Raw genomic sequence first — 53768 nt, forward strand, 5'->3', positions numbered from 1 at the left:
AACTGGACGCTGAACCCGTTCCACATGATGGGGGTGGCTGGCGTTTTGGGTGGAGCGCTGTTGTGTGCCATCCATGGGGCGACGGTGGAGAACACCCTGTTTCAGGATGGGGAGGCGGCCAGCACCTTTCGGGCTTTTGAGCCGACGCAGTCGGAGGAGACCTACTCGATGGTGACGGCCAACCGGTACTGGAGCCAGATTTTTGGGATAGCGTTTTCCAACAAGCGGTGGCTGCACTTTTTCATGTTGTTTGTGCCGGTGACGGGTTTGTGGATGTCGAGCATTGGGGTAGTGGGGTTGGCGCTGAACCTGCGGGCGTATGACTTTATCAGTCAGGAGGTGCGGGCAGCGGAAGACCCTGAGTTTGAGACGTTTTACACGAAGAACATTTTGCTGAACGAGGGGATTCGGGCGTGGATGGCGCCTCAGGACCAGCCCCATGAGCGCTTTGAGTTCCCTGAAGAAGTCCTCCCCCGCGGCAATGCGCTCTAAACCCACTGAGCTCGCTCGACTTTAGCTGCGGTAGATCCCTAGAGATCTGCTCTGTGAGGATGAGCGCTTGCCCAAGGGATCCCCTGCCGCGGATCCCAGTGGACAGGGAGCCCAACGGCAGGCGCTCGCGTTAACTAAACTTTTTTTGGTGTCTCTTGTTCCTGACTATCATTGGAGGTTGGTCTCTGTGACCTCGACAACATTTGGTTCTGCAGTGGTGCAAGATCGCACCCAAGGCGGATTTGCCTGGTGGGCTGGGAATGCCCGCTTGATTAATCTCTCCGGTCGGCTTTTGGGCGCCCATGTGGCTCACGCTGGCCTGATCGTCTTCTGGGCGGGGGCGATGCTGCTGTTTGAGGTGGCTCACTTCACGCCGGATCGGCCTATGTATGAGCAGGGCCTGATCCTGATGCCCCACGTGGCCACTCTGGGCTGGGGGGTTGGCCCGGGGGGCGAGGTGATTGACACCTACCCCTACTTTGTCATCGGGGTGCTGCACCTGATCTCCAGCGCCGTGCTGGGGTTGGGGGGCATTTATCACGCCATTCGCGGCCCAGAAACTCTGGAGCAGTCTTTCCCCTTCTTCGGCTACGACTGGAAAGACAAGAACAAGATGACCACCATCCTGGGGATCCACCTGATCCTGTTGGGGTTGGGGGCTTTCCTATTGGTGGCCAAGGCCATGTGGTTTGGCGGTGTCTATGACACCTGGGCTCCAGGGGGTGGCGATGTGCGGGTAATTACCAACCCCACCTTGAACCCCGCTGTGATCTTCGGCTACTTGTTCAAATCTCCCTTTGGTGGGGAAGGCTGGATCATCAGCGTCGACAACATGGAGGATGTAATCGGTGGCCACATTTACATCGGCATTATCTGCATTGCCGGTGGGATCTGGCACATCCTCACCAAGCCCTTCGGTTGGGCCCGCCGCGCCTTTATCTGGTCTGGGGAGGCCTATCTCTCCTACAGCTTGGCGGCGGTTTCGCTGATGAGCTTCATTGCCACCTGCTACATCTGGTTCAACAACACCGTCTACCCCAGCGAGTTCTACGGCCCCACTGGCCCAGAAGCCTCGCAAGCGCAAGCCCTCACCTTCATCGTGCGCGACCAGCGCCTGGGGGCGAACATTGGCCAAGCCCAAGGTCCCACCGGTCTGGGTAAATACCTGATGCGCTCCCCCACGGGCGAGATCATCTTCGGCGGCGAGACGATGCGCTTCTGGGATGTGCGGGCTCCCTGGAAAGAGCCGCTGCTGGGCCCCAATGGGTTGGATCTGGATAAGCTGAAAAACGACATTCAGCCCTGGCAAGCCCGCCGTGCAGTGGAGTACATGACCCACGCGCCGCTGGGATCCCTGAACTCGGTGGGGGGTGTGGCTACTGAAATCAACACGGTGAACTTCACCAGCCCCCGCACCTGGTTGGCCGCTCACAACTTCATCTTCGGCTTCCTGTTCTTTGTCGGCCACCTGTGGCATGCCGGTCGCGCTCGCGCTGCCGCTGCTGGCTTTGAGAAAGGGATCAGCCGCGAGAACGAGCCGGTTTACCGGATGAAGCCGATCCGATAAGGGCATAAGTCCCTCTGGAATGTACCTTTGGCCCCCCTTGCCGGGGGCCTTTTTTTGGGCATCCCCCCCTCAAGGATTGGCAGAAAGAAAGTTTGGGGTGGAAACTGAAAAGCGCTGAGTCATCAGAGCAGATGCACAAGATCCCTGTTACCGTCATCACCGGATTTCTGGGATCCGGCAAGACCACGGTGATCCGTCACCTTTTGCTCAACAACCAGGGCCGCCGCATTGCCGTGTTGGTTAACGAGTTTGGCGAAGTGGGCATCGACGGCGAGTTGCTGCGGGATTGCCAACTGTGTGAGGGGGAGGGATCCATCCCCATTCTGGAGCTGGCCAACGGCTGTCTCTGCTGCACGGTGCAGGAGGAGTTTTTGCCCACCATGGAAGCTCTGTTGCAGCGGCGGGCGGAGCTAGACTGCATTTTGATTGAAACCTCAGGACTGGCCTTGCCCAAGCCGCTCGTGCAGGCTTTCCGCTGGCCCACCATTCGTACAGGCGCCACGGTGGATGCGGTGATTACGGTGGTGGATGGTCAGGCTCTGGCCTCCGGGCAACTGGTGGGGGATCCGGCGGCCCTGGAGGCGCAGCGGCAGGCTGACGAAAGTTTGGACCATGAGACTCCGCTTGAGGAATTGTTTGAGGATCAGTTGAGTTGTGCCGATTTGGTGGTGCTCACCAAGGTGGATCAGATCTCTTCTGAGCAACAGGCGCAAGTGGAAAGCTGGCTGCGCCGGCGGTTGCCCCCTGGGATCCAAATTCTCCCCTGTGAGCGGGGCCAGGTCTCCCCAGAAGTGCTCTTGGGCTTTAATGCAGCGGTGGAAGACCAGCTCGAGCGCCGCCCCAGCCACCACGATCACGGGGAGGAGCATGAGCACGAAGCTTTTGAGTCTTTCTACCTCAGCTTGGAGGGAGGTTATGAGCCGGGATCCCTGGTGGCTCAGCTACGCCAGTTGGCCCAAGAGGAATGTCTTTACCGGATAAAAGGGTTTGTGGCCGTCCCCTACAAGCCGATGCGCCTGGTGCTGCAGGGGGTGGGATCCCGATTTGAAACCTACTACGACCGCCCCTGGCGACCCCAGGAGCCGCGCTTGACCCGACTGGTGCTGATTGGGCAAAACCTCAACCGCGAGCGCATTGCCGCCCAGCTCCAGGCCTTGGCCATCAGAGAAACGGTGTCCCCCACCGGCTGATCCCTGTCGGAGGCGAGTGGGATCCCTTGGGTCCTCGGCTCTCATCCCCCCGTCCCAGAGGGAAAGGAAGCAGCGTCCAGTTCTACTGTTACTCAAAGGTGGTCTAGAGGTAGGTATCCAAAAGAGAGGCCAAAGTGGGAAACCGGCAGCGCAAACCCAGGGTTTCTGGGGAAATGGCCGGGTAAACAAAATGGCGCTGGCGCAGACAATATTCATCCCACTCGGAAAGCCGCACCCGAAACAAGAAGGCCAAGCCGCGAACCAAAGCCAAAGGCAGGGGCACGCGGAAATAAATCCGCTTTTTGAAATAGGCACACACCTGTTCCACGCACTCATCCAAAGACAAGGGGGAGTTGCCCAACACCCAATCGCCGCCACCAGGCAGATGGGCCACCCAATAGGCCACCATCTCGGCCACATCGGCAGCGTGGATAAAGTGGAAGCTGGCATCCACCCGCAAAAAGCGGATCAGATCCAGCCAGCGGAGAACGTCCTTGAGGCCGGCAGTGATGTGGGAGTAGGGGTGGTGGGGGCTGCCGCCAAAGAGCAGGGTGGGATAAAGGGTGAGCAGGCGCTCCGGCCAGAAGCCGCTTTCCTGCCGCCGCAGCAGCATCTCGTACTTGCTGCGGATGTAGTCGGTGCCGGCCCGTCCGGCAATGGCCAAAGGCTCCAGGGCCTGGTTCAAAAGGCTGGCCGTGGAAAAGTAGATCACCTGCTGACAGCGCTCCGGATCCAACAACTGAAAGAGCTCCAGGGTGTGGGTAACATTCACGGCCCAAGCCAGGGCGGGATCCCCCCAAGCTGCCGCCATGTGGATCAGCCCGTCCATCTGGCGCAGCAGAGCGGCGTGTTCCCGGATGCGCAGGAGATCGCCGGGTACTAGGGTGATAGGGGCAGGCAGCCGTTCTAGGGGCAGCCGCAGGCGGCTGGTCTCGCGGATGAGAACGTACAGGTGGTAGGCGGGCCGCTCCGGAAACTCGGGATCCCTTTGCTGGGCCAGGCGCTCCAACACATAGTGCCCCAGGCAGCCGCTAGCGCCGGTAAGAAACAGATTTCGCAAGAGGTCTTCCCAACGGGACTCGATGAAAAAAGCTTCTGACTAGTGTACCGCTTCAGCTTCTGTCTGCCGGACTGCCTGAGCCCTCAATTCCCCTGCAAGAGAGCCGCTCGACTTGGCAAACCCCACACTGGAAATCTGGCCGCAAGGATGTCAGCTAGAAATCGCAGGAGCCCCGCACTGTACCCGTAGGGTCAGTGCCGGGAGGAATGCGCTTTGATGAAGTACAATGAACTTATGAGCCAAGTCCTGACCATATCCTGCAAGCTCAAGGTTTCCCCGTCGCAAGCCGCCAAATTGGACGCGACGATGGATGTCTTTGTGCAGGCATTGAACTGGGTCAACCAGAACACGCCGGAGAAGATCGTCAACGCGGTCAAGCTGCAATCCCTTTGCTACTACGAGATTCGAGCCCGATTCGGCTTGTCCAGCAACTTGGCCCAGCAGGTGTGCAGACGGGTGGCCGGCGCCCGCAAAGCGGCGAGACAGCGTAACCGTCCGGTTAAAGAGTTCAAGCGTAGGTTCGTTACCTACGACGCACGCATCTTCTCATTTCGTGAGAGAGACTGGACGGTGTCGCTGACCACGGTGGAGGGTCGGGAGCGCTTTGGACTGGCCATTGGTAACTACCAGCGTGGGATGCTGGCTGGCTCCAACCCAAAAGCCGCCACGCTAGTCAAGCGGAAAGACGGCTCCTACTACATCCAGATTTGCGTAGAGGAAAAGCCACCCAAGCAACAAGATACCGACAAGGTGATCGGGGTGGACTTGGGAAGGACAGATATTGCCCATACGTCAGAAGGGGACAACTGGAATGGACAGCAGTTGAACAGAGTCCGAGAGCGCTACTCCCGGTTGAGGGCGGTACTCCAACGTAAAGCCAGTAAGGGCACACGCAGTTCGCGGCGCAGATGCCGTCAACTGCTGCAACGGCTGTCTGGCAAGGAGAGACGCTTTCAAGTGTGGGTCAATCATCGCATCTCCAAAGCTATTGTCTCTAGGGCAAAAGCTACCAACAGCGCTATCGCCCTGGAAGACTTGACAGGGATCCGGGAAAGGGTCAATCAACAGCCACGCAGCAAAACCGAAAGGCGCAGGGCCAACAGTTGGGCGTTCTACCAGCTACGCCAGTTTCTGGAATACAAGGCGAGGGTTGCAGGGGTTTCTCTGGTTCTTGTGCCGCCTGCTTACACGTCGCAGACCTGCCACAAGTGTTTGCACATCCATCCCGACCCTGCGCAATCCTATCGCAGTGGCAAGTCGTTCAAGTGTGGGCACTGTGGATGGGAAGGGGATGCGGATTTGAATGGTGCGAATGTGATTGCGCTCTTGGGGGCTGCCGTAAACCAGCCTGGAGGTCCGGGCTTGTTTTGTTCTCTGGTAGAGCAGAACAGGCTCAGGGCTACTGAAAGCCCGCTCCGTACCGCTTAGCGGTCGGAGCTGGGTAGTTTACCATAGTTCGACAAGAATCCAACTCAAAGAGCATATCCGAATATCCATCTGCATCTGTGGCTGTAACCTCTTCTCCGCCTTCCCGTTCCCGCGCTTTTGACCTTTGGCCGCCGCTGGCCTTGGTTTTGCAGCGGCTGACCCAAGCGGTGCCGGTGCTGCTGTTGATCACGCTGCTCAGTTTTTTGCTCTTGCAGCTGGCCCCCGGAGATTTTTTGGATCCCTTGCGGGCGGATCCCAGTGTCAGCAAAGAGTTCATTGCTCAAGAGGAAGCGCGGCTGGGGTTGGATAAGCCCTTGGTTTGGCAGTACTTGACCTGGCTGGGCAACCTGCTGCAGGGGGATTTCGGGGTGAGCTACACCTATCGCGTGCCGGTAGCACAGCTCATCCTCTCCCGCGCCGGCGCTACCTTGCTGTTGGCGGTGTCCTCTGTGGTGCTGACTTGGCTGGTCGCCATTCCCCTAGGGATCCTGGGGGCGCTGCGGCAGAACACCCCCCTGGATCGGGCGTTGCAGTTGCTCAGCTACCTGGGCCAGGCCATGCCCAGCTTCGTGCTGGCCATTTTGCTGCTAATTGTGGCCCAAAACGTGAGCTGGCTGCCGGTAGGGGGGATGACCAGTGTTTATTTTGCCGAGCTTAGTTTGGGGGAAAAGTTGCTGGATCTGGGCCGCCACCTGCTCCTGCCCACGCTGGCCCTGAGCATCACCAGCTTTGCCGGGCTGCAGCGGATTACGCGCGGCAATTTCTTGGATGTGCTGCGGCAGGAATACATCCAGGCGGCGCGGGCCCGTGGGATCCCAGAGTGGCGGGTGATCTGGTTGCACGCGCTGCGCAACGCCGTCAACCCCTTGATCACGATCTTGGGCTTTGAGTTTGCCAATCTGCTCAGCGGCTCTTTTATTGCCGAGTTTTTCTTCAATTGGCCGGGGCTGGGCAAGCTGCTCTTGGAGGCTGTTCAAAGTTTCGACATCAATGTGGTGATGGCGGGGCTTCTGCTGGGGGCCGTGATGCTCATTCTGGGCAATTTGTTGGCCGATTTGCTCCTGATGTGGGTGGATCCCCGGATCCGACCCGACTCACTGCTGTAGTTAACCATTGCTGCTACGGATCCCTCAAACAGGCGGCTCAATTGTGGAGACAATATCCCGAATCACCGCCTCAGCCTCTTGCCGTCGGTTGCCGGCCATCTCTCCCGACCCGGCCAGAGAAACCCGATGGGTCAGTACCGGCACGAACAGTGCTTGCAGATCTTCTGGTAGACAAAAGCTGCGCCCTTTCACCAGCGCCTGAGCCCGTGCTGCCCGCGCCAAGGCCAGGGCTCCACGGGTGGATACCCCCGCCCGCAGCAGCTTGGACACGCGAGTGGCCTGCACCACCTGCAGAAGATAGTCCGCCAGGGATCCATCCAAATACACCTGATCCACCGCCGACTGAATCTCTCGCAACTCCATCAGGGAGAGAACCGGCTGCAGAGCATCCACCGGCTCGGCCTGTTGCCGTTGCAAGAGTAAAGCTCGCTCTACCTCAGGGCTGGGGTAGCCAATCGACAGCCGTACCAAAAACCGATCCAACTGGCTTTCTGGGAGGGGATAGGTGCCGTGGTACTCCAAAGGATTTTGGGTGGCCAACACCATAAATGGGCTGGGCAGCGGGTAGGTGCGATCGTCCAGCGAAACCTGCTTTTCCGCCATTGCCTCCAGCAGGGCACTTTGGGTGCGGGGCGAGGTGCGATTGATTTCATCCGCCAAGACCACGTGGGCAAAAATGGGGCCGGGACGAAATTCAAAATCCCCTTTTTCTTTGTTGAAAAGGGTGAGGCCAAGGATATCTGTCGGCAATAGGTCGCTGGTAAATTGAATCCGCTGAAACTTGGCTCCCAAACTGTGGGCGATGGCCCGCGCCAAAGTGGTCTTGCCTACACCGGGCACATCTTCAAGCAAAACATGACCTTCCGCAACCAAGGCCGTGACCACCGCCTGCACCACCTGCGATTTGCCCTGAAACACGGATTCGATATTGGCAATCAGCTTGCCAATCTGTTGGTGCAAGGTTTGTAATCGCTCCGCTGGGATCCGTGCTGAACCAGACCGGGTGCTGACACTCGCCATAAACCATTCCCAAAGGGGCCTATTCCACCTTACAGGCTGGATCCCATTGCCAGCTCAGGGCGGGATCCCGCTAAACCCCACTAAAAAACCGGAGTATCATAGACCTAAGCCCTCCACAAGGATGGATATCTTGGAACTGTCTTGCAAAAGTGAATATGCTCTCCTGGCCCTTCTGGAATTGGCCCAGCACTACAGCGATGGCCAGGTGCTGCAGATTAAAGAAATTGCGGCTCATCAGTCCATACCCGACCGCTACTTGGAGCAATTGCTGGCCACCTTGCGCAGACAGGGGTTGGTGCGCAGCCAACGGGGATCCAAGGGAGGCTACTTCCTGGCCCGAGCACCCTGGCAGATCTCGCTGCTGGATGTTATCCAGGCCATCGAGGGGGAAGATCTCAGCCGCTCCCGCGACTTGCCCTCGGGCGATCTCACCCCAGAGCGGGAAGTGCTCCTGAAGGCCTGGCAAGATGCCCAAGCTGCGGCGGTAGCCATTCTCCAGAAGACCACCCTACAAGACCTCTGCGACCGGCAGGCACAACAGCAACAGGCTCGGCTCATGTACTACATCTAGGCCAGAGGCTGGAGCTGGGATCCCTGGCAAGTTTTGGGTTATCCTGAAACACATTGCTTTTCGAATTGAGCCCTTCCATGACTGTTCGCTCTTCTCGCTCTCAGGCTGCCGATACGTTTTCCGCGGAAGATTTTGCCCAGGCTTTAGACAAGCAAAACCTCAGCTTTCAACCGGGGCAGGTGGTGCAAGGCCGCATCTTCCAACATCAGAACGATGGCGCTCTGGTGGATATTGGCGGCAAATCCCCGGCCTTTTTGCCCCTCAAGGAAGCAGGGATCCGCCCAGGGGAAGATTTGAGTGCGCTCTTTCCTTTAAAGACAGAAGCCGAGTTTCTCATCCTGCGGGAAGATGCAGAAGGACAAATTGTGCTCTCGGCGCGGCGGCTGAGGCTGAAGCGGCTTTGGGAAGAGCTGGCCCAGAAGCAAGCCAACGGCCAGACGGTAACCGTTCCGGTGATCGCCACCAACAAAGGGGGGGTGGTGGTGGATGTGCAGGGGCTGCGCGGCTTCATTCCCCGCTCCCACCTCAGCCAGCGGGAAAGTCTGGAGGAGTTGGTGGGGCAATCCTTGACAGCAAGCTTTATCGAGGTGAACCCAGAAGCCAACAAGCTGGTGCTCTCCCAAAGGGCGGCTGTAAAGTCCGAGAACCTGAGCCGCTACACCAGTGGCCAAGTGGTGGAAGGCAAAGTCAGCGGACTAAAACCCTTCGGTGTGTTTGTGGACTTGGAAGAAGGGGTAACCGGGCTGTTGCACATCAAGCAGGTCAGCCAAAGTTTTGTAGCCTCGCTACCGGATTTGTTCAAACCAGGCCAACGCATCAAAGCTGTTGTCATCGATGTGGATGAGGCCAAGGGACGGATGGCCCTCTCCCTGCGGGTGCTGGAAAAGCATCCGGGCGAGGTGCTGGAGCAGCTGGACAGGGTTATGGAGGAGGCCGAAGAGCGGGCCGGTAAACTCAAGGGGAGAATAACATCCGACGGCCAAGTCATCTGATCCCATCTCTGCCTCGAGTTCGGATGCAAAACCTGCAGAGGGAAAGCAAGACGCCTTACGGCAATCAGAGGAAAATCACGAGGAGCAAGTCGGTGTCGCGATTCAACCACCCCCAGTGCTCAACGCCTTACGGCAATCAGAGGAAAATCACTTCTCACGGCTTAGTTTGGGCAAATTTCCGTCCAGGCTAACTCCGGCACATCATCACCTTCAAGAGTTCGGAGTGAGTATCTTCGCCAGCGAGTATCCCGCGATCCCACGTGATCAACCCAATACGGCAAGGTCAGGATCCCATCCTCATCTTGAATTAGCCATCTTCCCCCTGAAGGGACTTTCTGAATTGGTCTTACCGAGTTAACTAAGTCACGACTCTCTCCTAGGCTTAGTCCCCCAGATCGGTCAATCAATTCAGGATTTTCAAAGGCTCTTTCTAGGTCATGAGCAAGGGATCCATTGACCAAAACTGCGATTTGCACATCGGTCAGCAATTGTTGGTAGTCAGGACGGGCATTGTTTGGATGCTGAATATCTTTTGTCTTAAAACGACGAAGGGTACGGATCACTGTAGAAAGCTGGGGTTGGCTCAGGAGAGCAATTGCCAGTTGGGATCCGCAATATCGATGCCGATCCCATTCTCCCAGCAGGGAAAGCAACATTCCATAAACAGTAGCCGGTGGCGGCACCGGATAAGTTTCGGCAAACTCCCTGGCCCAAGATTGACGAAAACAGGCGATAGGCACCTCAACGTGGAGCCGAATCATGCTGCCTCCTCACAAGAAATTTGCTGCCTAATCAAGCTGATAAGTTGATTAACTGTTGACTTAATGCCTGGACTTACATGAGCACCCAACTGGGCTAGCTTCTTCCCGTCCTCAGTTTCGGCAGCAGCTCCTGCTAGCCACAGCTCTTGAGGAGCTATATCCCCCACTTGCACTCGACGCACTAAGTCCGGCATGCTGATTTCTCCATCAGAGTTTTCTTCAAAGCAGTAGAGTAGGCGTGGCGAAAAGTCGTGTGTCCAGCGCAGGACTATGCTATCCGGTGAAAAGTCATAGAGAAAGCGAGAGTGATTGCCGGCTACTTCCCCCAACGAAACCAGTCCGTTTAACACTTCGATTACTCGGTCTTGCCGGTGGAGCCGAGCAGGAGTCATTGCAAAGCCGTACTGATAGCGAGTAGCATGAACCTCCGTTCCGTAGAGAGAAGTGGATCCCTTCTGGCCACTTTTCGCGTTGAAGGTTACATCTCCGCTGTAGGGTCGAGTAGAAACTGCCCGAGTTACTTCCAAAACACCTCGCCGAGCAGTGGTAGTGCCCTTTGGTAACTTCTCTCCCTTCTTCCTGGATGAGTTTTCGTCTGAGGCATCTACTTTAGCCCCTTCCGCACGCATAAAGCCTAGGACATCATCATCGATATACCGCTCGGGATCAAAGTTAGGCGCTTGCCACTCGTTGTCGTTGGTTTGATCATTCCAACGTCGGTTAACTTCGCAGCCATTCCCTGAGACCTGCCAATAGTAACGCAGGGCCCAACGGATTGCTTCAGCAGAGACGGTAGTGTGCACCTCATTTTTCCAGAGGATCTTTTGCAGGGTAGTGATGTTGCCGTCATTCTCACCGCGGTTGTTGGCAGCGGTGCCGTAGCTGGTCAAGATGTTGCCAAACAGGTGCAAAGTCATAATCTTCCTCCAAGCTAATTCTTCAAACTGAACTGTTAAGTCGTTGCTACATCAACTTTTCACTTGACTTTCTGGCTCTTGCTTTACACTTTCAGTCCTCCTCTAGCTCGGCAAGTACAATCAAGTCAACATCATCCTCGTCAAGCTCATCCTGAAGTTCTTCCTGTCGCTCCTTGCCTTTGTAGCTGGCCAACGCTAGAAGAGCTAAGTCTCGCGCTTTTTTCCATTCCTTGGGATCCATAACTAAATCCATCAAGTCATCCCAATGCTCTTGCAGTGTCGGTATTCTTCCAGCCCGCGCCCAAAAGCTAGTAATAAACTCGCGGAAGCTTTCCGCGTTTTTGCATCGAGTCAGACCAGTGCGAATACGTATATTTTCTCTGTCGAAGTTAGTAAACTCTCCCCTATCCTGAGTTTTCTGAGATAACCGACCATAGGTAAAGCGAATGGCTTCATGACAAGCCTGAACAAACCAGCGCTCTCTGTCATCCATTTCCGTTTTCATGACCATTTCGTTTAGACCTCCGCGCTCGTAACATAGCTGCTTAAACTGCTCGTTGCTATTAACCTGCTCTGCAAATCCGGCATACCAAGAGTAACCCCTTGCCAGATTTTCAGCAATCATCTCACGAGCAAAACTTGTTGCAATGAAACTGCCTTCCTCTGCTTTTGCCTTGACGACAACTCGATCTGGTAACACTGCTTTGCAGATCTGGTAGTTTTTACAGACGCGATATTCTGCTTCTACAGTAAGTAGATCTGTGCGAGATTTTTGTTGGCTCGACCACGGAACAACACCTAGAGTTAGAACCTGACATCGTTTTACCTTAAATTCCCTAGCAGATTCTGCAATCCCTTGGTACGTCAAAAACCTAAGCCCAGCATCTCCCAAACTCGAAGCATGAAAATCCTGGTAGGCTGCATAACGAAGCTGGGGATCTTGCCGGTAGCTTGCATAGACCTCCATATCGGTAATCTCGGGAACTACCAGGGCATATTGAGCTTTCTGATCTCGCAGCCGCGAGCGAAGTATGTAGTAGCAGCAAGAAACAGGAGCGTAGAGAAGTATAAAGGCCATCTCTGGAGACTCTTCAAAGCTTGTATCCGAGGGAAATGCATTGTGGCGAACGACTGCACCAGGATTAAGCCAGCCAGCAATGCTAATTGGCTGCTTAAGCCAATTACCGTTTTTATCACATAGATTTTTGGCAAATTCCTGATGGACGTAGCTTTCTAAAGCTTTATACTTGATAATGACAGGTGGATGATCCTCATCAATCTCTAAAGATTGAGTTTGCTCGCCAATAACTTTACGGGTTTTGGCATGTTGTAGAAACGTTCCCAGGATTCCTTGATGGATGACTACCTGGGAGTCTTGTCGCATCGACTTACTGTCGATCCCTCGCAATGCGATTAATCCATTATCAAGTTGGAAAGACTCTTTGAGCAACCAATCAATTACTTCAAAGTCATTTCCCTGCCAGGACAGTTGAACTTGTCGAGGCGTCAGTTCCCAACTTAGTGACCCTGGACGCTTTTCTGGTGGAATTTCCTGCTCTAGCTGCTTGAGGGTCATCCATAGTCCGGCTAAACCCGCCCGATGTAGCAGGGTTAATCCGGGGTGTCCCAGATGCAACTTTAATTCGGTCATGGCGTACCAAATTCCTCGCTGTAGTTGATATATCCAAGCTCTGTGACGAAGTAGAATCCGCGTCGCCTCCAGTTCCACCACTCCGTCTTTTTATCTGGGATCCGAATTGGAATTGACCAGGCTTGAGCTTCTTGTAGAAAAGCTTGCATTCTCGATAGCTTTTGGCCCTTATCTAGAGCTTTCTTCTGTCTGACTTCAGCAGCCTTCCAAATAGCGTCTTGATCTTCTGCCAGAAGCACTGTTATCGTGTAGCCGGCCTCTCGCAGGGAACTTGGATAAGTGCACCAGTTTTGATCAAGCCATGCTGACTTCACCCTGGCAGGCTCTTCCCGGCTGAGCTGAGAGATGATATCAGCCAGGTCTCGCTGGGAAATATACTCAAGTTCTCTAAGTTGTTCAAGCAGCTGCCGGCCAGTTTCTAATTCTGCTGCGCCATAGGGGAGGTGTTCGTTCCATTCGTAGAAAAGAGCTACACGGGATCCCTCCTGCTCGCTTTTCATTCTTCGATTGAGTCGACCTAGTCGCTGAATCAAAGCTGTCGCTGGAGCCATAGCAGAGATAAGCAAGTCTGCACTTAAATCTAAGGACATTTCACAAACCTGTGTAGTAATAGCGAGAACAGGCCCTGGTTGACCAAAAGCGTTAATAATCTGCTCATGCTTTCTAAGTCTATCTTTATAACGAAATCGACTGTGATAAATTAAAACTTCGGCTTCAATGTCTTTTAGCTTCTTCTGAGCCTCTCGATAAATGTTAATGCAACTGGCAACTGAATTGGTTACCCACAATACCTTTTGGTTCTCTTGAACTGCCTTAGTAACTTCTGACCAAATGGATTCGGAATTGATGGGATCCCCTTCTGATGAAATTTCTTTTATTTGATAGCGCTTCAGCTCTTCTAGATCTTGAGGCCCTTCAATGGGATCCCCAATAGGTTCACCCAACTCACTCATCACCCGTTTAATCGCCTCAAGTCGCCCTGGGGTGAAGCTGGCGCTCATCAGTAGGATAGGTGCGCCTCGAAAAGCCTGCAAAAATTTTAGCAAAGCGCCAAACATCTGACTATCATAGGCGTGAACCTCATCAAAGACAAAGGCAGATTGAACTAGAGCTGGCCAAGAAAATAGTGGTCTTCTATTGTTCTGGATTAACCCTAAAATAGAGTCTACAGTGCAGATAACCAGTTTCTTTCTCCATACTTGCAACGCTGCCAAACGAAACGAATTACCCTCATCCTCTTCGCCTTCGCCGGTCAATAAAAGTTCTCGATCCAAATCTGCTCGTGAGTGCATCAGTGTCTTTTCTATTGGGGATCCCTCGGCATAGTCCAGGTAACCCTGAGTAGCTGTCCCGGTGGTCGGATAGCCAAAAAACAGTCGCCTTCCCGATGCCCACTTTTTCGCCCAAGCGTAGGCTCCCAAGGTCTTGCCTGTACCACAGCCTGCCTTGACCAGTGTTACTCGATGAGTGGCAGCAGCCATTTGCTCTTGGAAGGGACGCAGGGAGTTTTTTCCTAGTTTCTGGGTAATCAGTTGCTCTAATTCACTTTCTTGGAGAGCTAAACTCAAGGTATTAGAAACCCAGCTTTGTAAGTTTTCTCCCTCCACTGGCAAGACCGATCCTGCTAAATCTGCAGCAATTACTGTTGCCTTAGCAGCCGCTATTAATATCTGTCTCTCAAAGCTAAAATTTTGAGCAAAGTCTCGAAACTGATCTACCAATGCACGCAAGTGCTGTTCCAGTTGGTCTCTTTCCCAACTTGCTGAGGGTACACTTGGAATCTCTGATGGTAGCCCTAGTCTCTGCGATCCGAGCCTCAACACAGATTGAAAGTCTGGATGGCCAGTATAAACGTAAATCTCAGATCCTGAGCCATCAGACAACTCCGTAATTTTGTGAGATTCTTTGCCCTGAGAATTCACTCCCGCTTTGAGGTGATGTCCAATTGCTGTCCAGGCAGCTAAGAGGAGCTCCTCTTCAGTAAATGCTTTCTGTAGCCACTCTCGAAATGCACTGACCTGTAAAGCAAGTATGCCACTTAAAAACTCGTGTCGGATAAGTTGCCTTCTGTTATGACTTCTCCAACTCTTTTCAAGCTCTGCTTTCGAGTTAGTGTCTAGGATCGACGACTTGAGATAAACCATCTCTTGAAAATGTTGATTCGCCTTACCCCAATCATGTAAGTAAGCTCCCAGCTTGACAACAGATTCTAGACAACTTGAGTTCTCCAACCTTAGCTGCTGCTGGATGGTCTCTCCTAGGCAACCCAAAAGGACTTCAGCTGCCGATAGCACAGCCGAAACATGACCTGTAAGTTTAGCGGCACGCTTCGCCTGAGCGTACTCCTCTCTGGATTGGCACTCGGCATTCCATTGTGCTAAGGATTTGGCCAATAGAAACTTAAACATTGCAGATCCATCCTCACCTGCACGGCAAAAAGAATCCACAACCCATGCGCCGCCGGCCACCTAGCCCTACCTGCTGGAGGCGAATTGAGTCTTCTTCCTGTAGGTTCTCTACTAAGGTTGAGAAACCTACAATCGTATGCCCTTTAATTCTCAAGGTCTTGCGCAAGGGTTTCCCAGTTTTATCTTGCAGTACTGATACCCGGCCTGAGATCTTAAGCTTCTCTAACTGGTCTTGGGCAGCTTGCACAAATGGATCTGGCTCGGTGTAGCCCTTGATTGTAACAATTCGGGCTTTTAGGGAAGTGCTTGGTTTGAGAGTAAAAATCCTGGGGATCCCTAGCTGTACTTCGTGAGATCCAATCTTCAATTGCTTGCCGGCTAGCTTGTACACCTCCGGCACTGCTTCCATGGGCAGCCGAATTCTAATGTGGGAGTGCGGAGTCAGTAAGATTTTGCCTCGTCTGTCTCCAATTCCCGCTGTTGTCAAAATCCCGATGTGAGGGTTTCGGTGCAGTGTTGGTACTTGGTGGCATAGCGCCGCGAGTAGAGCGTACCCGTGATCTGCTGGGAGGGTAGTTCCTCGCACGGGCAGGCATAGGTCCACTACGGGAGCTTCGTAAGGGATATGTGTTGGGTTTGCCATTGAAGCTTCAGCAGTCATTGAGTGGCTCATCACACAACTGCCACGTGAAATATATGTAAGAAATGCTAGTGAACACAGCTCGCTTCTGTCAAGCAGCGCGCGGCGCCCCAGGGCGATCAGTGGAAAGGGCAGTCAGGGGTGCTAAGGCCTGCTGCCAGCAGCAAGGCACTTTCGACCACAGCAGCCACGTGAAAGTGCTCAACGCCCAGGGGCTTACCTCTGACAATACCATTGGTCTTAGCCCTCTTCAGCCAGGAGGTGATTTTCGGAAGAGTTCCCAGAAGAGGGCTGGATCCCCTACCCCCGCATAGGCAACCTCGAAGGGTAAAGCTTAGGATGGCTTGACCCATCTCCTCTTTATCAGCTCTCTCGCTGCCTATGAACCTGTCATCCATTGCCAAGCCACAGCAGCTTTCTCTTTTGCTGATTGCACTTCAGCTAACTCTGGGAGCGCCGGCGACAGCTCATCCGGTCACCAGTTCTGCAACGGACTCGACGGCGGCGGCCATTCAGCGAGTAACGGAAATTCATGGCGGAGCTGGGCCTTGGGCCGTGGTCGGCTATCGCATGGGGATGCGCGCTCTGCAGGAGCTGGGCTTGATGAGTCCAACTCCCCACACTTCTAGGAACCGTTTTCTGGTGGAGGTCATTCACGAGTCGCCGGCAGAGATCCCGTTCGTGTGCATTGTGGATGGCTTGCATGCTGCAACAGGGGCCAGTTTGGGCAAGTTGAACTTGAAGCTGGTGGAGGTCGAATCTCTTGAAAAAATGCGCAGCGTGGTCATCCACCGAGAGACCGGCAAGCGGGTGGAGTTTCAAGTTTTGCCCGAGTTTATTGACAAATACCGGAACTTGCCCCCGGAACAACTGGCGGCTGCAGGGCAGGAAGTTCTTCAACTGGCCGATGAGAAGCTTTTCCGTCTCGCCATTAGCCCCTAGCAGGGAATATCGCTTCGGGATCCCTTCGGCATTCCTGAGCCAGTCAGCTCCAGACCTAGATGGGTGGCCACCTCTGCTAGATGCTCTCTTTCTAGAACTCTCATGAGCTTGCCAGATACCCCCTACCCTAGGGAATCCGAGCCTGAGCGAATACCTCTTGAGGGATCACCTTTAGACCCGGCAGGAAATCATCTTGAATGGCTTGGGATCCCGTAAAGGTGCGCGGCGGGGCATCGGGATAGAAGACCGTGATGCTCTTGGCTTGGGGATCCACAACCCAAACCCTGGGGATCCCAGCTTCTAGATAATCGGTTGCCTTCTGGGCTATGGCTCCAAAACTCTGGCCAGGAGAAAGGATCTCGATCACCAACTCGGGAATGGCAAAACAAGGTTCATCGGTCATGGCCTCAACCGGCAACCGCTCGTTGGAGATGTAGGTGAGGTCGGGAATCGGGATCCAGGGTTCCGCTTTTCGTGTCAGAACAACTGCCCACTCAGTATGTGCTGACCCAGGCTTAGGACACTCAGGGCTAGAGCACCAGTCCTCCAAAATTTGCCACAACACCGGTTGGAGACGAGCATGGAAGCGTTTTGGCGACATGGGTTCGTTTTTGGAGACGGCCCGCCCATCGACTAGCTCATAGACAATATCCCCCTCCGGCAAGGCCAGAAACTGTTCGGGAGTTAGCTTTTGACCTGAAATGGACAACTCTGGAGTCGATAGCATCACAGGATCCCCGTTGTTTAGGATGGCCGAATCTCTGTCTAGGCTAGCTCTGACATCCTCCACCTTCACCGTTTTGAAACAGTTGTCGAGCAGGGATCCAAATCCAGCGGCAAGATGGCTCCACTCAATTTTGGGGGTAGAGATCCCCATCTTTCTGGCACCGGCTGAGCAGAGGATGCCACTTTTCGGGAGAGGATAGGGCAACATTCAACCCAGAACCCTCTCCAGGCAACTTGAGAAGGGGGGGCTTCCAAGCTGCAGTAGCTTGAAGATGCCCGTGCTTCAATGCTTGAAAGCCGTCATCGAGAGGATCCCTATGGCTAATACCCTTTTGACCACTCTAGGCACCAGCCCCTACAGCGAGACGGTGTATGTTTTTGGGGAGCGGAAAGCCGATAGAACCCGTTATGTTGCCAAAGCCCTCTGTCAGCTCTTTGACATCGAGAGGGTGATTGTGCTGCTAACCCAAGAAGCACATGACACCCATTGGAAGCATCTACAGGACTGCCTACCCCCCCACGTGGAGAAAATTGCCAAGGCCATTCCTGAAGGGAAAACCGAGGCAGAGACCTGGGAGATCTTCGATGTGCTGGTCGATAGCATCGAGCCCCATACGCGGCTGGTTTTCGATATCACCCACGCCTTTCGCTCCATCCCCGTACTGGTGCTCTTGGGAGCCGCCCTTTTGCGCAAGGCCAAGAATGTAAATATTCAGGGGCTGTACTACGGTCTCTATCTCAAAGACCAGCAGGAAACACCCATCATCGATCTCACCCCCGCCCTTCGTCTTTTGGATTGGCTGACAGCTACCGACAAATTCATCAGCACCGGCTCGGCCTTGGAGTTGGGCCAACTTTTGGATACAGTTCAACGGGACTTTTACCGCCAACCAAAGCTCGGCAAAAGGGATCCCAAGCCCATCCGGCTGCAGAACTTTGGCCAAGCCATCCGCAATATCTCTCGTTCCCTGGAGCTGGTAAGACCGGTCAGCCTTTTGGAGGATGACTTGCTTAGGTTGCAAAGGCACTCCACCCAGGAGTTGGCAGAAGAGGTGGGCCAATTTGCCAAGCCCTTTGGCTTGCTGTTGCAAAGCATTCAAGACAGCTACAGCCAACTGGCTTTGCCAGCAGACAGAGCTACGGATGCCAAGGCTCAAGTTCAAAAGCAATTTCAACTGCTGCGCTGGTATGTGGAGAAACGCTTCACCACGCAGGCAATTCTCTTAGCTCGGGAGTGGGTGATCTCGGCCCTCTGCTTGTGTGAGGGGCTGCCCAACTACCGCCAGCGGGAAGCGCGGCAGGAGATCGAACACCAACTGGGATCCCTCATTCCACGGGAAGACCAGCCCCAGGCGCCTCCTGACATTGCTGCCCATGTTCCCGATGTGCAGAAACTTGCCAACCTCTGGTCTCGCCTCAGCCAGTACCGCAACGATGTTGCCCATGTGCAGATGAATCCAAACCCTTTGAACAGCGAAGCTCTAGAAAGCTTTGTTTTGCAAGACCTGCTGCCTGGCCTGGAAGAGCTGTTTCCCAAATTGACCTGGGCAGAAGGGAAGTTGGAAGGGGATCTTTCCACTTCTCCGTAGGCTAAAGACATCGGTTCGCCCTCAGGTTCTGGGTTTTTGGTCAAACAACGGCTATTGAGAAATACTGAAGAAAACTGAGGGCTGGCCGGGATCAGATCGATTTTGTTTTGTAGCTTCTGTAGCCACGACATCGGGTGGCTACCGGGGTTTTGTTCCTTGTTCGAGGAGTTCCTAACTGTTCTGTTTCTCCAGCGAAAACACCATGTCTTACTACTGGCAAGCTAAGCTCTGGGGTCTGTTACATGATCCCGCCCTCAAAGCCCTACACGACAGGACTGGCCGCTCCAAGGAAGGGCTGTGGACCAGACTGACGGCGATGCAGGGATGGTCTTCTCCCAAAGCCGAGGGATCCCCTCTCAGAGGTGTGGGAGATGCCGATCTCATCGCCTCGGCCAGCGACCGGGCTGCCATTGGCCATTTGCCTGTAGCCATCGACTACCAGGTTGAGGATCGCGGCCAGGGGTTAGGCTCTGGACTGGAGATGAGCCATCTGCTCTCGGGGCGCAAGCACTTTTGGCAATTGGCCAATGAGCAACACCAAGCCCTCAAGAATGCCCGCTCCCGTGCAGACTACCTGATGGAACGGGAGGAGAACGCCATCCCTGATTGGGTTTGGCAGGAGACGGATCCCCAAAAAGTGTTTTGGTGGTTTTGGCGGTGCTTTCCCCAAGCTATTTGTCAGGAGTTTGGGGATGAAAGCTTGCTGTTATTGCCAGCAGAAACCCGGCTGCCAGACGGATCCCTGTGGAGCCACGGCAGCGTCACCGCAGCCCTAGCGGGATGTTTGGCCGGCTACGACGAGCCCACGCGACCCTTTTTGGTGAGCTTTACCTTCAACCCCATCCAAGAGTTGATCAAAGCCAGCCGCAAAATGCGGGACTTCTGGGCCGGATCCTGGCTGCTGCACTACCTTTCTGCTCGCATAAGTTGGCGACTAGCTGAAAAATACGGTCCCGACTGCCTACTCTACCCCAGCCTCTATGGCCAGCCATTAATCGACTACTGGCTGCGGGAGAAGTACCCCGAATTTGAAGAATGGATCCCTCAGCCTTCGCCTAACGCCCTGCTCACCGCCGGCTTTCCCAATGTGCTCCTGCTGCTGCTGCCAGAAGAGCGGGTGGAGGCGGCCATGCAGTTTGCCCAGCAGACCCTCAAGGAAGAATGGAAGCAGTTGGCCCAGAGGGTGCTGGATCACCTGCAGGCGGATCGCCGCTGGATGGTGCAGTTGCACCCAGAGGATCCCTCCTGGGGAGGGTGGCTAGAGCACCAGTGGCAGCACTACTGGGCAGCCGTGCCCCTGGGATCCCCGGCTCATGCCCTCAAGGATACCGGCATCCTTAGGCCCCCTCATGTTTCCATTGATGCGGATCCCTGGGTCAGTGCCCAAAACCGCACCCATCACCTAGAGGCCAAGCAAAAGCTCTTCGGGGATGAGGAGCTGGAGTTTCTGCGGGCTAGCTTTTGGGATCCCAAAAAGCAAGAGCGCCGCCAATACAAGGCCGGACTCAACGTGGGATCTTGGTGGGCAGCCGCAGTGGAGCAAAGTCGGCGGCTACAAGCCGCTTGTAAGCAGGCCCGCGATTGGCAGCTCCCCGTTGCGTTTGGGCCGCGCAGCACCGTTTCGGGCTTGGGGCCGGTGGTGCATCCCTCACCGCGGCAGGGGTGGATAACAGAAGGGGAGAGTCGGCGGCTTTGGCAACGGCAGGCCGGACTCTTCGATGGCCGGGAACAGCTCAATGCCACCGAAACCCTCAAGCGGGGCTTGTACAAAGTGCTGCCGGAGCTCTTCCGCGAGCTGGATGAAGACCAGATTGCCGCTTCCTACCCGGATCTCACCGCTGGCGTAGCCGGCTACCTCAAAACCCAAGGGCGACGGGAACGAGAGCACTTCGAGCAGGCCTGTCAGGCAGTGGAGGCCCGCTACCCGGAGGTCAGAGGGGTGCTGCGGGAAATGCGGGGCAAATGGGGGATCCCGTGGGCCGACCGGCAGAACCTGCGCTACCATCCTCGTCTGCTCAATGCTGGTTGGCTGGTGGAAGACCTGGAGCTGGACGAGGAAACGCAAAGAAGCTACCGGCAGGACATCGAGACGCTTCTAGGCCGCTACTACCCCAGCGTTAACCCCGCCAGTTGGTACGTGCTGGCTGCCGGGGATGGGGACGACATGGGCAAATGGCTCAGGGGCGAGAAGATGAAATCCTACTACGACTATCTGCCTCAACCCCTACAGCGGCTGGCCAACGGGCAAACGGAAGCCATTGGCGAGGTCTTTGGCAAGGACAAGGAGGAGCTGGAGCAAGTCAAAGACGCTTTTCAGAAGTTTGTCAAAAACAGCCGCAAGCGCATGGGGCCTGCCACCCACAGCGCCCTAAGCCGCGCCCTGCTGGATTTTTCCGGCCAGTTGGTGCCCTACCTAACAGAGCAACGCTATGCAGGCAAGCTCATCTACGCCGGTGGGGACGACGTTTTGGCCTACACCAACCTCTGGGAGTGGGATGGCTGGCTGTGGGATATTCGCCAGTGTTTCCGGGGGGGAGAGGATGACTGGCGGGAGTTTGAGAACCTGGGGGACTACTGGCAGTGGAAAAAAGGGCGGCCTCCCGAAGGTTTGAGCCGGCGCCCCCTCTTTACCCTGGGATCCGCAGCCACCATCAGCTTCGGCGTGGTGATTGCCCATCACTCGGTGCCTCTGGCCATTGCCCTGGAAAACCTTTGGCAGGCGGAAGAAGAAGCCAAGGGCCACCTCTATGCCCATGGCTGCCCCAAAGACAGCGTGCAGGTGCGGGTGCTGTTTGCCAATGGCAACCAACTGGTGAGCACCAGCAAGTTCGACACGTTCGACAAGTGGAAAGACCTCCTTGATTTTGACTGGAAGCTCATGGGCCAGCAGCAGGATCAAAGCTCTTTGTTTGAACAAGCGGCCCAGCTTTGGGAGCAACACCCAGCTCCGAGCCTAGAGGCAGTGCGCGAGTGGGCCCGGTTGTTCTGCAGCCGCCGGGATCTCTTCAAACAGGAATCGGAGCAGAAAGAGCACTTCCAGAACAAGCTTGTGGAGTTTATCCAGCATTTTTGGCAGCACAGCCTGCCCGCCCGGCCCCAGGAGTGGGATCTGGAGATCAAAAACTGGTTCAAGCTGGCGGCTTTTGTGCTGCGCAACCGCACCGTGAAATTGGGGAGGAACGGCCGATGAGTTGGTTTACCCTATCACCCTTGGATGTGTGGATGTTTCGAGATGCTAAGCCCTTTGCCCCGGGAGAGCGGGCCTGGGCCAACAGCAGCTTTCCCCCTAGCGGCCATACCCTTGCTGGTGCTATCCAGGCTTACCTGGGCCAGCCCTTGACGCTGCGGCTGCGGGGCCCCTTTCTCTGCCACGACGAAAGGCTCTATTTCCCTGCCCCTCTGCATCTGGAAGACGGATTCCCCCTTGTTCCCGTTCCTTGGTTGGACAAGACGGATCCCTACTTCCATTGCCACTGGGATCCCACCCGGCCAGCCCCGTTGGTGTCCCTGAGGCCAGCAGAGGAGGAACCCGAAGGCAGCCAGAGCAGCAAGAAGAAAAAAACGGGAGGCTACCTGCCCTTCGAGGTGGTGCAAAAGGCGCTGGAAGGCAAAGGCTGGGATCTCAGCCAGGCCGTTAAGCCGCCGCTGAAGTATGAAGTACGGCCCCACAACACCCTGCAGGTGAGCAAGCGGCAAGTGCGAGAAGCCGATGGCTACTTTGTGGAGACCTGTATCCGTCTTCAGCCGGGCTGGAGTTTGGCCCTTTCCATCGAGTGCTGGGATCCAGATGGCGAAGCCTGGGATCCCTTGCCCCTGCAGCAAGAAGTGGTTGTGCGGCTGGGGGGAGAAGGCCACGGTGCCTTGCTAGCCCCTTGTCCGAAGTTGCAGGCGCAGTGGCAGCAGTTGCAGGCCCTTTCTCAGGCCGCCTTTTGCCAAGCCGGACGCGCTTTGGCCTACTTAGCGACCCCAGGCGTGTTCATCAAAAAGGTGGACGGGCGTTCCCTCTGCCGTGCCTGGCCGTGGGAATGGCGATTGGCCACTCCCCATCCTGCTCATTCCCTTACCGGCCCCCTGGTGAGCGTGGCCACCGGCAAGCCCGTTCCCATCAACGGCCGCCTGCGGGTAGATCACCCCCAAGAGCCGCGACAGATGAGCCTACCCGCTCCTCAAGTTTTTGCAGCGCCTCCTGGCAGTGTCTACTACCTGGAGCAACCGGCCCCCCTCAACCAAGAAGAGCCCGAGCTAGAAGATGGCCGGCTCAACGTGTTCTATCGCTGGCGGCTTTTGGGCTACAGCGAATTGCTTTGGCTCCGTTGGGCCGACTGAGCGCAGGTGTTTGAAGTTCTGTTTCAGAGTTGATGAAGGAGTGTTTTCCTATGGCTTTTCACGTAGTCTATCTCACCTTGTTGACCCCTCTGCACACTGGCGGCACCACCCAAGAAGGCAACCTCTTGGGCATTGCCCGCGAATCCCACACCCATTTGCCCTACATCCCTTCCAGCACCATCCGGGGCAGGTTGCGGGCCAGCGTGGCCGATAAAGACAAAAAATTTGAGCTCTTTGGCAACGAAATTGGGGAAGGGGATCAGCTTACCCAGGGATCCATTTGGATTGGAGATGGCTCCTTGCTTTGGATCCCGGTGCCCTCCCTCAGCCACGGGGTGGTGTGGATAAGCTGCCCGCTTCTGCTCAAGCGCTGGCTGCGGCTAACAGACCAGAATCTGTCAGTGCCGGATCCCTACAGTACGAGCTTGGGCACTAACCGCCCCATTTACCTCAAAGATGCCATTCTCAAGGAGGGTCTCAAACAATGGTCGGAATGGAAGAGCTACACCAAAGATCCTAATATCAGTCGCGTGATTGTTTTACCAGATCAGCACTGTGCCACCCTCATTCAAATGAGCCTGTGGCGGCAGGTGAAAGTCAAGCTTAGCGAGCACAAGGTTGTGGAAGGAGGCTTCCGCTATGAAGAGGCTATTCCTCCCGATAGCTTGATGTACTTTACCTGGGGGGTTACAGCCCAAGCAAATGGCAGTTCTCGACAGACAGCAGAAGAGTTTCAAAAGCTGCTGCAATCTAACCAGATTATGCAGATTGGCGGCCAGGAAAGCTTGGGCCGAGGCTTTGTGGAGCTGTCTTTGAACTAGATCTCAACCTAGGAGGAAGGTTTTATGAATAGCTTTGACCCGCGTACATTGGCCAAGCCCGTTTACGAGTCCCTGTGCCAGCTCAGAGCGCAAACCAGGGATCCAGAAAGGCTAAAAGAGCAAAAAAACCAGGCTGTGGAGCTCTACACCTATCTTTCTACTTGGGGCCTGCTGCGCCTCAAGGCCGAAGAAGACGCCCTTAGCCAAGAGGGCAAAAAAGAGGTGGTCAAGGAGTTTTTCGATTGCCTAGAAAAGATCTCCGGTCAAAACGAAATTGCCAAATCCAACGGCCTGGATCGTCTCATGGGGTTGGGAGTTGAAGAGTACCTGGGTTTAACAGGGCTGGGACTTGCTTTGGCGCAAGAATTCAGCTTCTGGGCTACAGCCATTTACCATGACATTAGCGGAGGGGAATAATGAGCGTAGCCATTCCAATCCAGTCTATTTCCCTGTGTGAAGGAAGCCAAGTGGTCATCCATTCGCTGACTTGGCAAGACTTTGAGAGCATTTTGGAGGAGTTAGGGGAAGACCGCCACACTCGCGTTGCCTATTACAACGGCACTTTAGAGATTATGTCTCCCTTATCCAAACACGAGCGCCCTCATCGCATTGCCGGCTACATTGTCTCAGCCATTCTCGATTCTCAAGGGAGAGACTGGGAAGACTTTGGCTCAACAACCCTTAAAAAGTCTGGCAGTGCTGGGGTGGAGCCTGACACCTGCTTCTATGTCAATAACCTGGAGCAGATGCGAGGGTGTGAGGGAAGAATTGATGTTGATCTATTGCCCCCGCCTGATCTGGCCATTGAGTCCGACATTACTTCCCGAACCTTTATCGATGCTTATAAAGCTATTGGCGTGCCGGAAGTTTGGCTCTTGGGTGAGCGAAGTTTGCGGATGTTTATTCTGCAGGGAGAAGACTACGTAGAATCGAGCTGCGGCCGACTTTTCCCAGACTTCGACATCTCCAGTCTTGTACCTCAACTTATTCGACGCGCCTTAGAAATCGGCACCAGCGCCATGTTGCGCGAATTTCGGGAAACACTTCGCAATTCCTAATACTGCTTTCCATCTTTAGGAGAAGATCAAATGCCTAGCAATCGTCCTGCCAACGCTCCACAACCTTCTCCCTGGCTAGGGCATCCCTTGGATCCCAACCCCAGCCCAGATCCCACAGCGAGCTTTATTGAATATCTGCGTTGGATGAGGGCTCCAGCAACTCCTTTCAAAGACGGAGCCAAAGTCGATCTGGTGCACCAGGCAGAAGCAAAGGCAAACTACGGAGCGCGCCTGCAAGTTCTAAATGCTCGCATCAAACGCATTGCCGGAGAAAAAAACACTTTTCAGGTCACCTGTCCCTGGCGAATTCGGGTGGGCGGAGCCAAAGGCCCGGAGAGCATGCTGCTGCCCGCTTTTGATCACTTAGGGATCCCCTACATTCCCAGCTCCACCTTGCGAGGGGTAGCCCGCACCCAGGCTATTCGAGAGTTGATGCAGAAGCACAATCTGTCTTGGGAGGAGGCAGATAAAGCAGTGGCACCCTGGCTTGGGCATCTAGAAGCTGAGGATAAAGATAGTGCTGGCAAGGTGATCTTTTTGGATGCCTACCCTGTGCCGACCAGGACTCAAAAACAAGGGGATCCTGATAATTCCAAAACAGGAGGTCTAGCTGTCGATATTGCCAATAACGTTTGGAGATGGAATGGCAACAGCTTGGAATATAAAGCAAATCCCAATGTCTTTTTCTCTCTCAAACAGGCCACGTTTTTAATCGGGATCCGCAAAGGCCCAGGCTGCACCGACGAGATGTTAGCCCAAGTGAAAGAATGGCTTATCCGCGGGCTGGAGCAAGGAGTGGGATCCCAAGTCAATACCGGCTACGGTCGGCTGATTCAAACTGGCAAAACTCTATCTCAATACAAGGGAGAATTCTTGCGGCTGCCTTTTGAGCTGGAGGGTCAGTTGATCCACGGGCGGCAAGTGGTCAACTGGAGACCTGATAAGAACCGGTATGACAACAAATCAATTGCCGAAGTCCGACCGGTAGCCTTTAAGAACATGCTGCGCTACTGGTTTCGAACCTTTGCCCTGGGTGTTTTGCCCGTGAAGCAGGTGCAGGAATGGGAGGGGCAACTTTTTGGGGCCATCACTCCCCAGCAAAAACATGGCTGGATCCATGTGGATCTTTTGAAGGGGCGAGTAACTCAACCAGAGCCGGAACTCAACCAAGCGGGAAGGGGGAATCCTGCTGGACAGCAAGAAGGGATCCTCATTCTCAGCCTTTCTGAGGAGTGCCACAACCATGCTTCAAAGGAGAACCAGAAAGCGGTGCAAAAGCTCTTTCGGAATCTGACCTGGATGCTGTTTCACCTGGGAGGTATTGGCCAGGGGGCAAGAAGGCCCTGCTACTCTCGCCAAGACCGCGGTAGAGCTCCTTGGTGGCGGGGATCCACCCTCATTCCCAACTCCGAAGATTCATTTTGGAATCTGCCAGAGTCGGTAGAGGAATTCCAGAAACTCTTTCAGAAGCGGCTGCGGGGCTTTTTTGAAGCACTCCAGGTTTTGACTGGGCAGGCCATTGATCCCAGCAATCCCGGGAGCTTTGGTCAGGTCAGCAAAGAAAAGTTGCCTGAAGCTGTGGATGCCCATTGCAGGATTGTAGTCTGCAGCGGCCCAAAAGAGTTTAATAAGCCCTATGCTTTGGCTGTTTTGCACAAGGTAGGCAAGATAGCGCCAGGAAAATACGACAAGTTTCTCTGCGGCGACACAGGCACGCCGTCCCCTGTTTGGATTGCAGATTTGGATGACTATCAGGTGGTTACCGTTTTTAGGGCAACGGTGAATCCTAGGAAAAGTTATCTTGAACAGCTCAGGAAAAATGCTGATGATTTTGGAATAATCTGGCCCTTGAAGTAGAGATCTTGGAGAATCTCTGGAGGAATAAAATGTCCAAAAAGAGGATCAATGCCAAAGTTCTTAGAAACCTTGTTACAGCTGTGGTCAACGGCTCGATCACGCTGGCCATCCTGCTAATTGCTCCTTTGGGATTGGCAGCCGTGATTACCAATACCATTCTTGTCGCGATTGCCAGCTTCTTTTCGGGCAGTCTGGCCGAGATCGTGATGGATTTCTTGTCAAGTCCTGAAATTGATGTGGAGATTTTACCGGAGCGTGGCCGCTCTAAACCCGGCAATGCCATAGATCAGAGGCGAGGCGCTGAAGATCTGCGTCGTCATGACGAATAATGCGAACTTTATATGTCTCTCAGCAGGGGTGTAGGCTAAGCCTTAAGCAAGAGTTCGTAATGGTCTATTTGGGCGAGTCGCTCTTGCAGGAGGTGCCTCTACCCTTGCTGGAGCAAATTTTAATCTTTGGCCGATCCCAGGTGACTACCGATGTTGTGAGGGAGTGCTTGAAGCGCAATATCCCCATTGCCTACCTCTCCCGGCTCGGCTATTGCTACGGTCGCCTCATTCCCATTGAAAGGGGCTACCGCCGCCTGGCCCATTGGCAACAGGCGCTCCCTGAAGCATGGAGACTGCAAACAGCAGCCCAAATAGTGCGAGCTAAGCTCCTCAATGGCCGCGTGCTGTTGATGCGACAACTTAGGCAGCGCCCCAGCGAAACCAGGGATCTAACCCTGCGCAGCCTGGAACACTTGGCCGCTCAAGCTCTGCAGGCTACTTCGCTGGATCAATTGCGAGGCATTGAAGGGATCGGCGCAGCTTTGTATTTTCCCGAATTGGGCAATTGCTTACAACAAAAAGGATTTGTTTTGATCAAGCGCACCCGACAGCCGCCCACCAATCCAGTGAATGCCATGCTCAGCTTTGGCTACATGGTGCTCTGGAACCACCTATTAACCTTAATTGAGCTGCAAGATTTGGATCCCTATCAAGGTTGCCTACATGCCAGCAGCGAACGCCACGCTGCTTTGGTTTCCGATTTGCTGGAAGAGTTCCGAGCGCCTATTGTGGACTCACTGGTACTGTGGCTGGTCAACAGCGGTGTTATGGATATCCAAGAAGACTTCGAGTATCGAGATGGGGGCTGTTTTCTCAGCGATGCTGGCAGAAAGAAGTATCTCAAAGCTTTTCTCCAGAGAATGGAGGGATCCATCCAAACCCCCGATGGGGATCAACCCCGCTGGGATTTGCTGACGCAGCAGGTTAAGAAATTTAAGCATTCTGTCTATAATCCTCAAGACCTGTATCAGCCTTACCGGATTCGCTGATGTTTCTTTATGTCGTTACCTACGACACCCCTTGTGATAAGCGCCGCAAGAAAATTGCCGACCTGCTAGAAGGCTACGGCAAGCGCGTGCAATACAGCGTGTTCGAGTGTGTCCTCGACAAAGACAAGTTCGAGGAGCTCAAGCTACGGCTCCGGAAAAGGGTCAAGCCCGATGAAGACAGCGTCCGCTTCTATCCCCTCACCAGCCACGCCCTTGACCAAGTGGAAATCTGGGGTGGGCCCCCCTTAACTGCACCCCCCCACTCGATCGTTGTCTAGCTCAAGCAACTCTCCACCCACTTCAGTACTTGATGTTCTCAAAAGCACACAAAAACGGTATCAACGCTTTTGCGAGCGCCTCGCCAAAACCCGCAAAGGCCGATTCTTTCGTTGACCCGCTCGATGCCTTGCGCCACAAGGCTTTCAGGCCTCTCACCCCCCTCTCCCAAGCTCTTTTTTGCCCTCTTCGACCGACCCCCTCGCAAATGGGTCTTGCATTCCTTGCCCTGCTTGGGTTTAATAGGGGTAGAGTTCCCCCTTCGGGGGGATCCCTAGAAATTGGAAACGCCCAAGCTGCAGTCCAAAGAGAGCTTGTCCTGTTGGGTTCCCCCTTCGGGGGGATCCCTAGAAATTGGAAACCATTCCGGGCGGCGGGGGAACCCAGCGCCTAACGCGGGTTCCCCCTTCGGGGGGATCCCTAGAAATTGGAAACCCAAGTCCAACCCCCGCCCGTAGCCCTGGTAGGCCAGGGTGTTCCCCCTTCGGGGGGATCCCTAGAAATTGGAAACAAGACTTTTCGGTTGCCGTCCACCGCGATGGGTGGAGTTCCCCCTTCGGGGGGATCCCTAGAAATTGGAAACGCGGTGCTCACAACCAAGTGCCCGTTTTTGACCGTCCCGAAGGTTCCCCCTTCGGGGGGATCCCTAGAAATTGGAAACAGTAGAACTCCTAGTATTGTTGTCAAAAGATTCTGGAGTGTTCCCCCTTCGGGGGGATCCCTAGAAATTGGAAACTCGAGTCTCCCTTCATAGCGCTTGAAGTAATCTCTGGTTCCCCCTTCGGGGGGATCCCTAGAAATTGGAAACGCGCTGCTGCGGGCCCGTGCTGCTGCCGAAGGCTGGAAAGTTCCCCCTTCGGGGGGATCCCTAGAAATTGGAAACGTGAATGCGAGGACTGGTCGAATCAGAGGATTGCAGGGGTTCCCCCTTCGGGGGGATCCCTAGAAATTGGAAACGTTTGGTTAAAGGAGAGAGATATGCAACGACAACGGAAGTTCCCCCTTCGGGGGGATCCCTAGAAATTGGAAACAGGGATCCTCTTTGACCCCAGGTTCATCCGACCCGGCTGTTCCCCCTTCGGGGGGATCCCTAGAAATTGGAAACCCGAAATGTTATAGGAAATGTATTCATCCCAATATCTGTTCCCCCTTCGGGGGGATCCCTAGAAATTGGAAACGATCCCCTGGAAACTACTTATTGGACACGTTGTCTTTAGGTTCCCCCTTCGGGGGGATCCCTAGAAATTGGAAACTTGGGAAGTTGCCAAAGCCTCTCCACGCCTACGTTCTACAGTTCCCCCTTCGGGGGGATCCCTAGAAATTGGAAACAACGATGGTCAATCGTCATGAAGAACTGTTCAGCATAACGTTCCCCCTTCGGGGGGATCCCTAGAAATTGGAAACGACGATACGCAAACACAGCGGTAGTATTAGTCATTTTGTTCCCCCTTCGGGGGGATCCCTAGAAATTGGAAACAGGAGAGAAACAACACCCAGGTGTGTAAACCTGGGTGTTCCCCCTTCGGGGGGATCCCTAGAAATTGGAAACGCCAAGTTATTTCGGATGTATCGCAAGGCCTCCAGAAGGTTCCCCCTTCGGGGGGATCCCTAGAAATTGGAAACAAACCATTAGCTATTCCAATTAACGAAACTTTTATTCTAGTTCCCCCTTCGGGGGGATCCCTAGAAATTGGAAACTTTAGTACTGCCTTGATTGGGAGGTTAAAATGTTGAACGTTCCCCCTTCGGGGGGATCCCTAGAAATTGGAAACATCAACATTAGTGACAACCTCGACTGCATGCCGAGCAAGTTCCCCCTTCGGGGGGATCCCTAGAAATTGGAAACCGTCCTGTACTTGTAATATAGCCAGGACAGGATGTTTGTTCCCCCTTCGGGGGGATCCCTAGAAATTGGAAACTGTACATAACAAACCTCCCTTTAATTGGGATAAAGAAGTTCCCCCTTCGGGGGGATCCCTAGAAATTGGAAACAGCTAGACCCAGACTGGCTAGACTAGTCCTTCTCCCCCAAGTTCCCCCTTCGGGGGGATCCCTAGAAATTGGAAACCGGAATCAGAATTGAGATGTTGAGCCTCTTTAGCTCATTGTTCCCCCTTCGGGGGGATCCCTAGAAATTGGAAACCCTATAGCCACAAAAAATCCCCCGCCAATAAGGCGGGGTTTTTCCTTCGGGGGGATCTATAGAATTGGAAACCTAGGGATCCCCAGTTGGAAAGAAATTGGAAACAGAGAAAAGATTAGAGTAAAGCCGGTGCTGCTCGGCAGAGGCCAGGCAGCGCTGTTGGTGCTCAGGCCACTCCTGGAGGGCTAGTTTTTGTTGTTCCTGGAGAAGGGTTTGTAGGTCTGAGTCTGCAGGCAGCTCGCCTTGCAAAACCTGCAAATCGTTAAAGCGGCCCAGTTGATCCTGCAAGCACTTCAGGGTTGCTATCCAATCTTGCATGGTTTCCCCGTAAAAGGGCGCAAAAAACTCCACCTGATAGCGGAGTCGTTTGGTGGCCTTGCGCAGCTCGTGCAGTTGCTCAGCCTGGGCTTCCGTTGCGGGGAAAGCAGGGATCCGCCAGCCTGGCTGCAGCAGCCACTGGGCCAGCAGGGGAGTCAGCAAGTGGGGCAAGCTTTCCGGCAGAGGCAGCTCCGCCTGGGGCTTATAGCGGGGGTGAGCCAGCCACTGCTCGCAGGCAGCTTGAAACGCCAGGAAGTCAGCATCTTCAAGAATGCGGCGGGAGCGTTTCTCGGCTTGGGTTCGACGTTGCTGCAGATCTTGTTTTAGCTTCTCCAGTTCTGCCTGCTGGGCTGCCGGGATCCCTTCCCAGCAAGGTTCCTGCAGGATTTCCAGCAGCACGTCCAGATCCCGCTGCTTGCCCAAAGCACTGGCCAGCTTTTGCAGGCGTTTGGGCTTGAGAGGCTTGGGCAGCCGGACGGATCCCTGAAACACCTGCACCCAAGTGCCAATACGGCGCAGGGTCACCCGGATTTGGTGGAGAGATTCTGCCGCCTCTGGATGCTGGGTCAGAACTCGCTTTACGTGTTTCTGCAGCCGCTGCCATTGCTGGCTCAACAGCTGGTGGGCCCAGGCGGCCACGGTTGGCAAGGGCGCAGATGAGGGCAAGGTCAAGTGCAAGGACTCCGTCCCGCTGACGCGAAAGGACTCCGTCCCGCTGACGCGAAAGGACTCCGTCCCGCTGACGCGAAAGGACTCCGTCCCGCTGACGCGATCGGTTTTCAGCTCAGCAGCAACAGCGTCCACAGCCAGTCTCCTCTACCCAAAACGAGAACCAAGAGGGCAGCAGGCTCTTTTCACATAGGTCATCCAGCCTAGCTTGAGGTTACCCCCGCCTCTTCCCTTTTAACCTAATCTTAACCTTGGTAAACCGAGCAGGCTGTGGCCAGGGAAACTGTCGCGAGCTTTGGCCTGTCGCGCCATTCCCGTCAGCGGAACAGAGCATGACTCTAGTCAATAATAAGCTCAACTATACTGAAAATAATGTATAATATGTTCAGTACGGATTACTACCAGTTGATCTTTCTGTTTACTTTCGAGTCTGCCAACATGGTAGCCAAAGCAAAGCAGAAAATTGGTAGTAAGACGACACGGAAACTGCGCTTTGGGTATTCTACTCAAAGCTTTGCGGGATACCGCCATTCTGTTTGGAAACAAACAGAATGCTATCGCTGCATAGTTGAACAGTGATGTTCAGCAATGTTCAGCGTAAATGTATCAGTCTAGGGCTCCCGGCCTGCTGTCGCAAGTGGTAGGCGGGGTTCGACCACTGACCAGAGGCGGGCAGCCACCTCTGCCGGGGATCCCTGGGCTGAAATGCGGACAATCCGCTGGGGTTCTGCGGCAGCCAGGGTTTCGAATCCGCAGTAAACCCGCCGGTGGAACTCTAGGCCTTCTTGCTCGTTAGTGCTCTGCACCGCTAGCTCAACTGCGCCAGAAGAACGGGAGCGAGCCCGTTCTAGCCCCACCTCGGGGGGCAGATCCAGCCACAGGGTGAGATCCGGCTGTAGCCCGTCGGTGACCCATCGGTTGAGCTGCCGGATCAGATCCAGATCTATGCCCCGGCCATAGCCTTGATAGGCCAGGGTGGAATCGGTAAAGCGGTCGCAAACCACCACCTGCCCTGCCGCCAGAGCCGGCGCGATGACTTTGCTCACGTGTTCAGCCCGATCCGCCGCGTACAGGAGCAACTCCGCCAGAGGGCTAAAGGGATCCCCGTGCAGCAACAGCTCCCGCAGCGTTTTGCCCAGCGCCGTGCCCCCCGGCTCGCGGGTACACAGGCAAGCGTAGCCTTCTTGGCGCAGCCGCTCAACCAAGAGGGCCTGTTGGGTGGTTTTGCCCACCCCTTCCCCGCCTTCTAGGGTGATGAACACACCGTCGTCCTGATACATTCACGCTGAACTCTCCTGAACATGGTTCAGGAAAGAAGCGATCGCATCCTGCCTATCTCTGTTCGCGTCAGCGGGACGGAGTCCAAACAGGAAGGCGGTATCCCGCAAAGCCCTGAGGAATACCCCCCGAGCGCTTTCCCCCTTCACTTCCCGGCAACCGTTGCGGTGGACTCAAGGATCAGGGGGAAACTTGGTCTACTATATCCCTCTCAATGACTTTTGCCAAACCGCCTAAAGCTCAGTAAATTCAGCAAAGTTCAGGGTTTTGGGGGTTAGAGGCATGCTCTGCAGGAGGGTTAGCGCAGGTTGAGTTGGGGCTGCAAATTAAAGGAGTGCCCCGGCACCACCACGTAGACGTCGGGGATGTTGGTGGGCTCCAGGCTTTGCAGGGCTAACCCTTCGATGTTGGAGCGCAGGGCGTTGTTGATGGTGGCTTCCAGTTGGGATAAAACCTGCGCCTCGTTGCCCTGAGCGGCCAAGCCAGGAAACTGGCTGTACACGGCGCGCGCCAAGCTGCTGGCCAAGGGGAGCTGGATCAGGGTGAGGTTGGATCCCCCCAGCTGGGGGCCCAAGGTGTTGGCCCGGCCGCGGATGCCCAAAGCTTGGAGGGCATTGGCCGTTTGGCTGACGGGGATGGTGCAAGTATCCATCTTGTAAACGGGCACTGAGGCCATGGTCAGAGCAGAAACGCTGGTCAGTTGCACCACAGTAAAGGAGGCAGTGCCGTTGTAGGCAAAGCAAAAATCGCGAAAGGCTGCGGGCACATTGGCAGCGCGGATGGGGCGCTCATCGTCAAAGCCGCCCGACTCGGCGAAGATGTTGCGGATAGCGAATCCCCCGAAGAAGGCCAGCAGGGCCACCACCAGCAGGATCGTCAGATCGGAGGAGGAGACCCCCCCGCTGGAGCTGCCGCCTCGCCCACCACCGCCATATCCCCCACCGCCAACATAGCCGGAGGTGTAGCCGTAAGCCGCGGAACGGCTGTAGTCACTGCGGTAGCCGGATTCCCCAAGGACTCCGTCCCGCTTACGCGAGCGGCCAGCAAAGGACTCCGTCCCGCTACCGCGAAAGGCAGAGGAACGGGCGGATCCGTCGTAGCTGCGGTTGCTGGAGACAGAACGGCGGGGAACTAGCGCTTGCCCAGGGCGCTCACCGGCTCCTCCTGCAGCGGCTTTCTGCTCCCTCTTTTCGCTGTCAACACGAGACCCCTCGTCTCGGCCAGTCTGGGGGGAGCGGTTGGAAGGGCGAGAAGTGGCCCCTTGCGCGGACTCCCTGTAGCTATCCCGCCCATTCTCCAAGGACTCCGTCCCGCTACCGCGATCGTCCAGCCAATCTTCTGCGCCCACAAAGGTTGAGCCCTCTTCCGGCAAAGGGGGTGGAGAACGACGACCTTGGCGCTCCCTTCCTTCACCAGAGTTTGCAACCGAGGAGATCGCGGCTTCCTCACCGGCAGAATCCGGGGAATGGCGGCTGGGATCGGGGGCAGCAGTCCGTTCCGCTGCTGCAATGGGATCTTGATCCTCAAACTCAGAAAAACCCATAGTTCTTCGAGCGCTCCCCTCAGCTGCCAAGGCAAGACGGCTTTCAATTTCACTCCCCCGAAGGGAAGCAACTACTGTATCCTAGCAGCTGATACATTTACGCTGAACACTGCTGAACATCACTGTTCAACTATGCAGCGATAGCATTCTGTTTGTTTCCATTCGCGTTAGCGGGACGGAGTCCAAACAGAATGGCGGTATCCCGCAAAGCTTTGAGTAGAATACCCAAAGCGCAGTTTCCGTGTCGTCTTACTACCAATTTTCTGCTTTGCTTTGGCTACCATGTTGGCAGACTCGAAAGTAAACAGAAAGATCAACTGGTAGTAATCCGTACTGAACATATTATACATTATCTTCAGTATAGTTGAGCTTATTATTGACTAGAGTCATGCTCCCCAGCCAGGACATCGGGGGCTATTGCTGGGATCCAAGCCAGCCCATACGCTTCTCCAGGAGAGGCAACTGCGCTTTCAAGGCGCGCAAGGCTCGCCCTCGGTGGCCGACGGCCTCTTTTTGAGCTGGGCTCATCTCGGCAAAGGTTAGTCCCACTTCGGGCACCCAAAACAGCGGGTCATAGCCAAACCCTCCCTCTCCCCGCGGCTGGGTCAAGATCTCCCCCGGACATACCCCTTCCACCAGGGCATGTACCTCACCTTGGGGATCTACCAGGGCGATGGCACAGTGAAAGGTGGCTCGGCGATTTGGGATCCCTTCCATTTCCCTAAGCAACCGCTCGATGCGGGCAGCATCGTTGGGGGCATAGCGAGCCGAGCGGATCCCAGGGGCACCGCCAAGGGCTTCTACCGCTAGGCCGGAATCGTCGGCAATGGCCCACTCCCCCAGAGACTTGGCCACGGCTCTGGCTTTGAGAAGGGCATTTTCGGCAAAGGTGGTGCCGGTTTCTTCCACCTCAATTTCTGAGGGCATGCGGCGCAGCTCCCAAGCAGGGGCATGGGCCTGGAAAAAGGCATTGAACTCGCGCCATTTGCCGGGGCTACTGCTGGCCAAGATCAAAGGACGGGTCATGGAAGGTTCCTACGAATCGTATGGATGTAGCGGAAAGCTGAGGAGGCGGAAGACGACTCAAGGGATCCCTACCTAATGGATCTCGAGAACCATGTTGTGCAGGGCTGTGTTAATCACCAGGGTGGATCCCCATCGCTCTACCTTGCCCCCATCCCAGTGCATGTGTCCGCAGATGTAGTAGCGGGGCTGCACCTGTTCCAAAAGGGGGCGCAAGGTGGGTGTGCGACGGTGATACCACTTCCCGCCTTCATCCAAAAAGCCTCGCGGCGGAGCATGGGTCAGCAGCAGGTCAATGGGCCGGGGGGGTTGACTGTAGAGGGCGAGCAGCTCCTGCAAATGGGCAGAGGTCAGAGACCAGCTCCAGCCACAGGGGGGAGTCCAGGGTACAGCCAAAACCTGTAACCCCAGCCACTCAAAGCAGCAGGACTGGGTGATGGCCCGCCCCCAACAGCCAACCAGCGAATTCAAAACCGAAGCTGCTGGATCGTGGTTGCCAGGTAAAAAGAGCCAGGGTTTGCCCAGGCTCTCCACTGCCGCCAAAAAGGATTGCAGATGAACCACCTCTGCTTGGGCTGCCGGATGAAAGCCCTGGGTGGCCTTGCGGGAAGGTTTGCCGGCCTTGGAACAGAAATCCCCGCAGTTGATGTAAGCATCCACCTCCGGCAGATGGGCAAGGGCCTGCCGGATCAGCCGAGGGCTGCCGTGGTAGTCAGAGCCGAGCAGCAGTTTAATCCCCATGGGCCTCTGCAGCAGAAGAATCCAGGTGGGATCGCTGAAGCAGGGCGGCAACCTGCTGCCAGGAGCTGCTGTACCAAGCTTGCTGGGCTTCCAGTTCTTCGCCGAGGGATCCCGTGGGGCCAAAATCTGGGCAGGCGTACCCCAGGGAGCGTAATCCTGCCACCAACACCGCCGGAGACAGCCACCACTGCTGGGCCAAGCGCAGCAGATCCACCTGGCTACGGGTTTGCAGGTATTGGCGGAGCTGGCGTTGCAAGCTGGCAGCGGAGGGCAGGGGCACCGCTTGCTGATGGACGGCAATCAACAGCTCGCTGCTGGGGGTGCAACAGAGCAGCCACTTGAGGTGATCCAGAGAAGGGGGCCAGCTCCACAACCAGAGTTGATCATAGCGGTGGCCGGCTTGGGGACGGTCGTAGTGGAGAGTCAGGTACCGCCGTTCGCGATAGCGGGCCGTAGGCCTTGAAGACAAGACCAGCGAGGGGCGGCGGAAGCCGTAGAACAGGATGGTTCCCTGCGCCTGAGGCCAGAGGACAGAAAATCGGTCTACAGCTTGCCAACGCAAAGGCTGGGTGGGCTGGGGGGTGGGGCGCCAGATCAACAGAGGTGAGGGCTCTGTCCCCCTCTGGGAGCCAGTCGAGGGCTTGGAGTTGGGCATGGGAGGAGTGGCATCCAGAGAGGCGGGGGAGATGGGAGACTTGCTCCCATCAGGGGTGCGGGGCGCTGTTTTCTCGAGAGGGGGATTGCCGGCAGTGGCAGCCTCTTGGGCAGGTCGAATCCCGACAATTTCCAGCTCCAGTTGGGTTTCTCCCTGCCATGTTTTGGCCTTGAGCGTGTAGGCTACATCAACTCGCTCCGGCAGCGGATGGGTTTCCGCTCCCCGCCAACGGATAGCCCAGAGGGGGCGCTGTGGCCTCGGGTTTGTGCTCCCCACTGCTGACCCGTTCGCCAAAGTGTTGCCCAAAGCGTTGCCCAGCGATAACCCATCAGTGTCGTAACTGGAGGTTTTGACAGCTGAGTCGCTCCTGCCCGGACAAGAGGACTCCGTCCGAGTAGCACGTAACCCATGGGAGCGTTGCGTAGGGAGAGCAGGATCCCGGAGCAGCAGCTTCAGGTGGCCGGGAACTGGGCCAAATCGCTGCTGTTGCAGAACCTGCAGGTTGCGGCTGTAGAAGACCGGCTCAGGGTTGCCGATACCACAGGGCTGCAGATGCTGCAGCTCTCGATAGAGGTCAAGGGTGAGATCTGACAGCGACACTTCTGCATCGATTTGCACCAGTGGCTGGATCTGCTCCGGCTGCAATTGCTGTTGGGCAAACTGCCGCAATCGTTCTTCAAAAAAAGGCCAGTCTTCTGCTCTCAGGCTAAATCCCCCGGCAGCGGGGTGGCCGCCGTGCTTGGTGAACAGATCCTTGCAAAACTCCAACGCTTGAAACACGTCAAACTCGGGGATCCCCTGCCGCGCCGAGCCACTGATCTCCCCTTGCCGCGACTGGCTGCCGATGAACACCGGACAGCCAAAACGCTCTGCCAACCGCGAGGCCACAATGCCGATCACCCCTTTATGCCATTTCTGCTGAGGGGATCCCAAAATCGTCAATACCCGTTCCTGCTGCAAATCCCGGCCTTGCTGGGCAATTTGCTCGAGGGCTTCTGCCTCGATGCGCCCGCACATCTGCTGTCGTACCTGGTTGAGCCGTTCGCAGCGGCGGGCCAGTTTCTCTGCTTGCTGGGGATCGTCGGTGGTCAGCAACTGGATCCCCATTCTCGCCCGGCCAATTCGCCCAACGGCATTGATGCGGGGCCCCAGGCCAAACCCAATCCACTCAGGCCGCAGCCCCTCCAGGGATCCCTGCATGCCCATCACCTGCAGAAGGGCGCGGATCCCTGCCACCTGGGAGGTGGGCAAGAGGTGCAGCCCCTGCCGCACCCAAAGGCGGTTAACCCCCGTCAGCGGCGCCAGATCGGCAATGGTGCCCACAGTAAACAGTTCCAGGGCCACCCGCTGCAGATGGCCATCACCACGGCGCTCGGCCAGCGCCTGGGCCAGGAGGTAGGCAACTCCCACCCCGGCCATCCCCCGATAGGGAGAAGAAACGGGGAGCTGCTTGGGATTGAGGATGGCATCGGCAGGGGGCAACTGGGGCGGCAAGTCGTGGTGATCCGTCACGATCACTGTCAAGCCCAGAGCTTTGGCCAGTTGGATGGGCTCGTGGGCGGAGATGCCGTTGTCCACGGTGAGAATGAGGCGCACCCCCTCTCGGTGCAGCTCTTGCACCATGCGGCTGTTGAGGCCATAGCCCTCGGTCATGCGGCTGGGGATGCGGTAATGCACTGGAGCGTCCTGCAAAGCCCGCAGCAGCAGGGCCGTGCTGGTCATGCCGTCGGCATCGTAGTCGCCGCAAATGGCGATGGGCTCTTGTCGGCGAATCGCCCCGTCCAGCAAGTCCACCGCTAGGGGCAAATCGGCAAAATCCTGACTGGGTGGAGGCAGGTGGGCGGGATCCGGCTGCAGGTACTGCTGCACGGCAGCAGGGCTGGAGAGGCCGCGATTGAGCAAGATCTGGGCCAACACAGGCGAGATCCCCACTGCCTCGGCCAAGCTCTGGGCAGCCAACTTGTCCACAGGATGAAACAGCCAGCGTTGAGCAGGGATCCCGGCCATAGGGAAGGGTGGGGCTTGGATGGGGATAGAGGGTAGGCAGTGCTACAGTTGGCCTATAGGGTATCCTTTTGACGTTAGCTCAAAACGCTCCTCTGAATCTTTCCTGCCGCCGATGTATTCTCTGCTGCTTACCTATGGTCTTAACCCGCTGACAGGCTTAAAGCTGTTGGTCAAGTCCTCTGAGCAGACCTCTCTGTGGACACTGGCCCAGCAGCTTTGGGGCCGCCCCGGATCTCGGCGACGCAGGCCGCGCCTACAAATCTCGTTAGGCCGCTTGGTGCCAGAGCAAACCGAGCACTTGTCCAAGTTGGAAGTGCTGCTGCGTCTGCGGTTTTTCATTGCCCTCGAAGCGGAAACTCCAGAGAGTGCTGCCCACCACTGTCGCGAACGGTTCTTGCTTCCTTCCGGCCAGGGATCTGCCATTCAGCTTGCCCGCTACACAGAGGGCTCGCAGCAGTACAAGACGGAGATCATCCGCTTTGCCCTGGGGGGATCCCGCACCCTTGTGGCGAGGACTCCATCCCGCCGCCGTCGCCTCTGAAACAAACTCCCCGACAAGCCATAGCGATAGAGTCTTGCCGGCCTATCTATACTGGAGATGCACTAGATCTGTGTTTCTCCCGTGAACCTAACTGGGCTGCATCTTTGCGGTGGCAGTGCGGAGCATTCTATCGGTGGTGGGCGGCATCTGCAAGCCCATCCCTGGCACAGCCTTGCCCAAACTTCGGCTTACGCTAGCTTTGAGTTGTCCTTCCCGCAAGGGGGTGAACTGCGAGCTCTGGCACTGTGGGGGATCCCCGCAGGCCCAGGCAAAGACTCCATCCCGGATGCAGAGGTTTGAGTTGCCGCCAATCCCGCCAGAGGAGATGGATCCCATGTGCAACGCCCGTAAGGACTACGGCTGGCCAAAGTGCTCCGCACTCCTGTTGCCAGCGCAACCGGCCCTCTTTGCCGGATCCCTGGCGGCCTTTGCCCTTGTGCTCCACGCCGTTAATGGGAACGTCCTGCCGGCTGCTTTGGCCCTGACCCGTTACCAAGTGCATGTACTGGCGGATGGGGCGGCGGAGTTGGCTCAGGTGCGCACCCAGGTGCCGGATGCCTATTTTGTGCAAGGGGATGGGCAGGTTTTCATTCTGGCGGGGACGTTCATCAACCGTAGCCATGCTCAACGCCGTCAGGCCGACTTGGAACGGCTGGGGTTATCGGTGCGGGTGGTGAGCCGCCAAGAGACGGATCCCCCTCTGCCCCCTGCTTTTCCTGCCCAAGCAGCACCCAGCCGCCCTGTTGCCAGCTCAAAAGCCTCTGTGCCGCCGACGCCAACCGCTCCGCCCTTGGATCCCCAGCGTCCCTTTGCCACCCACGTGCCCAACCCCACCGGTGATCCCCGTTTGGAAGAACGGGTGCGCCGCTTCTTTCCAGGAGCCACTGTGGTGCAGTACCGCGGCCAGGTTGCTTTGCAAACGGGAACCTTCTCCCGTCTGTCGTTGGCCCAGGATCAAGCCCGCTGGCTAACCGCTCAGGGGTTACCGGCAGTGGCGGTGTCGCTGGTAGGAGAAAATGCGGGCCGGGATCCCATCTCCAATCCCGCCCAAGGGGAACGCTATTGGGTGTTGGTGGCCGATCCCACCGGGGAGAAATGGCCTGCGCTAAAACAACTCCTAGAGGGATCCCTGCCCTTGATCTACGATGACCTGCGGGTGGTGCGCACAGGTGGGTTTGCCGACCCTGCTGCTGCCGCCGAGCAGGTGCGTTACTTGGCCGGCCAAGGCTATGAAGCGGGGATCTTCCCCGCCGATCTGCGCCGCTCTCAGCCTCTTTTGCAAGCGGATCCCGTCTCTTCCTCGCCTGCCCAGGCTGTTCCTCCTGGGGAAGAAGGTGGCAGTGGATTTTGGGTGGTGGTGCCGGCTGGGGAAGAGGCCCTACCCAAGCTGCAACAGTTTGCCCCTGATGCCTTCCTGCGGGGCTCAGTGATTCAGGTGGGCACCTACCGGCAACGGGCCAACGCCGAACAGGCGCGGCGCTCTCTGGCCGAAGCAGGGTTCGATGCCCGCATCCTGCCCGTGGAGTAGCCAAGAGCCACTTCCGCCATAAACGCTCTCCTCCTTCCCCTCCAGAACAATCCCACCTTCGACCAGGGCTTGCCACAGCGGGGACAACAGGGGTACCAACGCAACAGTTGCCAAAACTCGGCAGCAGCCACCCGCCCTGTCAGGTCGTAGCTGCTCCGTTTTTCCCCAGCAGGGGCAGCTTGCTGCTTCTGGCGTTGTCGGCTGGCGCAGGTGGGACAGGGATCCAGTCGAAACAGGAGCCCATCCCCGCACTCCGGACAGCAGTAGGGGCTCGACATCTGGACTTGAGACTCTGTTTGCGTCAGCGGTGCGGAGCACTTTCCCGGCTAGAGGGCTTGCTTAGCCTGCTGCAGCGTCTGCTCAAACACCTCCAGCGGCTGCGCACCGGAGAAGGCAATGCCGTTCAAGATGAAATGGGGGGTGCCGCCGATGCCCAGTTGAGAGGCCAAGTCAATATCTCGCTGAATGGCGCGTTCTGCCGCCCGACTGCGCCGATCCCGATTGAATTTTTCTATATTCAGGCCCAGCTTCTCAGCAGTGGCCACATAAAACCCATCCCCAAGCTGAGATTGGTTGGCAAACAGCTCGTCGTGAAACTCCCAGAACTTACCTTGACGTTGGGCGGCCCAAGCAGCCCGGGCAGCCGACATCGCTTCTGGGTGGATGCTGGTCAGGGGCAGGTGCTTGTACACCAAGGTCACCTCATCCCCGTGGTCGGCCATGAACTGCTTGAGGGTGCTGTGGGCGCGGGCGCAGAAGGGGCATTGAAAATCGGAGAACTCCACCAACACTAACCGCAGAGCGTCGGATCCCAGTCGAGGGGAATCTCCGATGACGGCGCGTGGGTTCTCCCGCAGTTGACGGCCAAATTCTTCCGCCAGCCGCTGCTGTTGTTGCTGCTGCTCCTGGTACTGTCGCTGCTGGTATTCCTGTACGGCCTCCAGAATCACCTGGGGGTTCTTTCGAATGATCTGCAGCACCTGCTCTTCCAAATCTGCCGGGGCAGCCGCCGCCGAGGGTAGGAAAACCGGAGCTCCACTTCCCACTCCCAGCAGAACCATCAGCCCGAACAAAAGTCCAGCCCGGGCCAAGCTCCGCCCCCAAGCGCGAAAAATCCTCACCAGCCTATGCATCCCAACCCCCCTCTCAAACATGCCTAGAGCCGTCGCAACTCACCCAGCCTACCGTCAGATCCCAACAGTGTCTATCACTCGTTCGGGGGGGTTAGGAATTGGTGACCTGCAGAAGCTGCTCCTTGATCCGCTGCAACTGGCTGGCCCAGCGGGGATCCGGCTCAGAGGCTGCCTCACTTTCGGCGACGACGGTGGAGCGCCCACCCTTATTGCCGCGCTGGCGTTGCTTTTTGCTGGGGGCAGGGTTTTCTGCCGACTCTTTAGGGCCCTTGGCCTCAGAATCTCTGGACGGCCTGGAATCTTTGGAACCTCTGGACTCTTTGGATGAAGGCTCAGAGGTCGCTGTTTTGGATTCGCCTTCTTCCCCTCGGTCGCGCGGCTGGGCGAGCTCAATGCGCAAGTTGACATCCCCAAAGCTGTGGCCGTTGAACTTTTCGATGTACTGCTGCGCCTGCTCTTCGGTGTTCACCGTTACAAAGCCGAAGCCGCGGCATTTGCCTGTCTTCCGATCCCGGATCACCTTGGTGGAAATGACCTCACCGGCAGAGCGAAAGAGCTTCTCCAGTGCCTGACGATCCACCTCTTCCGGCAGATTTCCAACATACAGACGCACAGGCATGATCCAGCGAAGCTCCTAATCGAAATAACAAAAGGCCAAAATGCAAAGCGCTACACCTAGGGCGCTCAAGCCCATAACATCAAACCCGGAACCCGGTAGTCCATTGTCACACCATAGCGCGCCGCAAAGCGCAACCCTTGGCAATCACGAAGCTATTTTTTAATTTACCTCAACCTGGAGCCGCGAAGACGAGGAGAATGGTCTCTCTTGTCGATTGCCTCGTGCAGTTGGTTTCGGCGGCGGGCTGTGTCCCTTAGGCCAGGCCGGTGTTGTTCAGGCGATCCCGATGTTGAAAAGGTCGCGCCTGGGGGCCTGTGTAGTCGGCTACAAGATGTCCTTGCCCTCGCAGTTGGTAGCGGTAAGTCACCAAGCCTTCCAAGCCCACCGGGCCGCGCGGCGGCAGTTTTTGGGTGCTGATGCCCACTTCTGCCCCAAAGCCGTAGCGAAACCCGTCGGCAAAGCGGGTGGAAGCGTTGTGAAAGACCCCCGCTGCATCTACTTCATCCAAAAATCGCCGGGCAGCAGCGGCATCCTCGGTTACAATCGCTTCGGTATGGCGGGATCCGTACTGCTGGATGTGGGCAATGGCCTCGTCAAGGGAGTCAACCACCTTAATAGAGAGGATCAAATCGGCATACTCGGTGCTCCAGTCGGCTTCGCTGGCCGGGATCAGATCGGGCACCAGCTCGCGGCAGAGGGGATCCCCCCGCAATTCCACCCCCTTTTCCCGCAGGGCCTTGACCGCCAGAGGCAAAAAGTGGGGGGCTATGGCCTCGTGAACCAGCAGAGTCTCGATGGCATTGCAGGCAGCGGGGTACTGGGTTTTGCTGTCCACCGTCAGCTTGATCGCCATGTCCACGTTCGCTGCCCGATCCACGTACAGGTGACACAGGCCATCGGCATGGCCCAATACCGGGATGCGGGTATTCTCCAGGATGTAGCGGACAAAGCTGCTGGAGCCGCGGGGGATGATCAAGTCTACCAGCCCCTCCAGTTGCAGTAGGGCCTTGACCTCGGCGCGGCTGGTGAGCAACTGCAGGGATCCCTGGGGGAACTCCGGGATCTGTTGCAGGCCCGCCTGAATGGCCGCCATCAACGCCTGACAGGAGAGCAAAGCTTCGGATCCCCCTTTAAGCAAGACGCTATTGCCGGTTTTCATCGCCAGGGCGGCAATTTGCACCAAAGCATCGGGCCGCGACTCGAAGATCACCCCCAGGACCCCCAAAGGGTAGGTGCGCCGTTCCAAGATCAGCCCCTCGTCCAGTTCCCGGATCAGCAAAGCTCGGCCCACCGGATCCCCCAGCCGGATCACCTGCCGCACTCCGGCCACCATATCTGCCAGTTTGTGGGCGTCCAGCTTCAGGCGAGCATAGGCAGATGCCGACAACTCCCCGGCTTTCACCATCTCCGCTGCCCGCTCCAAATCCGCCTGGTTGGCGGCCAAGATAGACTCTTGGTGCTCCAACAAGGCAGTGGCCATGGCCTCTAGAGCGGCATTCTTAATGGCAGTGGGCAAGGTGGCCGTGTGTTGGGCAGCAGCGCGGGCCAACTGCACTTGGGACAGCAGCGGGCGCTCTGAGGCAGATGCAAGCGAGCTGGGGCAATCGGTGGCGAGGGACATAGGGTCAGAAAGGGGGCAAAGTGCCCATCTGGAAGAAAAGGGTTGCGATGATAGGTTGTAACAAAGTTGTGTTGAACTGTGATCCTAGAAGCACCCCCGGAAGGGATCCCTATGCTAGGTTGGGCACAGTCGGTTGGGGTTATCTGTAGCCTACCAAAATCCGGATCCCACTTGCTGCGGCAGGGTAGCCTTTCTTTGCTCTCGATGCTTCTAAGCTGAAGTTCGCATAGGGGAAGACCCTTGCTCGAAACCCAGTTCCCTGACGATTAGAGATCCACCTCGTCAACCTCGATTTAGCGCCTTCCAGGAGAGCCAATGAGAAAGCGTGGGTTTGTGGTTAGTGCAACGGCTGCGGTGATGACAGCGGTGTCGCTGGTCGGCGTGCAGCTATCTATGCCGGGTTGGGCGGGGTTTCGCCGGGATCCCAAGGAAGTGGTGGACGAGGTTTGGCAAATTGTCAATCGGGAATATGTGGATCCGTCTTTTAATTCCCTGGATTGGGAAGCGGTGCGGCGAGATCTGCTCAGTCGAGAATATGCCACCCGAGAAGATGCCTACGCGGCCATCCGGGAAGCCTTGAAGAAACTCAACGATCCCTACACCCGATTTCTGGATCCGGATCAGTTTGCCAGCATGCAAATCGATACATCCGGCGAGCTGACCGGGGTGGGGATCACGCTGGGCATGGATCAGGAGACAAACGAGCTGGTGGTGATCTCCCCCATTGAAGGGTCTCCTGCCGACCGGGCTGGGATCAAATCCAAAGACGTGATCGTGCGCATCGACGACAAGTCCACCGAAGGCATGGACACCAACGCTGCGGTCAACCTCATTCGAGGCGAGCCGGGTACGCGGGTGCGGCTGACCATTCGCCGCGAGGGGGAAGGGCTGAAGGTGTTCGATTTGGTGCGGGAAAGAATTGAGCTGGCCACCGTGCGCTACGAGGTTCACGAGGAAAACGGCCTGCCCATTGGCTATATCCGGATTACCCAGTTTTCCGGCAACGCCGCCGAGAAGATGCGCCAAGCCATTCGCGAGCTGGAAAAACAAGGGGTAGCCGCCTACGTTCTGGATTTGCGCGCCAACCCAGGGGGCCTGCTCTACTCCAGCGCCGAGATTGCCCGCATGTGGATCAACCGGGGCAGCATCGTCTCGACGGTGAACCGCCAAGGGGAGCAGGATCGCCTGACGGCCAACAACACGGCCCTCACCGATAAACCTTTGGCCGTTTTGGTGGATGGTGGCTCGGCCAGCGCCAGCGAGATTCTGTCGGGGGCTCTGCAGGATAACCGTCGCGCCGTGATTGTCGGCACGCAAACTTTCGGCAAGGGCCTGGTGCAGTCGGTGCATCCCCTGTCCGATGGATCTGGGCTGGCGGTAACCATTGCCCGTTATCGCACTCCCAACGGTAACGACATCGACCACAAGGGCATTACCCCCGACATTTTGGTGGAATTGTCCGAGGAAGATCTGAAGCGGCTCAGCCAGAACCGAGAGCTGGTGGCCACCCCAGCCGACCCACAGTATGCTGCTGCCATCCAGGCTCTGCAGGCTCAGATCTCTGCCCGTCGGCAACAGGCCCAGGAGGTCATTCGTTCCTCTTCACGTTAGCCGGTGTTGGGGGCGGTTTTGATGGGTCTCAGATCTGGCACTCCTGAGACTGGGGTTAAGCCGAGGCCCAAGCTATTTAAGACTATTAAGACTCTTCTCATTCGAGTTATTCGAGGAGTGTTGACCAGCGCTGGGCTGGGGATGCTTTTATTGTTTCTGTAGGTGGCGCGTAGCACAATGGCGGGGTCGAAGATCGCGGGATCCATAAACTTGGCCGGACGGGATCTGCTCAAGCTCAGCGACCTAACCCCGGCGGAGCTGTCGGCCCTGCTAGCCCAGGCGGCTGAGTTAAAGCGGGATCCCTATCGGGTGGAGCTGCGGGGTCGGGTGTTGGGGCTGTTGTTTCAGAAGGCTTCTACCCGCACCCGCGCCAGTTTTACGGCAGCCATGGCCCAGTGCGGGGGCAGCACCCTCGATCTGGTGCCGACGGTGATGCAGGTGAGCCGCGGCGAGCCCCTGCAGGATACGGCCCGCGTCCTCTCCCGCTACCTGGATGTGATTGCCATTCGCACCTACCACCAGAAGGAACTGGAAACCTTTGCCGAGTATGCCGATGTTCCGGTGATCAACGCCCTCACCGATCAGTTTCACCCCTGTCAGGTGTTGGCCGATCTGCTCACCATTCAGGAGAACTTTGGCCAACTGGCGGGACTGACCCTGGCCTATTGCGGCGATGGCAACAACGTTGCCCACTCCCTGCTGTTGGGCTGTGCCATGAGCGGGATCCACATCCGCGTCGCCACCCCCCCCGGTTACGAGCCGGATGCGGCAGTGGTGGAGCAAGCCCGCACTCTGGCCCAGGGATCCCAGGTGTTGGTGCTGCAGGATCCCCAGGAAGCCGTCTCTGGATCCCAGGTGGTCTATACCGACGTGTGGGCCAGCATGGGTCAAGAAGCTGAGGCCGAGGCCCGCAAGGCCACCTTTCTGCCCTACCAGGTCAATGCCGAGCTGCTGCAACGGGCGGATCCGCAAGCCATTGTGCTGCACTGCCTGCCGGCCCACCGGGAAGAGGAAATCACCACTGAAGTACTGGAGGGATCCCAGTCCCGCGTGTGGGATCAGGCGGAAAATCGCCTACATGTGCAAAAGGCACTCCTGATTCAGGTGCTGGGCGCAGGATGACCCCTCACCCCCAGGCTAGAGAGCGGGTTAGCAAATGAGCTTACCGGAAAACTGGGTCTATGGTCATTTCGATTTAAACCAGGACACTGCACCCACACCCCAAACGTTGGTCGCGTCGGCGTTGCAGAGCAATAGCGTTGCGGAGCGATAATGCAGAGGGCCAGAAGGTTTTTCAAGGACTCCGTCCCGCTGGCGCGACCAGTAGCCTAGGCGTCTCGCCCTAACCTGAAATGACTATATTTGACAAAACTGGCCCAAATCCTAAGCTGTCTACCGATTACTGCTGGGGCGGCGGGCGGCAATTGCCAGGCTGACATTGGGCACCCGCTGCAGAGTATCCATCACCTCCACCACCTTGCCGTGGGAGAGGGCCAAATCGGCGTTGATCACCACCAAGCGCCGCCCTTCAGCCGGCTTCTCGGCCAGGATGCGTTCCACTGCTGGGATCAGGGCAGAAATATCGGCAATTTTCTCCTGATTGACGGCAATCTGTCCTTCCGCCGTCACGCTCACCGTTACATCCGGCTGCAGACGAACTTCAGCTGTGGTCGCGTCCGGCAGGTTGACATCCAGAGCCTCGGAGCGGGTGAGCACCAGGCTGGCAATCACGAAAAACACCAAGATCGAAAAAATGACATCGATCAAAGGCACGATGTTGATCTCGCCGGATCTAAAGTTTTCTTCCGGGATTCGCATAGGCTACGAGGGCTCAAGCGACGAGTAAGGGGGAAGGGTGGAGCTGCCACTGGGGCTAGATTGGGTGTAGGAATACTGGGAAAGCTGTTGAGCCTGCATCTCTTGCCGCTGCCGATGCAGCAGCTCCAGCATGCCGCCGTACTCTTGGATTTTAGAGAGTTGCCGCAGGTACAAAGAGCGGAAGACGTTGGAAATCAACAGGGTGGGAATAGCCACAATCAGTCCAAAGGCCGTCGAGTACAAGGCTTCGGCGATCCCCCGACCTACCCCCTGGGTATCGGTGCCGCCGATATCCCCCAGTTGAATGGAGCTGAGGATCTGGATGATGCCGGTGACGGTGCCCAACAAACCCAAGAAGGGGGCAACGGTGATTACGGTGTCGAAGACCGTGTTGAAGCGCTTCAGCAGAGGCACTTCTGCCGCCAGGGCCGTTTCCAGAGCCAGCTTAAAATCTTCCGGGCTGGCCTCGTTCAGCTCCAACCCGGCCAAAAAGATGCGGGCAATCGGCAGATCGGCATTTTGCTCCAGCAAATACTGGGCAGCGCGTGGGTTGCGGCGGTACTGGCTCAGGGCTTGCTGCACCACCTCCTCCTGCCGATGGGTGATCTTCCACCAAAACAGCACCCGCTCAATGCAACAGGCCACCGAGAAGACCGAGAACGTCAACAGGGGGATGGAGTAATACCAACCCTGGATCATGAGCTGCAAGACTCTATCCATCGATCCTGATTCCCCCCTCCAAGCGGCAATTTACGCTCATCTTGTCATAGCACTTTCTCGGCAGGGCTGGGATCCCTTCTTGCGCGGCGAAGATTGCACCTTTTGGCAATTTTGCCCCCATGCCGGCTCTCATCTCGTCAATTGTCAATCCAGAGGGCATACTGGTTGCAACAATTTAATTTTGGATCCCGAGGGCGTGAATTATGAAATTCAGACGCTGGTTGGGTCTTTGCTGCGCCGGCTTGATGGCCTTGCTGTTGACGGCTTGCGGCAAGGGATCCGCCCCCTACGACAGCATCGTGGTCAATTTTGTAAACACGGCCACCCCCAGTCAGATTGCTGCTATCGCTAAAGAGTATCACTTGACGCTCCGCCCCAGCAGCGACAGCGCTTTTGCCCGCCAAGAAGCCATCTACCTGTTTGACGTGGATGCCAACCACCTGGGATCCACGCGGCGGCTGGTTAAGCGGCTCACCGACGAAGCCTTGATCGAGTATGCTCACCCCAACTATCAATTCCAGGCGGCTTTCGTGCCCAACGACCGCCTCTATCCCCAGCAATGGAACCTCAGGGCCATCCGCATGCCGGAAGCCTGGGACATCTCCCAAGGGGAAGGGGTGACGGTAGCCGTGGTGGACACAGGAGTAACCCGAGTTCCCGACCTGGCCCAAACCCAATTTGTGAAGGGCTACGACTTTGTGGATGACGATGAGGATCCGGAAGACCTCAACGGCCACGGCACCCATGTGGCGGGAACCATCGCCCAATCCACCAACAATGTCTTGGGTGTAGCCGGCATTGCCTTCAAGGCCAAGATCATGCCGGTGCGGGTGTTGGATGCCAACGGCTTCGGATCCCTGTCGGATGTGGTGGAAGGGATCCGCTATGCTGCCGACCACGGGGCTACGATCATCAACCTCAGCCTGGGTAGCCGCGCTTCTGCCCAACTGATGGAGGAGGCGGTGGCCTATGCCCACAGTAAGGGGGTGACGGTGATCGCAGCCGCTGGCAACGAAAACTCCAACCAGGTGAGCTACCCGGCCCGTTACCCGCATGTGATCGCTGTCTCGGCCACGGGGCCCAACGGGGAGAAAGCCCCCTACTCCAACTATGGGGTGGGGGTGGACATCTCTGCTCCCGGCGGAGCCAAAACGCCTGATCACCCCGAGTACGGCATTCTGCAGCAAACCATCAATCGTCGTAACCCCAACGAGCCGGTCTTTGCCTACTTCCAAGGCACCAGCATGGCCACTCCCCACGTAGCCGGTGTGGCAGCTCTGATCCAGGCTCAGGGCATCAAAGACCCGGACAAGGTGGAGGAAGTGCTGAAAATGTCGGCTACCCCAGTGCCCGGCGACAAACAGAACTTCTACGGGGCTGGTCGTTTGGATGCAGCCAAGGCGCTGGCCAGGGCCACAGGGCAACAGGAGGAAAACCCCTTGGTGCTCTGGTTGAAGGACTTCCTGCAGTACCTGAACAACAATGGCTACCTCAACCCACGCTTCTGGTTCGATGGTGGCCCGATTGCTCTGGTGCCGAAGCTGCTGATGGTGGTGGGCGGCTACATTATCCTGGTGCTGATCCGCTGGTGGCTGGCTCCCAAGCGGCTGCTGCAGACGGTGCCTTTGCTGGCTGGGATGCTTTTGGGCAGTGCCGGTCTTTTCCCCTTGCAGGGGTTGGCGATTGTCGGTGGCCCCCGTTGGCCCTTCCAATTGGCGGGTAGCTCCCTGCCGGAGTTGGGCACCGCCTTTGCCCAGACCAATGCCTTGAACCCCCTATTTGCCAGCGTGTTGATCCCAGGCCTGTTGATGTTGCTGCTCCTGGGCCATCGGCGCTGGCGCTGGGCGGTGATCGGCCTGTGCATCGGCATGGCCTCGCATCTGCTCTTGTCCGGATCCCTGTTCTATGAGGGGGTGCTATGGCTTGGATCCTCTGCTTGGTTGGGTCGCTCCTTCTTGCTCTTCAATGGCTTGCTCTGCCTGGGCCTGGCCTACTTGGGAGCGCAAGCGGCTACGGAATCTCAATCCACGGCAACTGGGCTGGCGCTGAGGCAGTGATGCAAGAGTACAGCGGTACCATCCAGTTCCTGGATATCGAAGGGGGAGTGTGGGTGCTGACGCTGCCTTCCGGCGAGCACTATGCCCTTTTCCGTGCCCCCAAAGAGCTCTTGCAAGAGGGACTAGAGGTCACCATCCAGGGACAGATCAGAGAAGACATGGTGACGGTGGCTCAGGTAGGGCCGGTTTTAGAAGTCAAGAGCTTCCAGCGGCAGCCCTAGCTTGGCTTGCGGCTCCGGCCATACCAATCGGGGATCCCCAAGCGGGGATCCCTGCTTTTCGATGTCAGAATGCTTTTACAGTCGCTTCAAACAAGATTGAGACACCTCGCTGCCGACCCTCACCCCTAGCTTCTCTCTCAGGAGAGAAGGAAAGTTAGGAAGCAATGCAACGAAAATATTTCATTTCCGTTTAAAAAGAATCTCGTTTCCACGGCTGAGCATTCACGAAGCTCAAAAAACGTAGGTAGGCAGCTGTATCCCGTGACCGCTTAATACTTACATAGTCATAAGTCTGTAGCCTGAACAACTGGGAAACCATCATCGCTGTTTTAGAGGGGAAACCTACTGGCGAAAGCGGGACGGGATCCTTTGCGGCAAGGGCTGTTGTGGAACCAGTAACAAGAATCCTCACCCTACCGCTACGGGGAAGCAAGCCAGTAGAGCAGGGAACATGTCAAAGCAGGTTGCTCAGGCGGCTGTGAAAGACCGAGTAGATCTCTGCGTAAGACTTCACCCACTCTGGATCTGGTTGAACATAGCGTTCTACCTGTACCAATCGATCGGCAGCCTGTTGGACAGAGCAGCACCAATAGGCAGAAGCGGCCAAGATGGCTGCCCCCACAGCCGGCTCCGGGTGTTTCACCACAGCCAAGGGACGAGCAAGGATGCTGGCGCGTAGGCGCAACCAGAGAGGGCTTTTGCTGCCTCCACCGGTGGTGAAAATCGGGCTCTGCTCTGGCACTGGGATCCCTTGAGCGGCCAACGTTTCCAGCCCCAGCCGCTCCACCATCGCTACCCCCTCCAACAAAGCAGCGTAAAAACGGGGGGATCCCTCTTCTGCCTCCGGCAAGAACCCGGCAAACTGGGGATCGACAATGGGAAAACGCTCTCCCGGCTGACAAAGGGGATAGCTGACCAGCCCGGTGGGCAGATAAGCCTGAGCTTGCTGATCCAGCATTTGCAGGTTGCCGTCGGGGAAGTAATGAGGCAAAACTCCGCCTCCACAAAAAGAGGCGGCCCCCGGCCACCAAACCATTCGTTCGCGACAGCGGTGCGGAGCACTGTCCGGGTGCAAATGGGAATAGATGCTTGGGGTTTGTATGGGATCCGGACTGTTGGCCTTAAAAATAAGGGTTGTGCCCAAGCTGGTGGAAACCTGCCCCAAGCGAATAGCCCCTGCCGCCAGTTGCCCGGCACAGCCATCGGTGATCCCTGCCGCGATCAGCACTTCCGGCCCCAACCCCCAGTCTGCTCGCACCGTTCCTAAAACCGTTCCCGGCGGTACCACCTCGGGGAAATGCTTGGGGTTTAGGCCCTGCCGCGCCAACCACTCCTGAGGCCAGGTGTAGGCCTCCAGGTCGAAACCGCTCTTGAGGGCATGGGTGTGATCGGTCACCTGCCTGCGCCCCCCCAGTTGGCTCAGCAAAAAGTCCGCCGGATGGGCCAAGTAGCTGTCTCGATACTGATCAGGATAGGCTTCCGCCCACCACAGCCAACGGCTGAGACCCCAACTGGCAGGGATCCCCAATTGCTTGGCCTGAGCCTGGCCCCGTGGGTCAGAATACAGCCACGCCTGTTCCAACGGCATGCCTCGACCATCCACCGGCAGAATGGTGCCGGAAGTGCTGCAAGCACTCAGAGCTGCAATGGAATACTGCTCCCCCAGTTGCGCGGTCAGTTGTCCCAAAAGGGCTTTCAGGGTTCGCAACCAGCGGCCCGGATTGGTCTCTGGGGGATCCCACTGGCGCTCGCTTTTGGCCACCACCTCCCCCTGCTCTGAGAGGGCCACCACCCGCATCCCAGAAGTGCCCAGATCGATCCCAAGAAACACAGGGGGCATAGGGGTACTCATCTCATCATCAGCTCATCATTAGGAAGGAAAATGCCTTGTCATGATGGAGTGCCCAAGGCCCAAGAATGCTCTCTGTATAGATGGGGTGGCCAAGTGGCTCAAACTGGCCTAAAGGATGGGAAAGGACTCCGGCCCGCTGTCGCGATCACAATTTCAAAACTCCTGGCTGCTCCGAGCCAACGCTTCTTGGATATCCAGATCCAGCCCTTTCACCGATTCCAGCACCGAGCGGGTGATCAGTTTACCCTCCTGCACCAAAATGGCGCCGGTTACAGGGTGCAAAAGCGGCTGTTCGGCCCGCCGACCGATCAACGCCTCGATATCCTGAAAAGCATGGATGTACATCCCGGCAGGCAATTCCACCACCACCCCTTCCCCCAGCACGCGCGCTTGGCAGGCCAGGCGGGAGTTGGGCTTGCAGGTGGTGATCGCCTCCAGGGTGCGCTGCTCCCGCTTGCTCACCGGAGACAAAGACTCCATCCCTTCCTTAACGTACACATGGCAGGTGGCACAGAGGCCGCGCCCGCCGCACTCTTTCAACACATTCAGCTCTTCCTGCAACAGTACCGAGAGCAAATTGCTGTTGGTGGCGATTTCAGACACTTGGGCAATGGGATCCAACCGCACACGCTTGACCATAGTCCGCACTTTTTGGGCTACTGGATGCTAAAAAAGCTAGCATCTTTCACCAATGCAGATTGCCGGAACAGGGCAGTTCTACCTAAGCATGCAGGAAAATCCCCCATGCGCCATTCAGGTCTCGGTGCATACGAATGCCCTCTGAGCCTTCTCGGCACTCCAACTATAGGTCTTGCTGGTGTAGGCTTCAGAAACTTGACCAAAAGGCGCGGCAAGCCCTGTCCTTCAGGGCGGGGAAGGATAGCGCCGACCGTAGCCGACGCCCTTTAAAAACGCAGTGTCGGCCATGTGAATATCGTTGTCATCACGCATAGG

44 protein-coding genes, 1 pseudogene and 1 CRISPR repeat array are annotated in these 53768 nt (G+C 56.6%); of the genes and pseudogenes, 24 read left to right on the forward strand and 21 right to left on the reverse strand.

All coding sequences use genetic code 11. The annotated features are described in order from the left end of the window. The 3 genes and pseudogenes from ACVW0C_RS09090 to cobW all read left to right on the forward strand — a co-directional run. Positions 1 to 492: pseudogene (locus tag ACVW0C_RS09090) on the forward strand (photosystem II D2 protein (photosystem q(a) protein)); the annotation flags it as partial. Positions 493 to 679: 187 nt separating this feature from the next. Further along, positions 680 to 2059, forward strand: a complete 1380-nt coding sequence (psbC, locus tag ACVW0C_RS09095; RefSeq protein ID WP_369791763.1) for a photosystem II reaction center protein CP43 — start codon at positions 680 to 682, stop codon at positions 2057 to 2059. 131 nt (positions 2060 to 2190) lie between these two features. Next, positions 2191 to 3249, forward strand: coding sequence for a cobalamin biosynthesis protein CobW (cobW, locus tag ACVW0C_RS09100; RefSeq protein ID WP_457385026.1), 1059 nt, complete (start codon positions 2191 to 2193; stop codon positions 3247 to 3249). Between the two features lie 103 nt (positions 3250 to 3352). Here the strand turns inward: cobW and ACVW0C_RS09105 are convergent, their stop codons facing one another. Then, on the reverse strand, positions 3353 to 4309 hold the full coding sequence (locus ACVW0C_RS09105) for an NAD-dependent epimerase/dehydratase family protein (RefSeq protein WP_457385028.1): 957 nt from the start codon (positions 4307 to 4309) through the stop codon (positions 3353 to 3355). Between the two features lie 234 nt (positions 4310 to 4543). Between ACVW0C_RS09105 and ACVW0C_RS09110 the strand changes: the two genes are divergently transcribed. Both ACVW0C_RS09110 and ACVW0C_RS09115 read left to right on the forward strand, forming a co-directional pair. Continuing rightward, positions 4544 to 5737, forward strand: coding sequence for an RNA-guided endonuclease InsQ/TnpB family protein (locus ACVW0C_RS09110; protein ID WP_457385068.1), 1194 nt, complete (start codon positions 4544 to 4546; stop codon positions 5735 to 5737). A gap of 77 nt (positions 5738 to 5814) precedes the next feature. Then, a complete protein-coding gene (locus ACVW0C_RS09115) occupies positions 5815 to 6843 on the forward strand; it encodes an ABC transporter permease (protein WP_457385030.1) in 1029 nt (342 codons plus the stop codon). A gap of 24 nt (positions 6844 to 6867) precedes the next feature. Here ACVW0C_RS09115 and ACVW0C_RS09120 read toward each other — a convergent pair whose 3' ends face one another. Then, entirely contained in the window at positions 6868 to 7863 is a 996-nt protein-coding gene (locus tag ACVW0C_RS09120; RefSeq protein ID WP_414342457.1) for an AAA family ATPase, read from the reverse strand. A 130-nt stretch (positions 7864 to 7993) separates the two neighbouring features. On the opposite strand from ACVW0C_RS09120, the gene ACVW0C_RS09125 reads away from it, so the two are divergent. Continuing rightward, positions 7994 to 8434, forward strand: a complete 441-nt coding sequence (locus ACVW0C_RS09125; protein ID WP_011432485.1) for an RrF2 family transcriptional regulator — start codon at positions 7994 to 7996, stop codon at positions 8432 to 8434. Positions 8435 to 8511: 77 nt separating this feature from the next. Then, the gene (locus ACVW0C_RS09130; protein ID WP_414351627.1) at positions 8512 to 9426 is read left to right on the forward strand and encodes a S1 RNA-binding domain-containing protein; all 915 of its coding nucleotides are present in this window, start codon (positions 8512 to 8514) and stop codon (positions 9424 to 9426) included. Between the two features lie 161 nt (positions 9427 to 9587). On the opposite strand, the gene cas5 is transcribed toward ACVW0C_RS09130, so the two are convergent. The 5 genes from cas5 to cas6 form a co-directional block, all read right to left on the reverse strand. After that, on the reverse strand, positions 9588 to 10187 hold the full coding sequence (gene cas5, locus ACVW0C_RS09135) for a type I-MYXAN CRISPR-associated protein Cas5/Cmx5/DevS (RefSeq protein ID WP_457385032.1): 600 nt from the start codon (positions 10185 to 10187) through the stop codon (positions 9588 to 9590). Next, positions 10184 to 11104 (reverse strand): type I-B CRISPR-associated protein Cas7/Cst2/DevR, encoded by a 921-nt coding sequence (cas7i, locus tag ACVW0C_RS09140; RefSeq protein WP_414352071.1) that lies wholly within the window; start codon positions 11102 to 11104, stop codon positions 10184 to 10186. The genes cas5 and cas7i overlap by 4 nt, the downstream gene beginning before the upstream one ends. A 91-nt stretch (positions 11105 to 11195) precedes the next feature. Beyond that, positions 11196 to 12755, reverse strand: coding sequence for a type I-MYXAN CRISPR-associated Cas8a1/Cmx1 (cas8a1, locus tag ACVW0C_RS09145; RefSeq protein ID WP_457385034.1), 1560 nt, complete (start codon positions 12753 to 12755; stop codon positions 11196 to 11198). Further along, complete coding sequence (gene cas3, locus ACVW0C_RS09150) at positions 12752 to 15163, reverse strand: CRISPR-associated helicase Cas3' (protein ID WP_457385036.1); 2412 nt, start codon at positions 15161 to 15163, stop codon at positions 12752 to 12754. The genes cas8a1 and cas3 overlap by 4 nt, the downstream gene beginning before the upstream one ends. Positions 15164 to 15176: 13 nt before the next feature. Beyond that, positions 15177 to 15806 (reverse strand): type I-MYXAN CRISPR-associated protein Cas6/Cmx6, encoded by a 630-nt coding sequence (gene cas6 / locus ACVW0C_RS09155; protein WP_457385070.1) that lies wholly within the window; start codon positions 15804 to 15806, stop codon positions 15177 to 15179. Positions 15807 to 16184: 378 nt separating this feature from the next. Between cas6 and ACVW0C_RS09160 the strand changes: the two genes are divergently transcribed. Beyond that, complete coding sequence (locus ACVW0C_RS09160) at positions 16185 to 16745, forward strand: formylmethanofuran dehydrogenase subunit E family protein (protein WP_414341810.1); 561 nt, start codon at positions 16185 to 16187, stop codon at positions 16743 to 16745. A 127-nt stretch (positions 16746 to 16872) separates the two neighbouring features. Here ACVW0C_RS09160 and ACVW0C_RS09165 read toward each other — a convergent pair whose 3' ends face one another. Beyond that, a complete protein-coding gene (locus ACVW0C_RS09165) occupies positions 16873 to 17472 on the reverse strand; it encodes a Uma2 family endonuclease (RefSeq protein ID WP_457385038.1) in 600 nt (199 codons plus the stop codon). A 316-nt stretch (positions 17473 to 17788) separates the two neighbouring features. Between ACVW0C_RS09165 and csx2 the strand changes: the two genes are divergently transcribed. From csx2 to cas2, 10 genes are all read left to right on the forward strand, one after another. Then, the gene (csx2, locus tag ACVW0C_RS09170) at positions 17789 to 19060 is read left to right on the forward strand and encodes a TIGR02221 family CRISPR-associated protein (protein ID WP_414328895.1); all 1272 of its coding nucleotides are present in this window, start codon (positions 17789 to 17791) and stop codon (positions 19058 to 19060) included. A gap of 202 nt (positions 19061 to 19262) precedes the next feature. Further along, on the forward strand, positions 19263 to 22250 hold the full coding sequence (cas10, locus tag ACVW0C_RS09175) for a type III-B CRISPR-associated protein Cas10/Cmr2 (protein WP_457385039.1): 2988 nt from the start codon (positions 19263 to 19265) through the stop codon (positions 22248 to 22250). Further along, complete coding sequence (locus tag ACVW0C_RS09180) at positions 22247 to 23386, forward strand: type III-B CRISPR module-associated protein Cmr3 (RefSeq protein ID WP_457385040.1); 1140 nt, start codon at positions 22247 to 22249, stop codon at positions 23384 to 23386. The genes cas10 and ACVW0C_RS09180 overlap by 4 nt, the downstream gene beginning before the upstream one ends. A 50-nt stretch (positions 23387 to 23436) precedes the next feature. Beyond that, the gene (cmr4, locus tag ACVW0C_RS09185) at positions 23437 to 24207 is read left to right on the forward strand and encodes a type III-B CRISPR module RAMP protein Cmr4 (protein WP_457385041.1); all 771 of its coding nucleotides are present in this window, start codon (positions 23437 to 23439) and stop codon (positions 24205 to 24207) included. 24 nt (positions 24208 to 24231) lie between these two features. After that, a complete protein-coding gene (locus ACVW0C_RS09190) occupies positions 24232 to 24624 on the forward strand; it encodes a hypothetical protein (protein ID WP_457385043.1) in 393 nt (130 codons plus the stop codon). After that, complete coding sequence (locus tag ACVW0C_RS09195; RefSeq protein ID WP_457385045.1) at positions 24624 to 25265, forward strand: Uma2 family endonuclease; 642 nt, start codon at positions 24624 to 24626, stop codon at positions 25263 to 25265. The genes ACVW0C_RS09190 and ACVW0C_RS09195 overlap by 1 nt, the downstream gene beginning before the upstream one ends. A gap of 30 nt (positions 25266 to 25295) precedes the next feature. Next, the gene (locus ACVW0C_RS09200) at positions 25296 to 27122 is read left to right on the forward strand and encodes an RAMP superfamily CRISPR-associated protein (RefSeq protein WP_457385047.1); all 1827 of its coding nucleotides are present in this window, start codon (positions 25296 to 25298) and stop codon (positions 27120 to 27122) included. A gap of 29 nt (positions 27123 to 27151) precedes the next feature. Then, positions 27152 to 27451, forward strand: a complete 300-nt coding sequence (csx18, locus tag ACVW0C_RS09205; RefSeq protein ID WP_414406322.1) for a CRISPR-associated protein Csx18 — start codon at positions 27152 to 27154, stop codon at positions 27449 to 27451. Beyond that, positions 27451 to 28440: a CRISPR-associated endonuclease Cas1 gene (gene cas1 / locus ACVW0C_RS09210; protein WP_457385049.1), complete on the forward strand. Its 990-nt coding sequence runs from the start codon at positions 27451 to 27453 to the stop codon at positions 28438 to 28440. The genes csx18 and cas1 overlap by 1 nt, the downstream gene beginning before the upstream one ends. Continuing rightward, positions 28440 to 28718, forward strand: a complete 279-nt coding sequence (gene cas2, locus ACVW0C_RS09215) for a CRISPR-associated endonuclease Cas2 (protein ID WP_011431332.1) — start codon at positions 28440 to 28442, stop codon at positions 28716 to 28718. Before cas1 ends, cas2 begins: the two co-directional genes overlap by 1 nt. Before the next feature lie 251 nt (positions 28719 to 28969). Beyond that, positions 28970 to 30859: direct repeats of the CRISPR family, unit length 36 nt; unit sequence GTTCCCCCTTCGGGGGGATCCCTAGAAATTGGAAAC. 72 nt (positions 30860 to 30931) lie between these two features. Here the strand turns inward: cas2 and ACVW0C_RS09220 are convergent. The 6 genes from ACVW0C_RS09220 to recJ form a co-directional block, all read right to left on the reverse strand. Next, complete coding sequence (locus ACVW0C_RS09220) at positions 30932 to 31981, reverse strand: CHAD domain-containing protein (protein ID WP_457385050.1); 1050 nt, start codon at positions 31979 to 31981, stop codon at positions 30932 to 30934. Between the two features lie 476 nt (positions 31982 to 32457). After that, a complete protein-coding gene (gene tmk, locus ACVW0C_RS09225) occupies positions 32458 to 33108 on the reverse strand; it encodes a dTMP kinase (protein WP_457385072.1) in 651 nt (216 codons plus the stop codon). Between the two features lie 314 nt (positions 33109 to 33422). Further along, a complete protein-coding gene (locus ACVW0C_RS09230) occupies positions 33423 to 34667 on the reverse strand; it encodes a hypothetical protein (RefSeq protein ID WP_457385052.1) in 1245 nt (414 codons plus the stop codon). Positions 34668 to 35081: 414 nt separating this feature from the next. Then, positions 35082 to 35693, reverse strand: coding sequence for an RdgB/HAM1 family non-canonical purine NTP pyrophosphatase (gene rdgB, locus ACVW0C_RS09235; RefSeq protein ID WP_457385054.1), 612 nt, complete (start codon positions 35691 to 35693; stop codon positions 35082 to 35084). A gap of 72 nt (positions 35694 to 35765) precedes the next feature. Continuing rightward, on the reverse strand, positions 35766 to 36431 hold the full coding sequence (locus ACVW0C_RS09240; protein WP_457385056.1) for a metallophosphoesterase family protein: 666 nt from the start codon (positions 36429 to 36431) through the stop codon (positions 35766 to 35768). Further along, positions 36421 to 39093: a single-stranded-DNA-specific exonuclease RecJ gene (recJ, locus tag ACVW0C_RS09245; RefSeq protein ID WP_457385058.1), complete on the reverse strand. Its 2673-nt coding sequence runs from the start codon at positions 39091 to 39093 to the stop codon at positions 36421 to 36423. Before recJ ends, ACVW0C_RS09240 begins: the two co-directional genes overlap by 11 nt. Positions 39094 to 39205: 112 nt before the next feature. Here recJ and ACVW0C_RS09250 point away from each other — a divergent pair, with 112 nt between their 5' ends. Then, positions 39206 to 39634: a hypothetical protein gene (locus ACVW0C_RS09250; protein WP_414331038.1), complete on the forward strand. Its 429-nt coding sequence runs from the start codon at positions 39206 to 39208 to the stop codon at positions 39632 to 39634. A 109-nt stretch (positions 39635 to 39743) separates the two neighbouring features. Next, on the forward strand, positions 39744 to 41162 hold the full coding sequence (locus tag ACVW0C_RS09255) for an SPOR domain-containing protein (RefSeq protein ID WP_457385060.1): 1419 nt from the start codon (positions 39744 to 39746) through the stop codon (positions 41160 to 41162). Between the two features lie 326 nt (positions 41163 to 41488). On the opposite strand, the gene ACVW0C_RS09260 is transcribed toward ACVW0C_RS09255, so the two are convergent. The 3 genes from ACVW0C_RS09260 to ACVW0C_RS09270 form a co-directional block, all read right to left on the reverse strand. Continuing rightward, on the reverse strand, positions 41489 to 42295 hold the full coding sequence (locus ACVW0C_RS09260; RefSeq protein ID WP_457385062.1) for a DsbA family protein: 807 nt from the start codon (positions 42293 to 42295) through the stop codon (positions 41489 to 41491). A gap of 91 nt (positions 42296 to 42386) precedes the next feature. After that, positions 42387 to 42914, reverse strand: a complete 528-nt coding sequence (locus ACVW0C_RS09265; protein WP_414412513.1) for an RNA recognition motif domain-containing protein — start codon at positions 42912 to 42914, stop codon at positions 42387 to 42389. Positions 42915 to 43167: 253 nt separating this feature from the next. Further along, positions 43168 to 44535, reverse strand: a complete 1368-nt coding sequence (locus ACVW0C_RS09270; RefSeq protein ID WP_457385064.1) for a glutamate-5-semialdehyde dehydrogenase — start codon at positions 44533 to 44535, stop codon at positions 43168 to 43170. Positions 44536 to 44850: 315 nt separating this feature from the next. Between ACVW0C_RS09270 and ctpC the strand changes: the two genes are divergently transcribed. Next, positions 44851 to 46146, forward strand: a complete 1296-nt coding sequence (gene ctpC / locus ACVW0C_RS09275; RefSeq protein ID WP_011432460.1) for a carboxyl-terminal processing protease CtpC — start codon at positions 44851 to 44853, stop codon at positions 46144 to 46146. Between the two features lie 177 nt (positions 46147 to 46323). Beyond that, complete coding sequence (argF, locus tag ACVW0C_RS09280; protein ID WP_457385066.1) at positions 46324 to 47268, forward strand: ornithine carbamoyltransferase; 945 nt, start codon at positions 46324 to 46326, stop codon at positions 47266 to 47268. 270 nt (positions 47269 to 47538) lie between these two features. Here the strand turns inward: argF and ACVW0C_RS09285 are convergent, their stop codons facing one another. Next, entirely contained in the window at positions 47539 to 47964 is a 426-nt protein-coding gene (locus tag ACVW0C_RS09285; protein ID WP_414357623.1) for an ExbD/TolR family protein, read from the reverse strand. Positions 47965 to 47967: 3 nt separating this feature from the next. Continuing rightward, positions 47968 to 48684 carry a MotA/TolQ/ExbB proton channel family protein gene (locus ACVW0C_RS09290; protein ID WP_049749560.1) on the reverse strand — a complete coding sequence of 239 codons (717 nt, stop codon included), beginning with the start codon at positions 48682 to 48684 and terminating at the stop codon, positions 47968 to 47970. A gap of 203 nt (positions 48685 to 48887) precedes the next feature. On the opposite strand from ACVW0C_RS09290, the gene ACVW0C_RS09295 reads away from it, so the two are divergent. Both ACVW0C_RS09295 and ACVW0C_RS09300 read left to right on the forward strand, forming a co-directional pair. Further along, positions 48888 to 50741 (forward strand): S8 family serine peptidase, encoded by a 1854-nt coding sequence (locus ACVW0C_RS09295; protein WP_414406575.1) that lies wholly within the window; start codon positions 48888 to 48890, stop codon positions 50739 to 50741. After that, positions 50741 to 50962 carry a hypothetical protein gene (locus tag ACVW0C_RS09300; protein WP_414342539.1) on the forward strand — a complete coding sequence of 74 codons (222 nt, stop codon included), beginning with the start codon at positions 50741 to 50743 and terminating at the stop codon, positions 50960 to 50962. Before ACVW0C_RS09295 ends, ACVW0C_RS09300 begins: the two co-directional genes overlap by 1 nt. A 454-nt stretch (positions 50963 to 51416) precedes the next feature. On the opposite strand, the gene ACVW0C_RS09305 is transcribed toward ACVW0C_RS09300, so the two are convergent. Together ACVW0C_RS09305 and ACVW0C_RS09310 are read right to left on the reverse strand one after the other, a co-directional pair. Beyond that, positions 51417 to 52802 carry an FGGY-family carbohydrate kinase gene (locus tag ACVW0C_RS09305; protein WP_414332211.1) on the reverse strand — a complete coding sequence of 462 codons (1386 nt, stop codon included), beginning with the start codon at positions 52800 to 52802 and terminating at the stop codon, positions 51417 to 51419. A gap of 165 nt (positions 52803 to 52967) precedes the next feature. After that, positions 52968 to 53453 (reverse strand): 2Fe-2S iron-sulfur cluster-binding protein, encoded by a 486-nt coding sequence (locus tag ACVW0C_RS09310; RefSeq protein ID WP_414332212.1) that lies wholly within the window; start codon positions 53451 to 53453, stop codon positions 52968 to 52970. Positions 53454 to 53768 lie beyond the last annotated feature (315 nt).

The sequence above is a fragment of the Thermostichus sp. OS-CIW-26 genome (assembly GCF_054058395.1).

Excerpts from the sequence above, each read along its gene's own strand:
- cobW (WP_457385026.1), top strand. The coding sequence starts at position 2,191 with ATGCACAAGATCCCTGTTACCGTCATCACCGGATTTCTGGGATCCGGC.
- ACVW0C_RS09110 (WP_457385068.1), top strand. The coding sequence starts at position 4,544 with ATGAGCCAAGTCCTGACCATATCCTGCAAGCTCAAGGTTTCCCCGTCG.
- ACVW0C_RS09120 (WP_414342457.1), bottom strand. The coding sequence starts at position 7,863 with ATGGCGAGTGTCAGCACCCGGTCTGGTTCAGCACGGATCCCAGCGGAG.
- ACVW0C_RS09130 (WP_414351627.1), top strand. The coding sequence starts at position 8,512 with ATGACTGTTCGCTCTTCTCGCTCTCAGGCTGCCGATACGTTTTCCGCG.
- cas5 (WP_457385032.1), bottom strand. The coding sequence starts at position 10,187 with ATGATTCGGCTCCACGTTGAGGTGCCTATCGCCTGTTTTCGTCAATCT.
- cas7i (WP_414352071.1), bottom strand. The coding sequence starts at position 11,104 with ATGACTTTGCACCTGTTTGGCAACATCTTGACCAGCTACGGCACCGCT.
- cas8a1 (WP_457385034.1), bottom strand. The coding sequence starts at position 12,755 with ATGACCGAATTAAAGTTGCATCTGGGACACCCCGGATTAACCCTGCTA.
- cas3 (WP_457385036.1), bottom strand. The coding sequence starts at position 15,163 with ATGTTTAAGTTTCTATTGGCCAAATCCTTAGCACAATGGAATGCCGAG.
- cas6 (WP_457385070.1), bottom strand. The coding sequence starts at position 15,806 with ATGGCAAACCCAACACATATCCCTTACGAAGCTCCCGTAGTGGACCTA.
- ACVW0C_RS09160 (WP_414341810.1), top strand. The coding sequence starts at position 16,185 with ATGAACCTGTCATCCATTGCCAAGCCACAGCAGCTTTCTCTTTTGCTG.
- ACVW0C_RS09165 (WP_457385038.1), bottom strand. The coding sequence starts at position 17,472 with ATGCTATCGACTCCAGAGTTGTCCATTTCAGGTCAAAAGCTAACTCCC.
- csx2 (WP_414328895.1), top strand. The coding sequence starts at position 17,789 with ATGGCTAATACCCTTTTGACCACTCTAGGCACCAGCCCCTACAGCGAG.
- cas10 (WP_457385039.1), top strand. The coding sequence starts at position 19,263 with ATGTCTTACTACTGGCAAGCTAAGCTCTGGGGTCTGTTACATGATCCC.
- ACVW0C_RS09180 (WP_457385040.1), top strand. The coding sequence starts at position 22,247 with ATGAGTTGGTTTACCCTATCACCCTTGGATGTGTGGATGTTTCGAGAT.
- cmr4 (WP_457385041.1), top strand. The coding sequence starts at position 23,437 with ATGGCTTTTCACGTAGTCTATCTCACCTTGTTGACCCCTCTGCACACT.
- ACVW0C_RS09190 (WP_457385043.1), top strand. The coding sequence starts at position 24,232 with ATGAATAGCTTTGACCCGCGTACATTGGCCAAGCCCGTTTACGAGTCC.
- ACVW0C_RS09195 (WP_457385045.1), top strand. The coding sequence starts at position 24,624 with ATGAGCGTAGCCATTCCAATCCAGTCTATTTCCCTGTGTGAAGGAAGC.
- ACVW0C_RS09200 (WP_457385047.1), top strand. The coding sequence starts at position 25,296 with ATGCCTAGCAATCGTCCTGCCAACGCTCCACAACCTTCTCCCTGGCTA.
- csx18 (WP_414406322.1), top strand. The coding sequence starts at position 27,152 with ATGTCCAAAAAGAGGATCAATGCCAAAGTTCTTAGAAACCTTGTTACA.
- cas1 (WP_457385049.1), top strand. The coding sequence starts at position 27,451 with ATGCGAACTTTATATGTCTCTCAGCAGGGGTGTAGGCTAAGCCTTAAG.
- cas2 (WP_011431332.1), top strand. The coding sequence starts at position 28,440 with ATGTTTCTTTATGTCGTTACCTACGACACCCCTTGTGATAAGCGCCGC.
- ACVW0C_RS09230 (WP_457385052.1), bottom strand. The coding sequence starts at position 34,667 with ATGGGTTTTTCTGAGTTTGAGGATCAAGATCCCATTGCAGCAGCGGAA.
- rdgB (WP_457385054.1), bottom strand. The coding sequence starts at position 35,693 with ATGACCCGTCCTTTGATCTTGGCCAGCAGTAGCCCCGGCAAATGGCGC.
- ACVW0C_RS09240 (WP_457385056.1), bottom strand. The coding sequence starts at position 36,431 with ATGGGGATTAAACTGCTGCTCGGCTCTGACTACCACGGCAGCCCTCGG.
- recJ (WP_457385058.1), bottom strand. The coding sequence starts at position 39,093 with ATGGCCGGGATCCCTGCTCAACGCTGGCTGTTTCATCCTGTGGACAAG.
- ACVW0C_RS09250 (WP_414331038.1), top strand. The coding sequence starts at position 39,206 with ATGTATTCTCTGCTGCTTACCTATGGTCTTAACCCGCTGACAGGCTTA.
- ACVW0C_RS09260 (WP_457385062.1), bottom strand. The coding sequence starts at position 42,295 with ATGCATAGGCTGGTGAGGATTTTTCGCGCTTGGGGGCGGAGCTTGGCC.
- ACVW0C_RS09265 (WP_414412513.1), bottom strand. The coding sequence starts at position 42,914 with ATGCCTGTGCGTCTGTATGTTGGAAATCTGCCGGAAGAGGTGGATCGT.
- ACVW0C_RS09270 (WP_457385064.1), bottom strand. The coding sequence starts at position 44,535 with ATGTCCCTCGCCACCGATTGCCCCAGCTCGCTTGCATCTGCCTCAGAG.
- ctpC (WP_011432460.1), top strand. The coding sequence starts at position 44,851 with ATGAGAAAGCGTGGGTTTGTGGTTAGTGCAACGGCTGCGGTGATGACA.
- argF (WP_457385066.1), top strand. The coding sequence starts at position 46,324 with ATGGCGGGGTCGAAGATCGCGGGATCCATAAACTTGGCCGGACGGGAT.
- ACVW0C_RS09285 (WP_414357623.1), bottom strand. The coding sequence starts at position 47,964 with ATGCGAATCCCGGAAGAAAACTTTAGATCCGGCGAGATCAACATCGTG.
- ACVW0C_RS09290 (WP_049749560.1), bottom strand. The coding sequence starts at position 48,684 with ATGGATAGAGTCTTGCAGCTCATGATCCAGGGTTGGTATTACTCCATC.
- ACVW0C_RS09295 (WP_414406575.1), top strand. The coding sequence starts at position 48,888 with ATGAAATTCAGACGCTGGTTGGGTCTTTGCTGCGCCGGCTTGATGGCC.
- ACVW0C_RS09300 (WP_414342539.1), top strand. The coding sequence starts at position 50,741 with ATGCAAGAGTACAGCGGTACCATCCAGTTCCTGGATATCGAAGGGGGA.
- ACVW0C_RS09305 (WP_414332211.1), bottom strand. The coding sequence starts at position 52,802 with ATGCCCCCTGTGTTTCTTGGGATCGATCTGGGCACTTCTGGGATGCGG.
- ACVW0C_RS09310 (WP_414332212.1), bottom strand. The coding sequence starts at position 53,453 with ATGGTCAAGCGTGTGCGGTTGGATCCCATTGCCCAAGTGTCTGAAATC.